The organism is Bacteroides sp. 214 (assembly GCF_010501015.1).
Lineage (GTDB): Bacteria > Bacteroidota > Bacteroidia > Bacteroidales > Bacteroidaceae > Bacteroides.
This window is the reverse complement of the sequence record NZ_QVML01000005.1, coordinates 57672-111127: the sequence shown is the minus strand read 5'-3', so window position 1 is coordinate 111127 and position 53456 is coordinate 57672. Positions and strand designations below refer to the sequence as shown.

Sequence of the window (53456 nt, the reverse complement as noted above, 5' to 3'; positions counted from 1 at the left end):
TTTATCAACATGTCAAGCAAACAACCAAGCCCTCTGGCAAAGCGGGTGCAAAGATAGAGACTTTTAAATTCAAAACAAGAGAAATCAAACTTTATTTTTAAAGAAAAAAAGAAGAAAGAAACTAAAGGGCTGAAATAGAAAGGAATAAGAAGGAATAAGAAGGAATATTTTTTTCACAGGGAAATGTTAAAAATGCGTTTCCGGAGAGTACTTAACCTTATGTGTGTGTATAGGTGGTGGGTGGGGCACCACCCTATATTACACACACAACTCGCATATGGGTCTAAAAAACGTGTTTTTATCAGTTGGTAAGGAAAGGAAAGGCAGTGAGAATGGGAAAAAAAAGCAGTGAGAATGGAAGGAGAAGTCAGTGAGAATTTGGGAAAAGGCAGTGAGAATGGAGGGGGAAGGCAGTGAGAATTTGGGGATTAGGGGTTAATTTGGCTCTAAAAGAAATCTGTTCGTTGTACTCTGTGGGTGACGTTACCGAAAAAAAGGGGGAAACAAGGGCGGAAGTTCGAGGTAAAGAAAGAGGCTATCTTATATTTGTTTTAAGATAGCCTCTCTTACAAAGAAGCAACGATAGTTAATTGTTTCAGCTAAATCCACCGCCTTGTAAAAACACTCCTAAGTCCAATTTGTTAGTTTTATATCCTATAAATGAAAAAAAATGGAAATACTGCTTAGAGACTGCCGAATAAAAACAAAAAACATATATAATATTGTGTAGTAATCTATTTTTCGCTCTTTCGCCAACAGGTTATATTTGTATCTTTGCACAATGAAGACAATACTCTCCACACTCAATGCCAAATACATACACACTTCGCTTGCGCTAAGATGGCTCTATGTAGCCAACAAAGAACGGTTCGATATTGAGTTTATGGAGTTCACTATCAAAGAGGATGTTGCTAAAATTGCCAGCGAACTCCTCGCCACACAATGCGATATACTTGGGCTTAGTGTTTATATCTGGAACGTCACTGCTACCGAAAAGCTCATAAAAATACTTAAGGAACAGAAGCCGGAACTTATCATTATTCTGGGTGGACCAGAGGTAACTTACGAACCGGAACACTTCCTGAAAGAGTGGCCTATTGACTATGTTATTAGTGGAGAAGGCGAGTTCGTATTGGGAAAATTATTGCACGCTATCGAAAACAACAAACCAAAAACCATCCCCAGCGTATCTATTAAGGAAAACATTAGTTTGATAGTGGCAAAAGCCGATCTTGAGCAATTAAGCAAACTCCCCTCCCCTTACCAATTAGAACAGGACAAAGCGAACCTTAGTAATCGGATGGTTTACTTTGAAACATCACGAGGTTGTCCCTATCAATGCCAATACTGTCTTTCTTCACGCGAGAAAGGTGTTAGATATTTCCCTGAGCAGTACATACAAGAGAACCTCTTGTATTTGATTCATTCCGGTGCGCGGCAGATTAAGTTCCTCGATCGTACGTTCAACCTGAACCGCACACACACGCTTTCTGTTTTTGATTTCCTGATGAAGCACTACCGCAAGGGACTTAGCTGTCAGTTTGAAGTCTATGCCGACCTGCTCACCGATGACGTTATTGAATATCTCAACAGACAATTGCCTGAGGATTATTTTCGTTTTGAGATAGGCATACAATCTACATACGAGCCAACAAACCTTGCTGTAAATCGCAAACAAGACTTCCGCCTATTGGCAGAAAACATTCAGAAGCTAATGAAAGGAGGAAAAGTGGCTATGCACCTAGACTTAATAGCCGGACTGCCACACGAAACATTCACACGCTTCATGCGTTCTTTCAATGACGTATTTGCCCTGCGTGCTAAAGAAGTTCAACTTGGTTTTCTGAAAATGCTACGTGGAACCAAACTACGCAATGATGCCGAAAAATATGGCTACCAATACAGCGAACAAGCCCCTTACGAAATATATTGTAATGCAGCCATATCCGTCGAAGAGTTGCAACGCATACACCATGCCGAACATGCCTTAGAGAAATTCTGGAATAGCGGACGATTCAAACAAAGCATGAACAAGATATTCGACACGTACTATGCGGGGGGCTATTTTGAGTTTTTCGATGCACTGGGACTGTATTATAATAAGCAAGGATATCCTCAAAGGGGCTATCAACTGGAAGATTTGTTTCGTTTCCTCAACAATTTCCTGCAATCTATAAACATTGATTTATCTGCAGAATTGCGCAAAGACTATTACAACAATTATCACATCAGACCACAAGGCTACTGGCAAGAAGAGTTTGAAAAAGGCGAAAGGAAAAGACTTCTTTACCTGATTGGGCAAGACAAAGCATTCTTAGACAGACATAAGCTCACCCGGCAAATTGTTGAAAAGAAAACCGCAATTAACACATTAAGCTCAAACAAATATCTGTTAACGGTATTTGAGCAAGAAGAAAACGAGACCATCCGCAGGGAAATAACCTACTGCCCTAATAGCAATTAATAACCAAAATCATCATTGGATATCCACTCGCTAAGCGTTAATGGTTTGGTGTTATGGAAGTAAACAGGTAACAACTCGTCGATGATATCATGTCCTTTTCGGCTATTGGTAAAATAGACTAAGTACTTCTCGACCTTAGGAGCTATAACAAACAGTGCCTTGAAGTTTCCGTTATCGCCCCAGTGATGATAAATATCACCTAGCTCTTCGTTATGTTCTATCCCTATACCAAGCCCCCATGTTATCTGCTTATCATACGGACGCTCTATTTTATTCCTTTGAGCAACACCCGTAGGCGTAAGCATCAGACGATGGGTTTCGGGCTTCAAGCCTACGCCATCAATCAATGCGTTTTTAATAAAACGTGAATATTCTTTTGCCGAAGTACGTAATGTGTAGGCCGAACTCTCGCGAGCATATCTGTACTTACCTGCATTTCCACCTTCACGGTTGTAGCCATCGGCGGCAATCAGCGTATAGTTCTCTTTCCAACCATAGCTAGTATTTGGCATATCAAAAGGAACAAAGACTTCTCTTTCGGCTATTTCCTGCAAAGATTTTCCTTCAATATTTTCTACGGCACGCTGCAAGAAAGCAAAAGCTTCACCCGAATAGCTAAAGATGGAATCGGGTTCATAAAGGAAAGAGATTTTCGAAGTTGGCCACGCGTCACCCGAAGGTCCGGCAGCCCAATTATACAATCCCGTACGATGACTAAGCACCATACGAGGGGTAATTCTCCACGCCCATTCTTTATTCTCAAAGCGATCCACATCCGTATAAGTGGCAACAGGCGCATCGAGATCTATCGATCCTTTATCGAGCATACGTAATACGATGTAGGCAAACACCGGCTTACTCAACGAAGCTGCCTGAAAAACGGTAGAAGAGTTGGCAGAAGCCGGCACAGAGTCTATCTGCGAAAGCTCAAAGGAAAGCGTATGCTTTTTGTGTACATACTCCAGCTGAATCAGCGGAAGTGTTGCTTCTTCTGCTATTTTCTGGGTTTCGGCAACCATCAAATCATCTGCCGAAGTCGTTGTACATGCTCCCATAAAGAGCAATACAAATAGAAACAAAAGATACGCCCTTATCATCACTTAATGAGTTTGTCCAAAATTCATATTAATCACCGCATACTCGGAATTGGTGCCGATACGATACTTTCCACCCCACAGGCCAATGCCCGAAGTAACATAAATATGCGAATTTCCTTTCTGCAGATAACCATGCGATTTCTCATAAATAGCTTTAGTAATCAGCGAGATAGGCCATACTTGTCCATCATGTGTATGTCCAGACACTTGCAAATCCACATTAAACTGTTCTACCTCTTCCAACTCAAAAGGTTGGTGATCGATTACAATAATAGGCTTGGTTTTATCCAATGGATCGGTTAAATCCCAAATTTTCTTGCGTCCAAAATAAGCTCTATCATCACGACCAACTATGTAGAATTGATTATTTATCAGCTTAGCTTCATCACGCAACACTTTAATTCCGGTCTTCTGAAGAAATTCTTCACTCTCCTTAACTCCCGAAATATATTCGTGATTGCCCAGTGCCATGTAAACTCCATATTTAGCCTTAATGGTTTTCAGCACATTGGCAAAGCCACCTTCCTCAAGTGGCTGAACAGCATTATCAATCAAGTCGCCTGCTATAAGCACCACGTCCGGATTCTCCTTATTAATAAGATCTATCCACCCCTTCAATTCATCAACACCTATACTATAGCCCAGATGCAAGTCACTAATGGCTACGATTTTCAAAGGAGCACCTGTTGCTACCCCTTTAGCCGTACTAATATTCAGCTCAACCCTATCTTTCTTCTGATAATTGAAATAACCGAATATCATAACTAAAGTCACAAAACCAACGACTCCACCAAAACCAATCCAACTCTTATGCAATATTTTTCCTATCGGTAGCAACCCTGTTATGCGAATAATATCAAACAGCAAGAATATCAACGCAAAATAAAGTGCTATAACAATCCACGAAGTACCTATTTTATATAAGCAAGAAGCAATACCTACTGGAAGTATATCTCGCATCAAGAACGAAAGAAAGAATGAAAGAAAGGCCAAAATGCCAACAACAAGCACAGTGCCGCGTGCAGCCAGTATCGCAGGTAACATATAAACCAAGCGATATATAACATAGAAATTAATACCAGAAAGGATTAAAAGCATCAAAAGGAATTGAAATGTTTTCATATTTCAGCTGTTTTTTTAGATAAAACGAATTCTTAATAAATCATGATAAGCTATACAAATAAGATTGATTTTACACCAATCGCATTGTGTTATTTCGGGATATGTTGTTTTCATGCCGTAAATATAATGAATTGTATGGATAAAAAAAAAGGTCACTCATCACGAGCAACCAATCTTTATTAACCTTAAATCTAATACTATGAAAAACACTATACAAATGTAAGGGCAAACCTGGTATTCTGCAAACAAACCAGCAAGAAACACTTCTTTTATAACATTGATTAATAAGTTTGCTACATATTTTAAGAATGTTGTTACGATAAAGTTACAAACAAAAAGCCCCTGAGGTACTTTTACACCACAGAGGCTTTCCTATCTATCTGCAAAAAAGTTATTGCTTATTATCAAATACCACTTCGCCGTTTTTCTTTAAAGTGATGTGTCCTTGCCACTCTTCATAAAGATATTTATCATTCATCATCTTCACTCCCGAAGCTGTTGTGTCACGGTTTAGTTGAAATTTGGTTCCATTAAACTCGACTGTGGCAACTCCTTTTATATTGTCAAAAACAATATTCATTTTGTTTCCCTTACTATCTTCTATAGAAGTTTTCACAAGATCAGTCTGTCCTGCCGAAGCAATACCACCAACCTCCTTTTTATTATCATTCCCGCAAGATGTCAGCAGCATAAATGATAACAGCGCAGTTACAAAAACAATTTTTCTCATTCTCTTCTTTTGTTAGGATTAGTACATGCTATGATTTCGCAAAGCATTCATAAATTATACTAATAACAAAGCCAGACATAAATTGTTTTAGTGTTTACTGCTTTTTTAGAGTTTTTCCAATTTTACTGTAAAATGACGCATAATAGGTGCTTCCCAAGCAATACGAACTCCACGTGTAATAGTCTCTCTACGATCGAAAACATTTTTCAAAGCAACTGCAATTACATCCATGTGGTTGTTGGTGTAAACACGTCGTGGAATAGCAAGGCGTAACAAGTCTATACCACCAAAACGATTTTCACGGGTAATAGGGTCGCGGTCGGCAAGCAGGTAACCTATTTCGCAGCCACGAATACCGGCTTCGAGATACAATTCTACCGTAAGCGTTTGTGCCGGAAATTCTTCTTTAGGTACATGCGTCAGGACTTTAGGGGCATCAACAAAAATAGCATGCCCACCTGCAGGACGTTGATAGGGAATGCCGAATTCGTCTAAACGTTGTGCCAAATAAGCTACTTGTTGTATGCGGGTTTCTAAATTGTCGAACTCCGTGTTTTCGTCCAATCCTACCGCGAGTGCATTCATGTCGCGTCCATTCATTCCACCGTAAGTAAGGTATCCTTCGTACTGTACGCAGTATCCTTTAGCACCTTCAAACCACTCTTCTTTACGTGTAGCAATGAAGCCACCCATGTTTACAATACCATCTTTCTTGGCACTCATGGTCATACCGTCGGCAAGGGCAAATGTTTCAAGACAAATTTCCTTTATGGTTTTATTTTGATAGCCTTCTTCGCGCGTCTTAATGAAGTATGCATTCTCGGCAAAGCGAGCCGAATCAAACAACACAGGTTTGTTGTACTTATTGGCTAGAGCACGCACATCTTTCATATTTTGCATAGACACAGGTTGTCCGCCGGCAGTATTATTAGTGATGGTTACAATAATAAACGGGATACGATCGCTGTACTTCTGTAGAGCATCCTCCAATTTCTTGATGTCCACATTACCTTTGAACGGGAGCTCCAACTGGGTATTTTTAGCATCGTCGATGGTGCAGTCCAAAGCAACTGCTTTGCGTGCTTCAATGTGCCCTTTTGTCGTATCAAAATGTGAGTTACCGGGTATTACATTTCCCTCTTTAACTAAATAAGAGAAGAGCACATTCTCTGCCGCCCTTCCTTGATGAGTAGGAATTACGTATTCAAATCCGGTAATTTTTTGGATGGTTTCTTTCAAATTGAAGAATGAGCTGGCTCCGGCGTAACTCTCGTCACCCAACATTAATGCCGCCCACTGACGATCACTCATTGATCCGGTCCCTGAGTCAGTAATAAGATCTATATATACTTGTTCGGATTTAAGTTGAAACACGTTGTAGTACGCTTCTTTAATCCACTGTTCCCGTTCTTCACGGGTACTTTTACGGATGGGTTCCACCATCTTTATTTTCCATGATTCGGCAAATGGTAATTCCATGGCATTACGTTTTAATTGACAATAAGTCAGATGTTTTGGTTAATATAGATATTTTCGTGTCGAATTTAGTAATTATTTTCGATACAAAACAAAAATTACTGACTTTTTGCTATAAAACAAGAAAGATATTAGAGTATATCTAATAATTCGGACAAGGTTCCAATAACGATTCCGTTGTAGTCTTCATCGGGGTTTTTGGTTAGCCAAGCGGTTTGGCATCCCAAACTCATGGCAGGAGCAATATCATTCTTCATAGAGTCGCCCACTACAAGAATTTGTTCGGCAGGAACACACGCCGAGTCAATGGCTAATTGCCAGATGGCAGGATCGGGTTTGCGAAGTCCTACCAGAGTAGAATCTATCAATACGTCGATGAAGCGCAGGAAGTCTGCCTCTTGCAGCACCGTTTTAAGATTTCCGTAATAATTGGAAACGATAAAAAGTTGGTATTTACCATATAGTTTGGAGAGCACTTCGCGACTTTCGGCATAGGTACCTTCGGTTATAGAGGTAGTTGCCGCTTCGGTTAGTTTCAGCGCAAGTCGTTCTTTATCATCATTGGTCAGGGATAGAATATGCTTCGCCAGATAGTCCATTTCGTATCGACTCTTAAAAAGCAGGTTTTCGAACAACCCGGTTGTAGTTGGGATGGGGTGTTTCTCCAACTCGCGTTCGCCAAACACATAAGCATCCCAAAACTCTTCGCGGGTAACGGTGATGTCTCCCGTAAGTTTTGTCTGCACCAGTTCCCACAAAAACGAAAACCAATGCAGCCCGGGCAAATCTAGTGTGCCACCGTAGTCAAACGCTACCACCTTTATATTAGTTAGTTTCTTCATGCTTCTTGTTTCCTATTTTCATCAGGGCAAGCCCAATAACGATCCAAATCAATTCGCGCACACGGGTTATCAACGCCGTATACACACCGTATGCTCCCGATAATTGCAAGCTACCTACGGCAATGGCAAACCCTCCTTCTCTACCTCCCACTTGCATAGGCATAAAGAAAAGCAAGTTGGCGATAAGCGATGAGAAAGCTACAATCAGGATGCAACTTATAAAGTTCACATTGGTAGAGAGTATATTTAATATAAGCCATACCTCCAGACAGCCCAATACCCGAGCTACAAATTCCATAGAAAGAGCGAAGTAAAAGGTACGTTTGCGCTTTTGGTGCAGCAATGCAATCTGTTTATCAATGTTCTGAAGGGCTTCTTTGTGTTTCTCGGCAAAGTTTCTGGCATATTTCTTCAGAAAAGGTATCTTACCACACACCCGCACAAAGGCAACCGCCATACCCAACCGGTATCCGCGAATAAAGAGTATCACAAAGAAAGCACAAAACACAATGGTAACACTCAACACAATACTCATAAAGGTATTTATGGGGTATAGACAAATGTATATCAGTACTGCCACAAGCCAAAAACAAAAGTGCGAAAAGATATGCATCATTACGTAGAGAATAACCGAAGAGGTGGCACGTTCTACACCAACATAGGGTTTCAACTCCATAATACGATAAGGTTCGCCACCCATCAATCCACCGGGTGTTACGTAATTAAGGGCAAAACCAGTTATCGTTAGTTTGAAGACGCGAAGAAAAGGTACATATGTTTGTTTTCCATCGCGAATGATTTCGTACCAGGAAAGTCCATTGAGCAGGTAAATAAAAAACCAAAGCAACACTATCAAGGGGAAATAATAACCTGCGCGTTTTAGATTGGCCCACAGTTCGGTATAGTCCATATCGAACGTGAACAACATAATAATAACGGCAATTACTCCAAAACCAAGAAAAATATTGCGATACTTACTCTTCACTGGGGTTACTCTCTTTTAGTTGGTTGTGTAGTCGCTTACTAAGCGCTTCGTGTTTATAAATCATATAAATGAGCAGTCCATTCAGGATTGTCAGTTCAAAGATAAAATAAATCCACGGCATCTGAACAAACAAACCGATAAATAGCACCAAGACCCGTGTGTTAAAGGAGAGGATATTAGTGTATTTCATTAGTGGTTTGCTAGCTGCGCGAAACTCGTCGGCAAGGGATTTTGGAATGTTTTCGCCATAACATTGCCGTACATACATAAAGAAAGCCTGGAACTTAGGTGATTGTTTTTCTTGCCCGGCTGTGTATCGTGCGTAAAGAAAGTGATAGACCTTCGCTACAAAATTTCCTTTCCAAGGCAACGCGTTGTAAGATTCTTGCTCTTGCACGGAGTTGTCCAACTCGCTCCCTGCTTTCCCTTTTAAGAAAAAGAGATGCACATTGCGATAATAATCTGCCATAGCAGCTTGTTTGCTGTGACAAAGGCCAGCCAAAGCAGCCATAAGCCAAATATAATACGACCAATCCGGCATAAGGCGTAAACAAATGGCAATGTAAATGGAGGCGAACCAAAAATCGCCTGCTATTCCATCCAATGCTCTACCTATTTGTGTTTTTTGTCCGGTAAGCCGTGCCAATTGCCCATCAGCACTATCGTAAGAGTTTGCCCAAATAAGCAACAGCATACCTATTATATTATAGTATAAGCTATCGAAATAAAAAAACACTCCTGCCGCTACACCTATTACAATAGAGGCAATCGTTACCGTATTGGGATGTACACCCAACTTGCGAAACAATAATGCCCATCCATAACCGATGGGTCTATAAAACACCAAATCAATGGGTTCTTCCGTATCCATCGATTTCAGTGTAGACTCTATAGTAGAATTTTCTCCGTTAGCCATGATAATTCTTTATTTTTTGCAGGATAGCAGTTGCAATCATTTCTCCGGCCTGTTCGCGGCAAGGTGCGAAACTTGGCCAGTCGTTAAAGTCAATGATACGTATGCTACCGTCTTGCGAAATAATACAATCGCCTCCATAAACATCTACATTCAATACCCGGGCAGCAGCATCGCAAATCTGTTTTAGTTGCTCTGTCGAGAAAGGAATTCCTTCGGGTTTGCCGTTGATAGTTTCGTGACCAAACTTACTGTGGTTCTTCTCGAAAGGATAGAAGTGATAAAAGAAAGGAGTACCCGCCACACCGTAGAATTTAAGTAAATCGCCTTCGAGGTGTTCGTTGATAACAACTTTTTTAATACCGCGCAATGCATACTCGGACATAATTTCACGCAAGTTCTGTGCATTGCGCACATAGGTTACGTCTTCTTGATGAATAGCATGAAAATCTCCACGCTTTACCCAGCAGGGACTCACTTCTTCATTGGCAGGAAAGGCTGTAACCAGTTCCTTTACATCAACAATAGTGCTTTGAGGATGTGGTATATTGTTTTCTAATAGAAGACGTGTCATTTTTTCGCGGGTACAATTCTCTATACCAAACCCCGAATTCACAGCCAGTCCACCACGTTTTTCAAACTGTTGTAGTTTGTGCACAGCTTCTTCGTTACGAAGCATAGTAACCACTACGTCTTCGTTTATATCTTTACTAAGAAATTCTTGCTCGGTATATTGATTCACCTTCAGCCCTGCCACTTTCAATGCCGCGCAAACCGCTTCAAAGATAAGGGCATCGTTGCCTATATTATTGGGAGAGAATAAGGTGTGTCTTTTAACCGCTGCAATTTCCATATACTTCATTGCTAATTATCTTGAATAAATAATTGTGCCTTCTTTATATCCGACTCGTGGTCTACGTCTATTATTTTAGAAAAAGGATATGCCGTAGCCTGTAGCCCTGAACGCACAATCATTCGTTGAAAGTTTCGCATACGCGAAAGCCCTTCTTGCATAGCTTGTTGAAACAATGCAAGTACACGTTCGTTCATGCCATATACTCCACCCGACACATACTTTACACCCGGCGCAAATTGGTCCAAGAAGTCAACAATGTGCAGCGCCTCATCGGTTTGTACATAAAGTGGTTTCTCATCGTCTATATAATCGGTAACAGCCATAAAAGCATCACTGGCGGTATCCCGGCGAAAGGCTTCAATGTAAGCGGCAAACTCTTCTTCGCGAAATATAGGGTCAACCGTGGTTAGACAAAACTTTCCTCCTTCAAGGAAGCGCGACAGTTCGTAAAAACTATGTAATGAATCGGGTGTACTTTTAATAATGAGGTTGAACGGAATGGGGAGTTCCAGCGATTGAAGAAACTGACGAACATCTGTCATTTCTTCGTTAATGATTACGCTGATTGAAGTAGCACCGTTTGCCAAGAAAATACGGAAAAGACGTTCTATCATCTTTTCACCGTTTATCTCCAATAATGGTTTTGATACTCCGACCCCTTCGGCAACTAAGCGAGACCCCTGCCCCGCTGCTATGACAGCAAAATTCATTTCTTTAAAAGCAAAAATGGAGGGAGTGTCTTCTTTTTGACCACCCTCCATTATATTATATTAATCTAAATAATCTATAGTCTCTTCGCCAATCATCTTACGAAGTGTGTTCTTCAATTTGGTATATTGAATGAACAAATCGTGTTCGGGGATGTGGTCAAAGTCGTGCATTGGGCTCTTGAAATAGAATGACAACCAATCCTGAATACCACTCATACCTGCGCGTTGCGCCAAGTCAGCAAACAATACCAAGTCCAGACAGAGCGGTGCGGCAAGAATTGAGTCGCGACAAAGGAAGTCCACCTTCAACTGCATAGGGTAACCCATCCAGCCCACAAGGTCTATATTGTCCCAACCTTCTTTATTGTCTTTGCGTGGTGGGTAGTAGTTAATACGCACTTTGTGATATACATCTCCGTACAGTTCGGGATATAGTTCGGGCTGAAGTATTGTATCAATAACCGATAATTTGCTCACTTCTTTAGTCTTGAATGAATCCGGATCATCGAGAACCTCACCATCACGGTTTCCTAAAATATTGGTAGAGAACCATCCGCTCAATCCCAACATACGGGTTTTCAACATCGGAGCCAATACAGTCTTCAACATTGTCTGACCGGTTTTGTAGTCTTTACCACAGATAGCCACTTGCTTTTGTGCGGCAAATTCCCACATGGCAGGAATGTCTACGCAAAGGTTGGGTGCGCCCATAATGTAAGGAGCTCCTTCGGCAATAGCAGCGTAGGCATAACACATACTTGGCGAGATGACATCTGTTTTGTTTTCTTTCATCGCTTTCTCCAACGACGCAAGTGTTTTATGTTCCTCGCACATAGGTAGATACACTTCTGTACTTGCCGACCAAATAACTACCACACGGTCGCAACCATTGGCTTGTTTGAAGTCACGAATATCTTTACGGATTTGCTCAGTCAGTTCCCAGCGGGTTGGTGCGTTTTTCACATGTGTTCCGTGTAAACGTTTCACCCATTCCTGGTCAAAAGCTGCCGGCATTGGCTTAATGGCTTTGAGTTCGTCTTTCACACCATCCAAGTCTTTTTGTGAAAGTACTTCGGCATGTACAGAGGCTTCGTACACATCTTCGCTAAAGATATCCCAGCCACCAAAAACAAGGTCGTTCAGGTCTGACAAAGGAACTACATCTTTAATTTTAGGGAAGTTGTTCTCATTTCGTTTTCCTAATCTGATTGTAGCCAATTGTGTTATTGAGCCGATGGGTGTAGATAACCCTTTACGAACTGCCAATGTTCCAACTACAAAAGTTGAAGAAACAGCTCCACCAAGTCCCACTACCAGGATACCTAATTTACCCGTAGCAGGTTTAATATCGTTCTTCATTTCGCTATTTTGTTATTTTATTATAATTAATAATTGCAAAACTAACCAATTATCTTAGAATACAGAAGTTTTTTTTCAAAAGTAATTTGACATGTTTTGCTTTTCACAACCAAAATTATTAAAGAAAAATAGAACTAAACAAAAAAGAGGATTGTACTATTAATCATTTATACAATTTTACTGTTTTTTTCACTATTTGGGTTTTTGATAGAGGAAGAGAGGGGAAACCCTGTAGGCCAAAGATAAAGCTTCTACTTGGGGAAGGTGATACAAAATTTTGTCAAACCATCAGAGTAGGTACGCAACGAGAAAGCACAATCATGCTGTATCAACACTTCACGAATAAAGATTAGCCCAATTCCTTGCCCATTGGGTTTAGTCGAAAAGAAAGGACTAAATAATTTTTCTTCCACCGCTTTGCTGATACCTTTTCCGTTGTCTATAAATTCAACAGATGGTTGTGCAGTAGTACGTATTATAATATTTCCGTTGCACCCAATACTCTCTATAGAGTTCTTTATAATGTTGACAAACACCTGCTCAAAGAGCGAGGCATCCAACATCACAATTGGCGAGGCTTCTGCCTGGAGTGCAATGGTAATGTTCCTTTCCCGGCACATTTGTTCCATAAAACGGATACAAGTTAACACCAGCTCATTCAAGTTGGTTTGAGTGGTGTGTGGTTCGGGTATTTTCACCACATCGGCAAAACGGGTAATAAACTGACTCATGGAGTAACAACGGTCTATACATACTTGCATCACTTCACTGATATCTTCGGTGTTATCTATTTCAGCGAGGGCGTCGTTAAGCGAATCGAGGGTTGAAGAAATGCCTGCGGTGGTGTTATTAACCTCGTGGGCAATCATGCGTATCACCTTTTCGTAGGCTTTCTTTTCGGCTTTCATCACCTCGTCGGTAAGGCTTTCTATAAGGTAGAATGATTGCGGAAAACCCTTATTAATAAACGAAGAGTGGGTGCATTTATACGTATTGGCATCGCCCAACCTCACTGCCTTGCTTTCGCCACGAGGAATCGTTGCCAGCTCGGCTGCCAAAGGAGAGTTTAGTGCCGACAGTTTAGTACCTTCTATAACCGGTACATTAAGCAGCTGCAATGCCATAGGGTTAGTTTCTGTTATTTCGTCATCGAGCGAAACAATAATAACACCCATAGGCGACGCTTTAATCAATAAATCAAGAAAGTGATTCTGCTCGCGCAATCGTAGCCGTTCATCCTTGAGTTGCTCCATCATGCGATTGAAGATATCCACAACCTTGTCTGCTTCGAACTCGCCCACCCTACTCAACCTGCTACTAAAGTCTTGTGCGTTAAGCAATTCCATACCATTGCCAATGGTGCGCAAAGGTTTTATTATTTTGTTATAGAATACGATGAGATAAACAAACACAAGGATTATCATTCCTTCGATGGTATAGAAGAGCCAAGGGGTGGATTTTGCGCCAGCATATCCGAGTAACCCCAATATGACAAATAGCAGCGTAGCGAATATGATATAAAGACCTCTTATTCTCATTTCCCTGTGTGACTCTTGTTATTCGTTCACCTTTATATTATATTTCTCCAACCGTCGGTAAAGTGCGGCGCGACTAATGCCAAGCGCTAGTGCCACCTGACTAAGATTTCCTTTATAGCGATCGAGCGTTTGTAAAATAGTGCGTTGTTCTATTTCATCCAACGTCATACCCGACAACGAAACGTCAGCCTGTTTCTCTCCCTTGCCTCCCTGATACATCTTTTCAAAGTCGATCGTATCTAAGCGTTCTTTTCCGTTGATTAAGATGGTGCGCTCCACCAAGTTCTTCAGTTCGCGAATATTTCCCGAATAAGGCAAACGGGTAAGATAACTCATGGCTTCCGAAGATATCTCCACCGCCGGCAAACCATTTGTTTGGATAAGGTTGGAGGCGAAATGGTCAACCAACAAAGGTATATCAGTCCGACGTTCGCGCAGTGCGGTGAGGTGTATGGTAATCAAATTAATACGGTAAAACAAATCTTCACGAAAAGAACGTTCGCTTACCATTTTGCGCAAGTCGGCATTGGTGGCGCTTACCACGCGGAGGTCTACCTTGCGAGGGCGACTATCTCCCAGTACTTCAAAAGTTTGGTCTTGCAGCACCCTAAGCAATTTAACCTGACAAGACACATCCAGTTCTCCTATTTCATCGAGGAAGATCGTTCCTTTATCTGCCAGTTCAAACCGCCCTACCCTATCTGACGAAGCATCGGTAAAGGCACCTTTCTTATGACCAAACATCTCGCTCTCGAAAAGGCTTTGCGAAATACCACCGAGGTTCACCTTCACAAAAGGTTTCTTCTCTCGTTGGCTATTGTTATGAATGGCTTCGGCTATGAGCTCTTTTCCAGTACCACTTTCTCCGGTTATAAGTACCGAAGCATTGGTGCGGGATATGCGAGAGACGGTATTCAGTACTTCATTAAGTTCCTTCGAATTGCCTATTATCTTCTCCCGTCGTAGTCTGTTTTGTTCTACTTCCTGTACCTTTATGGGCGAAGCATTGGTTAGCTGCAGGGCGGTTTCTATACGCTGTAACAGAGCGGCATTGTTCCATGGCTTGGTAACAAAGTCAAAAGCACCTGCCTGCATCCCCTGTACCGCCAACTGAATACTACCCCATGCCGTCATCAAGATAACAGGCACATCGGGTAGGAATAGTTTTACCTGTTTCAGCAGTGTCAAGCCTTCTTCACCCGAAGTAGATAAAGAAAAGTTCATATCCATCAACATGAGCGATGGCTTTCCGGCGCGCACTACCTCAATGGCTTCTTTAGGAGAAGCCACTGCCTGTACCTCATAGCCTGCCCGCTTTAGCATAAAGCACAAAGAGGAACGTATGGAAGCATCATCATCAATTATCAGTATCATAACTTTTTTCTTTAGTTACATACAAAAGTAATATTTTTGGAGTTACCTCCGCACTACTTCTTCAAAATCAACCTGAAGCTCACTGTTTTTCTCATAATCCCAAAGCGTCAAGCTGCGAATTTGATAAAAGTAATGCCAATAGTAATACATTTCGGAGATATACTTCTGCCGTGCCTGATCTTTTGAGTTCTGTGCATCATTGAGGTCTAAGGTATTTATTTTACCTATCAGGAATGTTTCGATACTGGATTTATAGCGTTTCTGCGCAATGGCATCCGCTTCATCGGCTATAGCCAACTGTGCAGCCTGATTATTGAAGTTAGCCACCAGCAGAAATATATTTTGATTAAAGTTCATCTGTTCCTGACGCAGGCGCGACTGTACTACCTCCCGGTTGCTTTGAGCTACCTTTACCTTACCGCGGCGCTTCCCCCAGTCAAGGAGAGGTATCTTTACACCTACCTCAACCACTTGGTTGTTCAGGAGATTTTCGTACGCAGACGAAAAATCCTTGTCACGACCTGCATAACCAATGTTGGCAAAAAGGTTGACGCTTCGTAAATTTCCTTTTGAAACAGCCACATCGTAATCTGCCTGCAGCTGACGGCGGCGTACATTTTGTGCAAAGGAGTTGTTGGTCTGTGCTTTGTCCAATACACTACTATAAGCAATATCTACTTCGGGAACCGATTGCGGAATAACCGGTTGAAGAACCTGATCTTCGGAAAGGCCGAGGAACGAACGTAATTGAAACATCTTAGCGTTCAGGTTGCTTTCGTTTTCGGTTACAGCAGCCTTGGCTTGCAAAGCCGAGAGTTTCAGTTGCAATAGGTCATTCTCGGAAATTTGCCCCATTTGTCGCTTGGCTTTAGCTACTTCATATAGCTTTTCGGCATTTTCGCGATTTTGTTTTTCGGTAGCAAGTCCTTCTTTGGCAAGTAACAACTGAAAGAAGTAAGTAATGGTCTTCATCGTTACTTCCTCTGTTGCCGATATAAATGCTGCCTTAGCTTCGGCATAACGAACGGGCTCAATGCGTCTGTTCCACTTTGCCTGATTCACACCAAACACGGGCTGATTTAGTTTCACAGCAATAGGAACGGACATAAATTGCTTACTGCCACCCGCCCCCAACTGTTTCAGGTAATCAATAGAAGAGGTTAAGGAGAGTGTACCACCTGTAAGCCAGATGCTTTGGTCGATAGAGAGCTCGCCGGACAGCTCAATGTTATTATTGCGCACAAAGGTATAGGAGCCATCAGACTGTTGGTAGGCGTTATAAGATTTGTTGTAGGAAGGCAGCGTACCTGCAAAATTCACTTCGGGCAACAAATCGGCACGATAAGTGCGATATTCCCAATAGGCGGTTTTCAATTCGTTGAGGGCTACCGCCGCGTCAACCGATTGTACCCTTGCCAATGCTATGGCTTCGTTCAGTGTTATCTCCCTATCTTGTTGCGCCCACACACCAAAGGGTAGTATACACACCAATAAACAACTTACTATTTTTCTTTTCATACATTTATTCTTTTAATTGAAAAGAGATAGTCAAAGCGCGTGCCAAAAAGCTAAGTAGCTAATTATGGGAGGTTTAGAAACAAAACAGAGTGTCCGAAAACGAACACTCTGTTCACTATCGTGAAGTATGATCTATCTGATCGGGGATGCGAACGGTAAAGCGAGTACCCTTACCAAGCTCCGAGGTTGCACCCATCTTACCACGTAAGCGGGCAACGATGGTTTGCGAAATACTCAACCCCAGTCCTGCTCCTTGCGAGAAGCTATCTGCCTTAAAGAAACGGTCAAAGATACGCTCCAGATTCTCTTTGGAGATTCCCATACCGGTGTCTTCCACAAAGAAGGTCGTGAATCCGGGTTCGTCTTCCAAGTAACCAAAGGTAATGGAGCCTTCGGTGGTAAATTTGGCCGCATTGTTTATTAAGTTATTGATAACTTGCTTCAACCTTACCTGGTCGGTAACGATTCGTTTCTCGCTGTTTTCGGGAATCTGAAGCACAAGCTGTACGCCAGGAGGCATGTTCAGTCGTTGTGAGTCATATACTTCCTGCATCACAACCGGCATGGAGTACTGCTTAAACTGGAAGTCCATAGTTCCGGCCTCCACACGAGACAAGTCCAAGATATCATTAATCAGCGCAAGCAGCAGTTCGCAGTTTTTATTGATGGTAGCTATAAATTGAGCTACATCTTCTTCGGAGAACATATGGATATCTTTCAGCAAGTCACTGAAACCAACAATAGCATTGAGCGGCGTACGTATTTCGTGGCTCATATTGGCAAGGAATGCAGATTTCAGACGGTCTGCTTCCAATGCTTTATCACGTGCCAACACCAATTCTTCTTCGGTTGTTTTGAATCGCTGAACACTTTGTGCCACCCCTACCATATTGTAAGGCGTTTCTTCGTTCAATCCCTCAAGCATTGACATACGGAACTCCCACCACTCGTACTTATGGGTTGCATTACGCAATCGCACAGTAATGCGTGCCGTTGTCAGGTTTGTTTCTACCAATGCCCAGAAAGTAGCTGCCGTAGCTTCGTAATCTTCGGGGTGGATTTTTTGCCTTATTTCTTCCAAAGTAGCAGTAGAGGAATTAAGCCCCACACGCTCCACATAACCCGATGCAAAACTAAGCACTCGTTCTTTCAAATCGAACTGCCAAGGATAAATAGAACTTTCCTCAATAGCCAGATTGAAGAATTGCTTCTGTAGTGCTTCTTTGGAAATATCACGAACGGTAAGTGCAATGCCTGTTTGTTTGCCATGCGAACGAATAGGCACGATATCTCCCAAGACAGGGAAATACTTACCGGTTTTTTTATTTTGCAGGAATGCGCCTTCGGGTATTTCAAGACTTACACCCTCGTTGTTTACCCGTTTCAATAGTTGCAGTAGTATATCTTCGCCATTGCTTACCAATGCCAGAATATCCGTACCCAATTGTCCTTCATAGGGACGCGAGTTGGTCGTATTTACTTCTACCGATAACTCCAACATTTGCAACATTGCTTTGTTTATGAAGTGCACGCGATAGTCGGAATCGTAAGTAACTACCCCGTTACGAATGGAGTGGAACACATTATCAAACTCATCGCGCTGAGAAACCATTCGGTTTTGAATCAGCAGTTTGGTTTGTGCGTGCATACGCCTTCTGGACTCGCGACGATAAACGGTAAACAGACGGATAATCAATACAATGAGCAAACCAATTATCAATGCATAGAACAGGATGATAATCGTTCCGTATTTCTCCATATAGGGCTCATCAACCAAGATACTACCCTTTGGCAAACGTTCTTTGGGAATATTGAAGAAGGTAAGCTGACTATAGTCGAACACCAACTCGTATGGACTCTCTGTAATGGGGAAGGAGGCAGGAGTAGCCCCTTGCAATATTTTACTGGCTATATCGGCAGCCCGGTGGGCATCTTCGAAAGCATTGGGAGCTACGGTACAAAACACACCGCTATACAATCCTGTGGCACACACCGTAAAGGTAGGCGACTTGGCTACTTTCGTCAACGATGGCATATACAGTCCCCAGTAAGGAGCTATAATTACACTTTGATGGGCAGTCTGCGATAGCTGGATATCAAAAAGAATATCCGTCATCGGGTCGTTGGTTATATCAAAGTTTTTGATTTCATAATCCGGATTCTTTGCCACGAAAGCTTCCCAATCGGTATTCAACAGTTTAGTAGCTTTACGACCAAGCACATTATCCTCGGCAAGTGTAACTACTTTTTTACGATTGGGAAATATGGTTTGGGCTACCTCCAACAACACATCGTATGCCGGTTTTGAGGTCATCCCGGTTACATTTGGGAATTTCTCCATCAATTCGTGGTTAGGAAACTCCACACCCAAAAACACAATAGGCACTTTTGTCACCAAAGAATCGGCGCAGGTCAATAAGCTATAAAGTGCCTCGTCATTCGAAACAACAATCAAATCCACCCCACGTTCGGAAGCTTTCCGGCAAAAACGCCGCATCAACTCCTCCTCACCATGCCAATTCCAGAAACGGCTGTTCAGGTATTCGGTGGTTATATTTACCGGAATAGAGTTATCCTCAAACCCCTGAGCCAGTCCATCGATAAGTTCGGGGCTCCATGTATCTCGTTCGGTGTAGGATTGTATAAACAGCACTTCAAATTTGCTTTTGGCAGATGAGGCGCTAAGGGAATATGTCAAAAATATAAACAGGATTGGTAAAATCCTAACGAAAAATTGCTTCATAGATGAATATATACCCATTTGTTAATTCTACGCAAAGATATAATTTTTATCTAAGAAGCAACTATTCAGAAACAATTTATTTGTTTGCTTATGGCTCGCCGGTTGTTTGCTTATGGCTCACGGGTTGTCTGCCTATGCCTGACGGTCTGTAAGACTATGGTTGACGAGTCGTCTGCTTATGGCATACGGAGTGTTTGCCTATGGACGGCAATTGAGTATAAACGGCAGCTTTTGCAGATGCTCCTTTTTCTTACGTAGTTCTTTTTTATTCTTTTCTAATCTAATCTAATCTAATGCTGGAGGTATGCTGGTGTTTTTGTTTTTCTAAAAGTTGCGATATTTCGTTTATTACAATACGATACACCTCACTTTTACAAAAGAAATATTATCGATGAAATCGCATGTTTCTATTTACTTATTACATACATCAACAATCAGAATAGGGAATTTGTGTTTAATAATTTCGCAAAATCATAGTTAAAGTTCAACTCGCCTTCAACTCGCCTTCAGCTCGTCTTCAACTCAGGTTCAGTTCAGGTTCAGTTAGAATTCAGTTCAAGTTCAACTGATTTATCCGGCAAAAGAGATGAGAAAATAAGGGCATTTCTTCAATAAAGGAATAAGCAAATTCAAAACACTTTTACAGACAAATTTTAGAATTTCAGAATAAAAAATCAGTAATTATGACAATTCTATTGAAAAAGAATTATCTTTGCGCAAGATATACAACTTTTGAATAAAAAAGTGAAAACACATTTTTCGTGAAACACCAATGAATAACCAAGATAACACGATTAGCTCATTCTCGGCAGAAATGGCCGAAAACGTAATTAACTCCATACCCGATATGATTTTTATCGTGGATAGTGAGTATAGTATCCGTCGCATATTAAATAACGACCCCGCCAAACTTTCAGCACCGGTAGAAAGTCTGATAGGTCTTTCTGTGGTAAGTATTGTAAGTGATGACTGTAAAGATGAAATTAGACAGGCTATAGATAGAGCATTAAAAAGCGACGAGGTGCAAGAAGTGGAATACACCTTAGCTTTTGGTGATGCGACCGAGTTTTTCGAAGGACGTTTTAAACGCGTTAACGAATCACTTGTAGCTTGTTTTGAAAGAAATATAACAGTTCGGAAAAACGTAATGCATGAGCTGAAAATAGCTAAGGAAGCTGCCGAAGAGTCGGATAAACTGAAATCTCTCTTTCTTGCCAATATGAGCCACGAAATACGTACGCCGCTCAATGCGATTGTTGGTTTCAGTGATTTACTGACTCATACGGATGATCAGGAAACCAAAGAAGAGTTTATCTCACTTATTAAGAAAAACAATGATTTGTTGCTTCAACTAATCAACGACATACTCGATTTATCCAAAATAGAATCCAACACACTGGAGTTCTACTACGATTATTTTAATATTAATGACATTCTAACGAAGTTGGAAGCAACCGCACGTAGCAAGGAGACTACAGGAAAAATAACCATATCGGCTGTGCCGGCTCTTAGTCATTGTATTATTCATAGCGCTATGGAGAGGGTATATCAGGTGATGCAGAATTTCATGAATAATGCTTTGAAGTTCACCCGCGAAGGAGAAATAAAAATTGGCTATGAAGTTTTAGACGAAGGTATTCGCTTCTTTGTATCTGATACAGGCATTGGAATTCCAAAGGATAAGCAAGCCGAAATATTTCAACGCTTTGCCAAAATCGATAATTTTGTGAGTGGTACCGGACTTGGTCTCTCCATTTGCGAAACAATCGTTCAGAAGTTTGATGGTACAATAGGGGTTGATTCGGAATTAGGAAAAGGCAGTACCTTTTGGTTTATGCTTCCGGTGAAGCCGCTTGAGGTATAACCTCTCTTCTCACAATAGTTGCACCCCCACGGGTTGCTTTATCCCGCAGGGGTGACTTCCACAGAAGGAATTTTATTATTTACTGGTCGCTCAACGCCTCTGCCGGTTCTATATTCATAGCTTGCCGGGCCGGGAATAGAATGCTTCCCAACATGATAAGCGCCAATAGTGCAAAAGTTATCAATAACCCGCAAACGAACCTTAGCAAGGTAAATTCTACCGGCCACGTTGCTACCACATCGGCTTTGCCTAAGTTGTATGCCACGATTGCAGCAGGAATAAAGGCAATGCTCAACAGCAACAACCCTTCGTTAAACAACATATTGCGGATGGACTTTTTCGTACTCCCCATTGCCAACCGTAAACCAATCTCTGCATGACGATGTTGCGTACGCGACCAAAAAGTTCCCAGTACCGCAAGGAAAGCATTCAATAGAAAGAAAAACGCTACCGCAAGATAAGTATAAAGGTCATTGCGGTAATCCTTCAGGTGTTCTTTACGTGTATCCGCCACGGATTGCATATCTTCCAGATAAAGATTGCCTATCATCAGTTGGTCGCGCATCTCCTTGCGGAAAGTACGGATAAAGTCGCTATTATCCATCTCGGGTTTTACGCGAATATAAAGTCCAAAATAAGGAATATTAGCGCTACTCATCTGTCCTATTTCGTTCATATTGAGTATTTGGTAATAAGCACGGTTGTAATTGCTATATTCGTTATACTTTTGAGGCTTTATAACAGCCGATATACGTACACTGTCTTTCTCATACTCGTTTCTTACCCGCTGCCCAACAGCATTCCCATTGGGGAACAATATATCTGCATAATCTTGAGTTAGTATAAGTTCGGGATATATAGCTTTCTCTGCTATTTCTTCGGGCGTTTCTCCGTATGCTCCTTTTACCTTAAAGACCTTAAAATAATCGGGAGTTACAATGCGAATCAAAGCCCTATACCTCAACGAATCTAATGCTAATGCCGCTGAGTTATTCATCCACACATAATGCTTATGATATAATGTAACAGTTGTAAACTCCACAGCGGGGTGATGTTCCAAACGATCTACCACAGCCAATAAATCGGCTCCCGCATGTGTTGTATGTGCTTCATCGGATATGAAGCGGGCACTTTCTTCTGTGAGCACACCCATGCGCAAGGAGTAAACGTTACGCCAATCGAAACCCAAAGGTTTATTATGGTTCACAGCAATGGCATATACATAATCTACCGCAAACCACAAACAGGTAGAGATAACGAATAACCCAACTATTAACAGCAGATTCTGTTTGCGGTTATTCCATATAGAAGTAAAAATATGTTTCAACATGGTTATTTCTCGTTTAATGCGTTTACAATAGGAACTCTTGTTACCCGCCAGGCCGGTATTCCCGCCGACATCAGATTGAGCAGCAAACAGAAAGCCAATGCTACCAAGAATATCCACGGACTTATCATCGATGCGTTTACTGTTGCCACCCCACCCAAATCGGATGCCATGAGCCAACCCGAAAACACCCACAAGCTAAGGTACGAGAGCAGCAACCCCACTACCCCTCCTATCAGCGTCAGAATAAAATTTTCGTTGATTACCTGCCACAGTAAGGTAGAACGATTGGCACCGAATGCTTTGCGCACACCCAGTTCCGCCAGTCGCTTGCGCATACGGCTCAACGTAAGTCCCGAAAGGTTGATACCCGGAACCAATAGTATGACGAAGATGATAACACCATAGCGGATTACTGTTCCTTTTACATCGCCGGGCTGGTTGGCAAACTTGCGCAACATCTGTGCGAAGAATTCATTGGGTTGTTCGGCAATGTCTAAATCAAAGCGTTCGGAATGAGAATTCAGTTTTTTCACATTTGTCTCTACCTCCTGCCGTATGGCAGAAAAATCCTCTTTGGAACGTGCCAGGATAAGACAGAGATAGTTGCCTGATTTTCCTTCGCCCCATCCGGTAAGGTCTATTTGAGTAATGCCTGCATTAGAGGTATAAGGAAGCCATACTTCCGAATAACATATTTCAAGGAACTTACTCACATCCTTCACTACACCTACCACGGTGAAATTTACAAAATTCAGGTCAAGAGGTTTGTCTATGGCATCGGCAGCACTACCGAATAGCTGTTTGGCTACACTTTCGCAGATAACCGCCTGCTTGAAACCTGCTTCGAAAGAGGCCTGATCGTAGGGACGTCCGGCTACAAACTGAAAATCGTTTACCCTCCAGAAAGCTGCATCGGTATAGGTTACCCATGTCGATATTTCTTCGGTTGAGCCCGGTAGTGACGAAAGCATAGGTCCGTAGGGATGTATGGCGCTCACGGCTTCGGCTGTTTCGAGTGGATAAAACACTTGTTGGATAGAGTAGAGCGACAAACGGCTAAAACTTCTACTTTTGGCATTTTCTTTGTTTATCGCACCTGCCCATTTCACATAGAGTGTACGCGAGCGATTTGACTCGGGCGCATAATCGGCCGTTTTAGCCTGTAGCAATATAATCACTACCATGATGATAGAGATAGCCATCGCCGTACCAATAATAGATATGATACTAAGTAGCTTATTCTCCTTGAATAAGATAGTGAATTGTTTTATATATTGTTTGTACATAAGTTTGATATTTACAATTTATCACTTCACTTGGCGACCATCAAAGAAGCGGATGGTGCGGCTGGTTTGTTTGGCTTGTTCTTCGTTGTGCGTTACCATCACAATGGTGCGTCCGTCTTCTTTATTCAGTTTATGCAGCAATTCCATGACTTCCGCTCCCATTTTAGAGTCGAGGTTTCCGGTAGGCTCATCCGCCAGCAATATCTCGGGGTTACCTACTATGGCACGGGCAATGGCTACACGTTGGCACTGTCCGCCACTTAGTTGCGTGGGGAAGTGACGCATACGGTGGCTTAGTCCCACACGTTCCAGCATTTCTTGTGCCAACTTACGACGTTCGCGAGCACCTGTTCCGCGATACAGCAACGGCAACTCCACATTATCCAGTACATTCAATGAGTTTATCAGGTGGAAGGACTGGAATACAAAGCCCAGTGTTTTGTTACGGAAGGCAGCCAATTGCTTATCCTTCATACCCACAACTGTTGTTCCATTGATTTCTACCGTACCCGATGTTGGGGCGTCCAATAGTCCCACAATGTTCAGCAGTGTAGACTTTCCGCAACCCGATGGTCCCATAATAGATACAAACTCGCCCTTATCTACAGTAAGGTTTACATTATCGAGAGCCATTGTTTCGATTTCGCTTGTGCGATAAATCTTTGATAGTGATGTTAAAGTAATCATAATTGTATATTTTAAGTTTCTATTTTATTCGTCATGTAGCGCTTCGGCAGGTTTTATCTTCGCCGCGCGACTTGCAGGTATCCATGTACCCACCAATGTTATAAGTAACATTAAGAAATAAGCCACAAAGCTTACTATCAGGAAATGAGGTATAAATTGATTCTGCAACAAATCTTCGTTGCCCAAGTGTTGCATTTGGCTTTGTTCGGCAAAACCCGTATAAAACACGCGTTGCAACACAAAGAAGATGCCTACGAGCCATGAAACGGTAGTAAGCAACCATCCCTCAGCCAGAAATTCTTTCAGTATCTGCCCGCGCGAAGCACCCAATGACATACGCAACCCTATCTCTCCTTTACGGGCATCGCTACGTAACCAGAAAGTGCCTGCTACACCAAGGAATGTGCAGATAAGGAAGAAGATAGCCAATCCTGTTTGCAGCCGCAGCGTATTAGTAATGCCCGATGAAAATTCCGAGTGTTTGCGTATAGTATGGAAATCCGTCAAGTTGAGGAAATAGAGATTACCTATTGACAGTTGCGGAGCCAGTTCCTGCTTTAGGCGCTCGGCAAAGAGTTGCTTAGAAACACCGTCGCGAATACGTAAACAGATCTGCGCCGAGTAGGGAAAATCCTTCACACCGAATTTCTCTTTTGGAATAAAAGCAGTAGGTGTAGGTTGTTCGCCCGAGCGAAAGATGTAGTTGGAAACTACTCCACAACAGTGATACATTCTTGTGGTATCGCCAAAATGCACCTCTCTATTCTGTTCATTGCCCCGAGGAAGTGCCCGGACTACGTTCTCGGTGAGGTAGATATTGCGAGCTGCAGGCAGGTCGCGATGAGTGGGCGGAATACCCGAACCCTCTTCCTTGATGTTGAAGACATTGAAAAAATCGCCATCTTCGTAGAACTCCATCAACAACACACTAACTCTTGCACTATCATGTTTCAGCGAATTGGCGCTCATTGACTCACTAAAAGGGTATGAGGCATTCATGGTTACTACCGCTGCGTCAACGTCCTGATAATGCCTTACCATTTCATAAATACGCAAGAAAGAAACCCTGTGCGCGGAATCTGTATTTTGCTCTTCGCGATACTTATTATGCGTAGAAGAGTATTCTCCTACCTGCAACAGCATGACGTTATCCACACTGTAACCCGGTTCGATGGCTTTATTGCTAACAATCACATAGACGGGGTCTATCACGCTCCACATAAAAAACGTTACTAACACAAGCTCTATTAAAATCCATGCGTTGGCACGGCGCTTGTTCCATATTTGTTTGAGTATATGCGGTATCATGGTTATTTGTTATGGTTAAGTGAAACAACGATATTTTTGCGTAACCCATTGTATGCCGGAATAATGGCCGAAAGTAGATTAAGTACAAAGCAAACCGCGAGTGCGATAAAAAACACCACAGGGTTGAAGAACATACCTGCATCAAAGAAGCTGCTGATACCTTCAGGCGGTACCTCTTGCCAACGATCGAATACGCCCAATATCCAACTTCGTCCACAGTACATGATAACAAAAGACAGAACAAGTCCTAACAATCCTCCCAGAGTGGTAAGCAATAGATTTTCGACAAGCACCTGCCACAACAACACACCTCGTGAAGCGCCGAATGATTTACGTACACCCATTTCGGCCAGCCGTTTTTCCATGCGCGAGGATACCATACCCGCTAAGTTCACCGCCGGTATAATCAATAGTGCCAATAAAATGAAACCCAACGATTGGATTATCTCTGCCCAGTCTATACGATTATTGTTAGACTGACGAAACACCGACTTCCAATACGCCTCGGGTTGTCCGCTCATATCGGCTACGTATTTTTCCTGAGCCGCATTTATTTGCTTGATTATTCCTTCTGCCTCTGCAGCTACAGCGGCAGTTGCGGAAGCTGTTGGTGCCAGTATGAATACCTTCAATGCGCCCAGTAGTGCGGTTCCTTCACTTTTACCTGTATTGGCTATAGCTTCGGGCTTCACGGTAAAGGGCACCCAAAGTTGTGCGTAGGTTTCTTTGGCAGCAAAGGAAACGTCGCGCACAACACCACTTACGCGGTAGTCGTTGCCGTCCAGTTCCACATATTTACCTTCGGCTTCGACAGTACCAAAAAGTATATTTGCCAGAGATTTTGTAATGACCGTCGTTTTAATGCCCGACTCGAAATCTGCTTCGCTGAAAGGTTTACCATGAAGAAACTCAAAACCGAATACCTGCCAGTAATGGTGGTCGGTATAGGCTACGGTTACAGGCAGCATACCTTTTTCGTTAGGAAGCCTCACCAAGGGGTAGTCGTCCCATACACTGAGCACCGCCGACACAGCTTCGGCACTTTTCAGCGTATAGAGATGCTCCTTCACAAAGTTCCACGAGTATAACGAACTCGACATGGCACCCGACTTAGTGTATTTTATCATCATATTCTTGCCAACCAATGTACGATTACGATTTACTTCGGGATACACGGGTGCTATCTTGATGTAGTAGATAATGGCTATGGTCATCACCACGGCAATAGCCATCCCCGTTCCTAAGATATAAACACTGCTATAGAGTTTATTCTGCTTGAGTAGTTGCCAGGCTTGCTTCAAATACAACATAAGCATTGAGATTTATTTTACCTTCAGTTTATTTTTATTCTTATGTGCAGTCATATCCGAGATGATGACTTTATCGCCTGTATTAAGTCCGCTCACTACCTCTACGAAGTCAAAGTTGGAATCGCCCAAGCGTACTTTGCGTTTTTCTATTTCGCCTTCCGAAGTAAATACCCAGAGGTCGTATTCGCCCTTTCCTACGTAGTACGAACTATTGGCTATGCGCATAACATCTTCCTTCACGGCATTCATCACATACACATCGGTTTTGAGTCCCGAACGCAGACGACGGTTGCTATCATCTTTTAGCTGTATAGAGAAGGAAATAACTCCATTCTTTGAAAGCGGTGTAACACTGGAGATGATTCCATCCAGTTTTTCGTTACCTATCTTTATGACGGCACGCCCACCTGCAGCGACTCTGTCTCCATAGGCATCGGCAATTTCGGCTTCTACTTTGAAGTGACTCAAGTCGGATATGATAGCTATTTGTTCACCTTGCGATATTTGTGCACCCACTTGTGTATTTACGTAGGTAAGAATAGCCTTGCGGGGAGAGCGTACCTGCGCATCGTCGAGCGTACGTTTCATCTCGGCAAGAGACTTGCGGAATATTTCAAAGTCCAGCTCCTGTACTTTCATTTCGGCTTCACGCACTTCGGTTTCGTTGGCATACTTCTGCTTCATCTGTTCCAGTTCCAAATGAGAGACATTTACGTTGAGTTCCGCCTGACGCACCTTGTCGGTAGTGCCCGCTCCAATGCTATCGAGATATTGTTCGTTACGCATTTCCACCTTCATGCGGCTCAGCTTCATTTCGAGTACTTTGATTTGCATTGCCATGTCGTTGAGCGTGGTTTGGTTGTTCACCCGTAGCTGATTGAGTTTATAGCTACGCATTTGCTCTTCATCGAGGAGTTTTTTGTAATTGGTTTCGGTGCTTTGCAAATCAAGTTTTAGAATGGGTGTCCCGACATTTACCGAATCGCCCCCTTTGCGATACACCTCTACAATACGGGTGTTGATGGGCGAGTTGATAATTTCTTCAAAGGCAGACGACACCCTGCCCGAGGCACTTACACTTACTTCAATCGTTCCTTTTTCTACTTCGGAGATAATCAGGTCTTTTTGGTGTACACCTGCACGTAGCAATGAAACTAAGATACTTATAGCTACAATTACACCTACGCCAATTCCTCCATACTTTAGGATTTGCTTGTTGCGTTCCTTTTGTCTTACTTCTTTTGGTATTTCCCTATCCATATTGGTATTGTTTATATTTTATTCATTTATTTACGAACACAAGTAGTCAAATGACGTGCCAAAAGGATAAGTAGTTAAATAACAGCAAGATAACAATCTATCGGAGTGTCCGTTTTTGAACAGTTGTTCGGTTTTAGAAGGTTTATCACAAAGTGGAGTTCACTTCAATTGAAACCAGACTTCGTTTTTCTCTAAATCAAGGTTCATTTTCAAGCTAATCAAGGTTCATTTTTTGTTGAAGTTTGAGTACCAACCACCCTCTTGTTCGTCTTTCTATAAATAAACAAAAAACATTTCATGAATACATTCCAAAAATACCACGGTGTGGTAGTCCCTATGATTACTCCCGTAGACCAACACGGCATGCTCGACGTGACAGCCGTTCGCATCATTATTCGTTTTTTCGTCAAACATGGGGTTTCCCCACTACTCATGGGAACAACCGGCGAAGGAAATTCCGTTGCAGCCGATCAAGGCGTACTTTTTGTAAAAACCGCTGCCGAAGCTGCTAATAAGCAGATTACCATTTATGCCGGACTAACCGGATGTTGCGTTAGCGAACAATTCGAAGCAGCCGCAAAATACAAAGAGGCGGGAGCGGACGTTATTGTTGCCACGCTACCCTCCTACTATGCGCTTACCGACGAACAAATGTATCAATACTATAAGCAGCTTGCCGATAACAGTGCGCTGCCGGTTATGCTATACAACATCAAAGCAACTACCCACATGACAATACCTGTGGATGTGGTAAAGCGCCTCAGCGCACATCCCAACATTGTAGGACTGAAAGATTCTGAGCGCGACATCGACCGTATGAGTGCCTGCTTGGAGATATCCAGAAACAACCCTAAGTTCTCTTATTTCTGTGGTTGGGCAGCCAAGTCGTCATACTGTTTGCAACAAGGAGCCGACGGTATTGTGCCCAGCACCGGCAACTTTGTTCCCGAATTGTTTGCCAAACTCTACGATGAAGCTGTGAACGGAAGCATAGATGCAGCCAACCAACTTCAGGAAGAAACCGATCGCATAGCCCGAATTTACCAAGAGGGTCGTACCTTGGGCGAATCGCTTGCCGCTCTAAAGGTCATGATGGGCACCAAAGCGCTCTGTCAACCCTATATGCTGGCACCACTAACACCCCTTACCGACTCCGAAAAAGAACAGGTTATTCAGCAAACAATTACTCTAAAACAATCATAAATCATGCAAGATTCACACATTCATTGGATTGACTATATCATTGTTATCTTTTCCGTTTTGCTTGCTATCGGTGTAGGCATGTACTTTGCCCGCAGACAGAAAAGTACTGACAATTACTTTGCCGGAGGCCGAAATATTCCCGCATGGGCAATCGGTATGTCTATTTTCGCCACACTCATCAGTAGTGTAACCTTTTTAGCTTATCCGGGAGCGGCGTACGCATCTAACTGGATATTGCTGGTGCAAGGACTTATGGTACCTATTGTACTGGTTGCCATGATTGGCGTTATCGTGCCTCTTTACCGCAAAGTTATTAAGTTAAGTACGTACGAGTACTTTGAACGCAGATTCGGATATTTTGCCCGCCTATATGGTTCAATCGCATTTATACTCGGTCATTTCTCTAAAATGGGTACGGTGTTCTACTTAGTTAGTCTTGCTATGGCTTCGTTCATGGGTATAGACATATACATTATTATCGCCGTACTGGGTATAGCCATTATTCTCTTAACGCTACTTGGTGGTATGGAGGCCGTGATATGGATGGATGTGATACAAGGATTTATGTTGATAGCTGGTGGATTGATTTGCGCAGGCATGCTGCTGTTTATGCCCGAAGGTGGTCCAAGCAACGTTATAAACACCGCTTTAGATATGGGCAAGATTAGCTTCGGACCCTACGACTGGGATCTTACCAAGCTCACCTTTATTGTGATGGTACTGAATGGCATTTTCTATGCCATACAGAAATACGGTACTGACCAAACTATTGTGCAACGTTATCTTGCCGCAAAAGATGACAAAGCAGCGAAAAAGGCTGCTTACATTGGCGTCTTCATGAGTGTGCCAATTTGGACACTATTTATGTTTATCGGTACAGGACTGTACATCTTTTACCAATCGCAAGGTGCGCCACCGCTTCCCGAAGGCATCAAAGCCGATGCGGTATTCCCCCACTTCATAGCTACTCAAACGCCCGTAGGTATTACGGGAATTATCATTGCGGCTCTTGCGGCGGGTGCCATCTCCAGCTTAGACTCGGACATGAACTGTCTGGCAGCTATTGGCGTACAGGATTTCTACGTACGCTTCAAACCACAAAGTACCGACAAGCAACGATTGCGTTTAGGGCGATTTTTAGTACTTTTGTCGGGTGTAGCCGCTGTGGGAGTTGCCATGCTCTACGCATATTGGCAAGGTGAAGGAGTGCTGGGCATTGTCTTCTCGCTGTATGCTATCTTCTCGGCAGGTATCGTAGGTCTGTTCTTATTGGGGCTGCTGAGTCGCAGAGCCAACAAGCAAGGATTGTACGTAGGTATTGCCGCTGCCGTTCTCTTTACAGCATACGCCATGCTTACATCGAGCAAGTTCGATTTTGGCGACGGATTGGGCAAACGTCTCATTCTTGATATGGGGTCACTCAACTTCACGCATCACAAATATATGTTGGGCGTGTACAGTCATCTCGTTTTGTTTGGCGTAGGATATATAGCCAGTTTCTTCTTTAAGACACCACTGGCAGATAAGGAACTAACAATACATGGATACCTAGAGAAAAAGAAAAAATAAATTATATGGAAACAATCACTTTACTGCAACCATCCAAAATTGTCTTTGGTACTGGTTGCATGGATACTTTTTGTGCAGATTACCTCGCACTGGGGTTCAAAAAACTCTTTCTGCTTACAACCCCACCCGTATTAACGCTTATTCGTCCTGTAATCGACAAGTTTACGGCTGCTGGTGTAGATATCTCCATTTGCGATGCCATCACACAAGAACCTACCGTTACAAGTTTTAATGAACTGCTTGCTACCGCTCGCAGTTTTCAAGCCGACAGTGTGGTAGCTATCGGCGGCGGTAGTGTAATGGACACCGCCAAGCTGATTGCCGCCCTCATTGAAAGCGATCAGCAAGTGGAAGAACTCTTTGGTACCGGTTTGTTGAAGAGCCGTAAACGATGGATTGCCTGTCTGCCCACGACATCGGGTACAGGTAGCGAAGTATCGCCCAACTCTATTTTATTGGACGAGAAAGACAAACTTAAGAAAGGTATTGTAAGTCCGCACCTTGTTGTAGATGCCGTTTATGCCGACCCTGCGCTCACCTACTCTGTTCCTTCACGCGTTACCGCCGAAACAGGTATGGACGCACTTACACATTGCATTGAAGCATTTACAAATAAGTTTGCGCACCCCGTTATAGATATGTATGCTAAAAAAGGTATTGAGCTCATTGCCGCCAACCTGCGCACCGCCGTAAAAGATGGTACAAATGTAGCAGCACGCGAAGCCCTGATGCTCGGTAGTCTTTATGGTGGTATCTGCTTGGGACCTGTCAACACTGCTGCCGTACATGCATTATCTTATCCGTTGGGTGGAGAATTTCATATTTCGCATGGATTGGCAAATGCTATTTTGTTACCCTCGGTGATGAACTTTAATCAGTGTAGCAATACCGCCAAGTTTGCCGAGATAGCTTTATTGTGTGGCTGCGAACGTGGAAAGACAGATGAAGAAACGGCACGAAACGGGGTTAACTTCGTCACATTACTCTCCAAAGAATGTGGAATACCCACCAAATTATCCGAGATAGGAATCCCTAAAGAAGCTGTGCCTCACATGGTGGAAGCCGCCATGCAGGTTACCCGCCTACTCAAAAACAACCCACGGGAAATAACACTGAGTGATGCAGCTGCTTTATACTACGAACTCTTTTGATTTTTGCAAGATATGATGATAAAACCCATCCTCGCCATTACTATGGGCGACCCTGCCGGTATCGGCCCTGAAATTGTTGTTAAAGCCCTTAGCCAAGCGGAAGTGTACCAACAGTGCCGTCCACTCGTTACAGGAGATGCTATTCTGATAGCCGAGGTTATCCAAGCGTTGGGGTTGTCACTAAAGGTAAATGCCATTAAAGAAGTATCGCAGGCTACCTTTACCCCTGGCGTAGTAGATGTTTATGACCTAAACTGTATAGTGCCCGGCACATTAAATGTAGGCGAAGTGTCTGCTCAAGCGGGTAACGCTGCCTTCCTTGCTATTAAAACAGCGATTGAGCTCGCCATGAACAATGAAGTAGATGGTACGGTCACCGCACCTCTCAACAAGGAAGCACTCAATTTGGCAGGGCATCATTTTGATGGACACACGGAGATGTACGCCCACTTCACTCACACAAGCAAATATGCCATGTTACTTGCCGATGAGTTTCTGCGGGTAATTCATGTTTCTACGCACTGCTCACTTCGCGAAGCATGCGACCGTGTAAAGAAAGATAGAATCATAGATGTTACAGAGCTTATTGTAGATGCCTGTAAACAGTTCGGTATTGAACAACCACGTATAGGTATTGCAGGGCTGAACCCTCATTCGAGCGACAATGGACTCTTTGGCTGGGAGGAAGAGAAAGAAATTATCCCGGCGGTAGAAACACTGAAGGCCAAAGGCTACAACGTTACAGGCCCTGTTCCACCCGACACTCTCTTTGCAAAAGCTAAATGTGGACAATATGATGGTTGTGTGGCAATGTATCACGATCAGGGGCATATCCCATTCAAGGTAGTAGGTTTTAACTGGAATTCCGAAACAGGAAAGATGGATAGCGTAAAGGGAGTAAACATAACTCTGGGGCTGCCTATCATTCGGGTATCGGTAGATCATGGAACTGCGTTCGATGTGGCAGGTAAAGGTATTGCCAGCGCGGATGCCATGTTATTATCTATTGACTATGCTACTCGTATGGCTATTAATCGCCTGAAAGCCAAAATATGATTACCGTCATTGCCGATGATGTAACGGGAGCTGCCGAAATAGCAGGTATCGGGATGCGGTTCGGGTTGAAGGTGGGTATGACTACCTCGCTATTGTCTATCCCTCCGTGTGAGTTGTTGGTATGTGCCACAGACACTCGTTCCATGCCCATAGAGGAAGCCATATCTCATACTGTTGTTTTGGCAGAAAGACTCAAAAACCTTGGATGCCATGAATTGTTTAAGAAAACAGACTCCGCACTGCGAGGACACATCATTGCCGAGCTCAACGCTTTGATGCAAGTAATGAAGGTGGAGAAGGCTTTACTTATTCCACAAAACCCATCCAAAGGGAGGGTTATCCAAGATGGAGTATATTATATAAATGGCATACCCTTAGATAAAACACTGTTTGCTAATGACCCTGAACACCCTGCGCACAGTGCGATTGTAAAAGAAATATTGGGGAGGACTATTGAGAGCATCTCTATTCCTAATGCCGGTAGCCAAGAGGAGATTGAGCAACTGACTACTTGCATAAACAACAACACCATACCTGCCGGTGGTGCCGACTTTTTCTGCTCCTACCTTAAACACAAAGGATACAAAGAGCAAGGTTTCACTTGCTTTGGGGGGCTTGGCAATCGCTCCGCTCTTTTTATTTGTGGTAGTACCGCCAATAATTCATTGACAACCTCGCCCTATATCCAACGAAACAGTGTACCTACATGCCCCATGGACCCGGCAGTGTTCAATGGTGAGGATAGCAGAAAATGGATGGATGAGGTGATGCGAACCTACCAGGCAAGCCACTCGCTCGTTGTTACCATCAACCAACCTTCTAAAGGAGGCAAAGCGTTTGCCCTTCGATTAAAGGGTATTATGGCTACACTTACCTCTCTATTACTTGCCAAGCGTTTGCCACAAGAGCTGATTATTGAGGGAGGAGCTACCGCGTTTGCTATCTTTGAGGAGTTAGGTTGTCGCAACTTTACCATTACAGATGAAGTAGCACCGGGTGTTGTGCGCATGCAACCCCAAGAAATACCCACACTGCATATCACCATCAAACCCGGAAGTTACCCTTGGGGAGAGCATCTGTTACAGTAATGCATACGTATTAAGATTCATCGTAGCCGTAGCCTCTGCCCTACTTCGGGTACATAGTCTGCGTCTTTTTTGTTCATCTTATAGAGTTGTTTCATTTTCATACCATACATTTGCGAGATGGAGTGCATGGAGTCGCCATCCTTCACAATGTGCACAGTATGCTTTTTATTCGCCTTACTCTTCTTTTCTTTCAGGTAGATTATATCACCATCGGCGAGGGTGTATTCTTTATGCAGGTCGTTGTACTTCACAAGTTTCCGCCAACTGATACTAAATTCCTTGCCAAGGCTTTCGAACGTATCACCGTTCCGGGCTACTATATACGCTAAGTCGTTCGACAAGAATACCTGATGAGGATTAACTATTGCAGATGTAGCAGTGCTGTTACTTCTTCCACTCTTGTTATCTTTGCTCTTCTTACCTACCCGGTCGTATTTATAAAGTTCGTAGTCCTCTATAATGGTAATCAGCCGGCTGGCATACGAAGGGTCGGTAGCATAGCCTGCCTTCTTTAGTCCACGTGCCCACCCTTTATAATCGGTTATGGGCAACTTAAACAAGAAGGCATAGCGGGCACCATTAGCTAAAAACTTGGAATGGTCTTCGTAAGATTCCTTTGAATTTTTATAAGCCCGGAAGCACTCATTGCGTGCGTCGTCATCGTGGCGTACCGTCTTACCTCTCCAGCTACTACCGCACTTTATGCCAAAATGATTATTGCTCCTTGTTGCCAGTTTGCTTCTTCCGGCACCACTTTCGAGTAATCCCTGCGCCAAGGTTATACTGGCAGGAATTTTATATTTTATCATTTCTTCAACGGCAATTCCCTTGTAAGTATTTATATATTCCAGGTATTGTTTGTTTCTGCCCTGCGCATGAACCGACAGAGAGAGAGGAAATATCAATAGGAAGAGAAACAGCCTACGGTAATGTATACGGATTTGCATGGTTAATGGGTTTATTGTGCTTCGCAAAAGTCACAAAAAAGAATGAGAAATGAAAAGCTTTTAAGTATTATTGATGAATTAGAGCTATGAGCCTATGGCTGAGCGGTTGCGTGCCTATGGCTGAGCAACCGTGCGCCTATGGACGACGGGGCGTGAGACTATGGCTGACGGGGCATGAGACTATGGCTGACCGAAGTGGATTGAATTGCATGTAAAATATGCGCCCAATAAAAGGACGAACAGATTCAAAACAATTTCTTCTATGTCGGGAATAGTGATTATTAGCAAAAACAACTATATTTGCTAATAAAAACAGATATCTATGAAGGAAATAACCATTACAGCGCACATAAAAATTTATCAGTTTGATGAATTAAGTAAAGACGACCAAGAGTTAATGACTGCCGCCATGGAGGCAACCAAGAGAAGCTACTCTCCTTACTCGCAATTCGCTGTAGGCGCAGCTATCCGATTGAGGAATAGTGTTATTGTAAGTGGAAGCAACCAAGAGAATGCAGCCTATCCGTCGGGGTTATGTGCCGAGCGCACCACTCTTTTTTATGCCAATTCGCAATATCCTGATCAGCCGGTGGATGTGCTTGCCGTAGCTGCCTACAATAAAGGTTCTTTCTTGAAAGATCCTATTCCTCCTTGTGGCGCCTGCCGACAAGTAGTGCTCGAAACAGAAGCAAGATATAAAAACCCTATACGTATTTTATTATATGGCACAGATGGCATTTATGAAATGAAAGGTATAAGTGATTTGCTTCCGCTTTCATTTAATGCCTCATCAATGGAATAGTTTGCTAACAAAGAGATAAAGATGGTGTGTCAATTTCTTCGTATTGACACACCATTCTTGTATATTTACTTCACCTCTTCCAAATAGAGAACGCGGCTGGAATAATCGTTTAGCTTATGATAATCTACCGTATGGGTGTATGGAATCTCCAGACCATTACTCATTAAGTACTCGCCACTAAATATTTTTCCTTCGAACTTCAGCGGACTGTTGTCGATGCGGTTCAACTCACGAACGATGTATTGCTTCGCGGGCGACAGTCCGGCCATCTTCACGCGTGGTAAGTGTTGGTCGCAGAAGTGTTCCATCTTCCACCAATAGAATACCGCTTTTTCTTTTTCGGGCGATACGTACATCATGGATGCAACACCCAGTTTATCGTATGGCGATAATAGGCGATATATATCTCCTAATTGCACCACAGGACGTATTGTTTTGTATTCGGCAATAGCGTTTTTGCAGAGTATGATTTCTTCCTCCGTCATATTCTTGGGTTGTATTTCCATTCCCAAGCGCCCACTCATAGCCACATCGATACGATACTTCAACGGAATGGTGCGGAATGTTTGGTGATTGGGCGTGGCACTGATATGCGAAGCTGTAGCAATGGCAGGAAAGAAATACGATGTTCCCCACTGCATATAGACGCGCTGCAGAGCATCTGTATTGTCGCTCACCCAAAACTCGTCGAAATAAGGCAACACACCGTAGTTGGCACGTCCACCTCCACTGGCACAAGCCTGAATGGTAAGGTCAGGATATTTGGCACGGATGCGTTGGCATACTTTCTCAAATCCACGATGAAACTCTATAAAAAGATGGCTTTGTTTGTCTTTGGGCAAGTAGTTTGAACCATGGTTAGTTATGGACATATTGGCATCCCATTTGATGTAATCAATCTCCGGATTATCGGTCATCAGGTTGTCCACGATATCAAATATAAAGTCCTGCACTTCGGGATTGGCTAGGTCGAGCACCACCTGTGTGCCTCCACGTCCCAACACATGGTCGCGTTGAGGTGCTTTGAGTGCCCATTCGGGATGTTTCTCGAACAGCTCGCTGGTAGTGTTGGCCATTTCGGGTTCTATCCAGATTCCGAATTTGATGCCGTGCTTCTCAGCATCCTTTACCAACCCGGCTACCCCGTTTGGAAGTTTTCGCTTGTCTACGACCCAGTCACCCAAAGAAGAATTGTCTACATTACGCGGATATTTATCTCCAAACCACCCATCGTCCATCACGAATAATTCTCCACCCATGGAGGCAATGTCGTTCATCATTTGATTCATTCCTTCTTCGTTGATATCGAAGTAAACGCCTTCCCAGCTATTTAGCAGAATCTTGCGCAAGGTGTTTCCGTGTGCCAGTTTATAAGTGCGCCCCCACTTGTGGAAGTTGCGACTACCGCCGCTTAATCCTTCTTTGCTATAGGTCAATGCAAGTTCGGGGGTGCGGAACACTTCGCCTTTTGCCAAGCTGTATGATGAATTGTCTTCATTAATTCCTGCAAAGAAATGGTGGTAATCAGTATCGTCGGTATCGATACGCAGTTTGTAGTTGCCACTATAACACAGAGCTGCCCCAATTACGCTTCCAGTATTTTCCTGAGGTTTTCCATCGAGCGAGAACATTACTTCAGCATGTGCCGTGTGCGAGTTGCGTACTCCATCTTTGTTTTTGATAATCTTCATTCCCGGAGCTAATGGTTCTTGTGCCAATCGTCCTTCGTTTGCCCAACTACCGTACAGATGAGATAACCAAACATCTCCGCGACGTATGGGTAAATAGGCAGAAGCAAATTGCTCCAGCACAACAGGTTTCTTCTCCTGATGGCTGATTTCTGTCCACGTTTCGATAATGTCTACATCCTGGTATGCTTTATAGCAGATGTTTACATAAAAAGGATATACTTTGTCCTTCATTTCGATAATGGTAATGTTGGCATTGCCTTCTTTGTTGCTCTTCACACCGGTAACTGTCATTTGCAGTGTCATGTTTCCATCGGCATGTTTAACGGACAAAGCTCTTTCGCCAAATCCTCCTAAACCGTAAACCGGATAAGCAGAGCGGTTGTTGGGCTCAATCTGAGCGATGACCCGTACTTCTGCATCTGTTAGCTTATTACCGTAATACACATGAGTCAGGTCGCCTCCTATCGGAGCCGACAATACTAACGACGTGCCCGGAGTGGAAATACATATATCCTGAGCAAATAGATTAACAACAAGCAGGCAGATTGCCACAAATAAAAAGAGTCTTTTCATGGTTCGCTTCATTTATATATTTAATTATTTATACAATTGATGTAGCAAAACTATGGAAATTCGTAGAGATAGGGATTATTTCTATCTTGAAATTAACCCATAAGTAGGGATTGTCGCAGAATAAGATAAAATAGTATCTGTTCAATCGCGCAATCAACGTTTTTCTATACGTTAATTCGCTGTTATTTTCTCAGTGCTTTTCTGTTCAATTCTCAGTGCATTTTGACCCGTTTCTCAGTGCATTTTGATGTAGAAAGCAGTGAGAAAATAATAGGGTGCAGTGGATATATGTTTATGATTCAAAAAAATATGTTACCTTTGCCGCCATAACTCAATAACGATTCTTACGGACATGTAAAAAACAAACTCCTCTACACACCTTTTCTGATTTCTCCCTATGAAAATTTCATGCGGGCGGAACGAGTGTAAATTTTCGTTTGTTTCATCTTTATTTTATATGTCAGTATATCATGAGTATCGTTATATCCAACCTTTCTTATATCCACCCGGATCAGGAAATCTTATTTGAACACATTAACTTCTCTGTGCAGAACGGAGAAAAGAAAGCATTAATCGGCAACAATGGAAGCGGAAAATCTACCTTGTTACAAGTTATAGCCGGAAAGTTGCGACCATCGGAAGGAAGTGTACATGTTTCTTCGGAGGGATTATATTATGTGCCGCAACACTTTGGGCAATACGACGAGCTGACCATTGCTGAAGCCATGCAAGTAGACCAAAAGCTCAACGCCCTACATGCCATTCTCCAAGGAGAAGTAACCGAAGAACATTTTGCAGTTCTCAACGACGATTGGAACATTGAAGAAGAATCCATAGCCGCGCTATCTTATTGGGGATTGCAAGAATTTCCATTATCCCATCCGCTACACGCCATGAGTGGTGGAGAGAAAACAAAAGTATTCCTGGCGGGAATGAAAGTAAATGGCAAGTCGGTTATTTTATTGGATGAGCCAACCAACCACTTAGATTTTGTTTACCGCAATAAATTGTATGATTGGCTGAAGAACTGCAAATGTACGCTCCTTGTTGTAAGTCACGACCGCACCCTACTCGATCTGTTGCCTTCCACATTGGAACTCTCGCGAAGTGAGGTAAAGCTATACGGTGGCAATTACAGCTTCTATAAAGAGCAAAAAATAAAAGAGACCGAAGCCCTGTACGAGAAACTGGAAGAGCAGGAAAAGCAACTCCGGCTTGCCAAGAAAGCTGCACGCGAAGTAGCCGAAAAGCAGCAGAAACACAGTTCGCGTGGTGAGAAACAAAACATAAAGAAGGGCGTTCCACGCATACTCATGGGTAACTTAAAAAACAAATCGGAAAACAGCAGTGCTAAGCTCAAAGAGGTTCACGAAGAGAAAACAGCCGATATGGTTGCCAAAATAAAAGAGCTGCAACAGGTTATCCCTTCGTCGGCTGCACTGAAAACCAACTTTCATTCATCTGCTCTGCATAGCGGCAAGTTGTTGATAGAAGGAAGTGGTGTGTTGTTTGGTTTCGGCAAGCACTACCTTTGGGAAGAACCGCTCGATTTTCAGATACGAAGTGGCGAACGATGGGCAATAAGCGGAAAGAATGGTGGCGGAAAGACTACCCTATTGAAACTAATGACAGGAGAGCTAACCCCTACCGAAGGAACAGTTAAAACATGCGAGAACCTAAGTACCGTGTATTTAGACCAAGAGTATTCTCTAATCCAGAATCACCTTTCTGTATTGGAGCAGGCCATGACATACAAAACAGCCACCATGCAGGAACATGAGTTGAAGGTTATCTTGAATCGTTTTCTTTTTCCTGTAGCCACATGGAATAAGCCTTGTTCTAAACTTAGTGGAGGCGAAAAGATGCGTCTTTCTTTCTGTTGCCTCATGGCAGGCAATAACACGCCCGATATTTTTGTGCTGGACGAACCAACAAACAACCTCGATATTCAAAGCATTGAGATTATAACATCTACGATTAGAGAATATAAAGGAACGGTGCTTGTAGTAAGTCACGACACCTACTTCTTGCAAGAGATTGGAGTAGATAAAGAGATTGCTTTAGGGATAAACCACCTTATCTAAAGTCCCTGTAAGGTATGCTATCGTTATTCCGTAATTCGTTATCACTACCCCCTGCTCTTCTGCCTGTCGGATGCGCGAAAGCACATGTTTACGATTAAACATACAAGCACCACAATGGATAACCAAATCATAGTCCGACAAATCTGTGGGGAAATCCGCGCCACTCACCACATCTACCCGCAGAGCTTCGCCTATACGTTTGCGAAGCATGCGAGGTATTTTTTCTCTGCCTATATCCTCCGTAAGCGGCGCATGTGTACAGGCTTCGGCTATAAGCACACGAGAAGCAGGGGTTAATGTGGCAATTGCTTGAGCACCTGCCGCAAATACATGAATGTCGCCCTTATAATGTGCAAAGAGAATGGAAAAAGTAGTGAGTTTACTCTCTTTAGGAACAAGTGCGGTTACGGTAGCCAGCACTTGCGAGTCGGTTATAACGAGTGCCGGAGGGTTTTTGAGGGAACTTAACGCTTCTTCAACCTGCGTAGTATCGCAAGCTATAGGGATACAGCGTTTATCCAGTAATTCGCGAATGGTTTGCGCTTGTGGCAATATCAGCCGACCTTTAGGGGCCTGTGGGTCTTGTGGCATAACCAAAAGAACAACATCACCTGCCTTGGCCAATCCTCCGGTAATAGTTACGGATCGTTCTTCGTGCGTTAGTTCGGCAATAGTGGCAAGGAGTGTGTCGATGCCTTCACCCGTCAACGCATTAAGGAGAAGAGGTTGCCGGGTTGCCTCGCCAATGCGAGTGGCAAGGGTGAAAACATCAACGGCTTCGTCTGTGTTAAGTACGTTAATGTAAGGAATAGCTTTGCTTTTAAGAAGCTCTACCCATTTCAATTCTTCTTCAATGTTAGTATCGCGAAAAAGAAGAATGGCAAGATCTGTTCGCTCCAGTGCTTTTTTCGTTTTCTCTAAGCGTTGTGCACCCAGCTCTGTTGCATCATCAACTCCTGCTGTATCGGTAATAAGGCAAGGTCCCACACCGGGTATCTCTATGCTTTTGGTAACAGGATCGGTGGTTGTACCTGCTATATGAGACACTATGGAAACTTCTTGCCGGGTCAGCGCATTAATAAGCGAAGACTTTCCACTATTGGTTTTACCAAGAATAGTAATGTGTATGCGGGTTGATTGGGAAGCTTCTTTCATGGCGTCAGAATCTAAAATCACGTTCACCTTTTTCTATAGAGCGAACAAACTCAGTTGCTTTTTGCTTTACTTTCTCGTTTGGAATATATTTCAACTCCGCCTCTATGAGCTTTTGTCCTTTAGCCTTCACTTCGGGCGAAGCATAATCCTGCAGATACTCTTCGAGGGTGATAAGTGCGTTAGGGCCACAACAGTTGGCTATTTCTCCGGTTTTAACCAATGTCATAAAGCGATCTCCGGTACGCCCTTGACGATAACAAGCTGTGCAGAAGCTTGGTATATATCCTTTATCGAGCAACCAACCAACTACCTCATCGAGTGCGCGGTGATCGCTTACAGAAAATTGTGCTGTTTCTGCTTGTGGTGCATCCACCTGATAACCTCCTACTGTAGTATGTGAGCCACCACTAATCTGCGAGATGCCCAGCTTCAACACTGCTTCGCGCGATTGTTGCGACTCCCGCGTTGAAACAATCATTCCTGTATATGGCACGCTTAAACGAATAACAGCCACGAGTTTATGAAAGATTTCATCGGGCACAGCATTCGTAAAATCGCTTACATCTACATCATCGGCAGGGCAGATGCGTGGTACACTGATGGTATGCGGTCCTACCCCACAGGCAGCCTCAAGATGTTCGGCATGCATAAGCAACCCGATAAAGTCGTACAGGTAATTGCTTAAGCCGAAAAGCACACCCAGTCCCACGTCGTCGATACCAGCTTCCATAGCTCTGTCCATAGCCTCTGTATGGTAGGCATAATTGGATTTAGGACCGGTAGGATGCAGCTGTTCATAGTGTTCTTTGTGATACGTTTCCTGAAAAAGGATATAGGTTCCAATACCCGCATTCTTCAGTTTGCGATAATTTTCTACTGTGGTAGCAGCGATATTCACATTAACACGACGAATAGCACCATTGCGGTGTTTAATATCATAAATGGTTTTAATACTCTCCAATATGTATTCGATAGGTGTGTTAGGATGTTCGCCCGATTCCAACGCCAAACGTTTGTGCCCCATATCCTGCAAGGCGATAACTTCTTGGCGTATCTCCTCTTGCGTCAATTTCTTACGCGGCATTTGTTTATTCTTTGCGTGATAAGGACAATAAATACATCCATTCACACAGTAATTAGAAAGGTAAAGTGGAGCAAACATGACGATGCGTTTACCATAAAGCCGCTCTTTGAGTTGGCGCGCCAGTTCAAAAACACGCTCATTTATATCAGGGAGTTCACACTCCAACAGTGTAGCGGCTTCGCGGTGCAAAAGTCCTTTACCTTCGGTAGCTTTTTGCAGAATCGCTTCGAGCAACTGGCGGTTGCTTTTATTAGAACGAGCATACTCCATGCTTTCGAGAATCTCGGCATGATCAATGAACTCTTCTGCTTTGGGGGATTTTATATTATACATGATAAAACGTATTATGGTAATCACCACGAGAATTAGAGAGGTGATAACCAATGGATGTTATTTGTTGTTTAAGTTCTTCAAATTCTTGTTCTACGGCAAAAAACATTGCTTTTTTATTGTCATAGATGGCATACTTGGCACGGTACTCTTGGGGGGTAAGATTGGGCATCACTACATTAGCTCCCGCCAATATACCTCGCTGATATCCATGTTGATTGAGTGTTGCCAATGCAGTAGTAGATGGCATCAGTGCATCGGGAAGCAAAAGCCGTATGATGGAGATAACCATAAGCGTAAGGTCGATACTTCCTGCCGGTTCGTTGGCAAAAGGCGTATCGTGCTGCGGGATAAAAGGACCTATTCCTACCATTTGTGGACGCAGTTTCTTAATAAACAAAATATCTTCCACTATGTTCTCCACTGTTTGTCCCGGACTACCAATCATCATACCCGCACCGGTTTGATAACCGATAGCTTTCAGTTCGTGCAAACAGTTTATGCGGTTATCGAAAGACATATCTTCGGGATGCAACTGCTGGTAGTGTTCGCGCGTAGCTGTTTCATGACGCAACAAGTAGCGGTCGGCTCCGGCAGCAAAGAATTTTTGATAGGATTCGCGCGACTTTTCACCCAAAGAGAAGGTTACAGCATGATTGGGGAATTCTTTCTTAATGCGCAACAACACATCTTCGAGAAAGTTGTCTGTTAGTCGTGGATCTTCACCACCCTGCAAAACAAACGTCTTTAGTCCCAATCTATCTCCTTGCCGACAACATTCCAGTATTTCATCCGCAGTGAGCCGGTAACGTTCTACCTGTTTGTTTTCTCTACGAATTCCACAGTAGTAACAATTATTGCGACAATAATTGGTCAACTCAATAAGTCCACGGGCATAAACCGTCTTTCCAAATCGAGCATCGGTAGCTTCGCGCGCCACCTTATTTATATATATAAGTAAATCTTCGTCGAGTGAAGTGAGTAGCAAAGTGATATCTTCTCTGCTCAAACATCGCTTAGATTTTAAGTTATCTATTAGTTTTCTCATATACACAACACACTTTTGTGTCATAAAGATAGTCGTTTATGGCTTTATTCACAAAAAGTTCACCAAAAGTAGTGATTATTTCATTTGTTTATTCTATCTTCACAAACAAAATGTAATAAGACTAATTACCTTTATCTCTGAAACAATGAATGAAAAAGCGATTCATGCCACTTCGGTGGTAAACAAAACCGCAAGGCAGTTTACGCGTGTACTCGAAATTATTGAAAAGTACAACCACGATCAAAAGCGCCTTATTACGATTCTTCAAGAAGTACAGGAAGAATATCGTTACCTCCCCCAACAAGTATTGACCTACATCGCTACAGCTTTGAACATGCCTACGGCAGAAGTTTTCGGTGTTGCTACCTTTTACGCACACTTCTCGCTCGAAGCAAAAGGAAAGTATGTTATTAAAGTCTGCGATGGTACTGCCTGCCATGTAAAGGGTTCAACCAAGCTCATCGACACGCTTTACAGCAAGCTGAAATTAACCAAAGAAAAGCATACCACAGATGACATGCTCTTTACTTTGGAAGCTGTAAGCTGTCTTGGCGCCTGTGGATTGGCACCTGTCATGGTAGTGAACGAACAGGTATATGGTGAAGTTAACAGTAAAAAGTGCGAAGAAATTATCAATGAAATCATTGCCCGGGAAGGACAGTAACGATGTTCCAACCTTATTCTTAAGTGGTAAAAACGTAATAAAGAAATGGACAATATCAATCTTAAACAAGTTCAGGCAGACTATAACCAAGCTGCCGCACATGTTAAAAAGCGTATCATTATATGCGCCGGAACCGGATGTATAGCCAATGGCTCGCTCAAAGTGTACGAAGCTTTTGAGAAAGCATTGGAAGTAACCGGACTTAAACAGTTTGTGGATCTCGAAGCCAATTATCACGATGATGACCATGTAATCCAACTTACCGGTAGCGGATGCCAAGGTTTCTGCGGACAAGGGCCATTGGTCAATATCCTTCCCGACGAAATTATGTACACCAAGGTGCGCCCAGAAAATGTAATGCGTATATTGGAGGAAACTGTTCTGAAAGATAAAATCATTGAAGAACTGCTGTATGTAAACCCTGCTGACGGACAACGAAGTCGCGGACAAACCGAGATACCTTTCTATAAAAGACAAACCCGCTTGGTGCTGGGCGAATGTTCGCACCTCGACCCGGGCAGCATACGCGAGTACATCGCTCATGGCGGATACTTCGCAGCCGAAAAAGCCTTTACACAAATGACTCCCGAAGAGGTTTGCCAGACAATACTGGAATCGGGATTGCGTGGACGTGGCGGTGGCGGATTCCCTACCGGAAAGAAATGGCAATTTACTCTGCAGGAAGCAGGACCAAAGAAATATGTCATCTGTAACGGCGACGAAGGCGACCCTGGTGCATTTATGGATCGCAGCCTTATGGAAGGCAACCCACACCGTATACTCGAAGGAATGATGATTGCCGCTCGCGCTATCGGATCCGACGAAGGACACGTATATGTGCGCTTAGAATATCCATTGGCTATTCAACGTATGACTAAAGCTATTAATGATGCTATGGAGGCGGGAACGTTGGGTAACAACGTATTTGGTAGCGGTCACAACATGCATATTCATATCATGGAAGGCGCAGGTGCCTTTGTGTGTGGAGAAGAAACTGCACTCATTGCCTCTATTGAAGGAAAACGAGGAATGCCCAAACCCAAACCTCCTTTCCCTGCACAGAAAGGGCTGTTTGGCAAACCTACCGTTATTAACAATGTAGAAACACTTGCCGCTGTTCCATTGATTATCAAGAATGGAGCTTCGTGGTTCAACGCATACGGTACTGAAAAATCGAAAGGAACAAAGACTTTCGCCTTGACAGGACATGTAGCCAACACAGGTTTGATTGAGGTACCTTTTGGCACCACATTGCATGAAATTGTATATAATATAGGTGGAGGCGTTACAGACAACGATGGAGATATTACCAATGAAGGATTCAAAGCAGTACAAATTGGTGGACCATCCGGTGGTTGCCTTACCGAAGAGCACTTAAATATTGAGATCGATTACGATAACCTGATAAAGAACGGTGCCATGGTTGGCTCGGGCGGTATGGTAGTGATGAATAAACAATCGTGCATGATTCAAATAGCCCGTTTCTTTATGAACTTTACCCAGAACGAAAGTTGCGGAAAGTGTGTTCCTTGTCGTGAAGGTACCAAGCAAATGCTTTCCATGCTCGATGAAATTATTGATGGAACAGCCACCGAAAAAACCTTTAACTTGCTGCAAGATGTAGCACAGGTAGTGAAGAAGGCTTCGCTTTGTGGGCTGGGAAAAACCGCGCCAAGTCCGGTTATCTCCACCATTAGCCGCTTCCGCGACGAGTATATCGACCATATCGTAAACAAGAAGTGCGCCACTAACAACTGCAAAGCCCTTTCTGATGTATTTATCGATGCCGAGAAGTGCACCGGTTGTACAGCTTGCTCGCGCAAGTGCCCCGTGGGAGCTATCAGTGGAGAGAAAAAACAGCCGCATGTAATAGATTCCACCGTATGTACCAAATGCGGTGTTTGTGCTACTACATGTAAATTCGATGCGGTAATTGGTTTTTAAGCTAACAGTCTAAATCATGGAAAATAAAGGATATATCAATATAGATGGATTAAGCGTCCCCATCGAAAACGAAAGAAACATTCTTGAAGTAATCAGGAAAGCTAATATAGAGTTGCCCACTTTTTGCTATCACTCACATCTGAGTACATACGGCGCTTGCCGTTTGTGCGTGTGCGACGTAGAAGGAATGGGCATACAAGCAACCTGTACCATTACTCCACGCGATGGCATGGTGGTAAGGACAAATACCGAAGAGGTACGCCAAATACGAAAGATAAACTTAGAGTTACTACTTGCCAATCACGATGTGAGTTGCCCCAGTTGCGTACGTTCCAATAACTGTAAACTACAGTATCTTACACGTCGCTTAGGTGTGCAAGAAGTACGTTTTAAGAAAACCAACAAACGCGAACCGATTGACAACAAGTCGAGAAGTATTGTTCACGACCCCAACAAATGTATTCTTTGCGGAGACTGCGTACGGGTATGTAAAGAGATACAATCGGTAGGTGCAATTGACTTTGTGAATCGCGGTTCTAAAACCTGTGTGGCACCTGCCTACCAAAAGAGCTTGGCAGATGTAGAGTGTGTTTATTGCGGACAATGCGTATCGGTGTGCCCTGTTGGCGCACTTGTTCCCCGACAAGAAACGGAAGAGGTATGGGAAGCCATTCACGACCCCAACAAATATGTGGTAGCACAAATGGCACCTGCTGTGCGTGTAGCCTTAGGAGAGAGTGAGGCAACCGGTTCGGATGATGCTTCTTCCATAAATACAGGACAAATAGTAGCAGCACTGCGTCGTTTAGGATTCGACCAAGTATATGATACCTCGTTTACAGCCGACCTTACTGTGCTGGAAGAATCAACTGAATTTATTGCCCGCAAACTGAAAGGTGAAAAGTTACCGTTATTTACCTCTTGTTGCCCCAGTTGGGTGAAATTCGCTGAGCAATATTATCCCGAACTACTGAACAACCTTTCTACGTGCAAATCGCCACAGCAAATGTTTGGTAGCGTTGCCCGCGAAATACTCCCTACCCTGCTCAACATCAAACCCGAGCAACTCGTTATCGTTTCTATCATGCCATGTACCGCCAAGAAATTCGAAGCAAAGCGCAGTGAATTTTTCAAAGATGGCGTGCCCGAAGTTGATCACGTATTAACTACCGAAGGGCTGGGCAGAATGATACACGAAACCGGTCTTCAGCTAAAGAAACTGCAACCCGAATCCTTTGATATGCCACTTGGCTTCAAAACCGGTGCAGGGGTAATCTTTGGTAATACAGGTGGTGTTAGTGAAGCAGTATTGCGCTATGCATACGAAAAGCTGACAGGAGAAAAATTGAAGAACTTTGATTTCAAGCAAGTACGTGGTAAAGAAGGCATCCGCACAGTAGAGCTCACGTTGGGTGATATCCACCTGAAATTAGGTGTAGCGCATGGACTTGCCAATGCACGCAAATTGTGTGAAATGGCAAAGAAAGGCGAATCGGATTATGATTTAATTGAGGTTATGTCGTGCCCGGGTGGTTGTATCGCCGGAGGTGGACAGCCGGTAAACTTCACCCCCGATTACCGCGAGAAACGTGCACAGATGCTTTATAACGAAGACAAAGCGCTTCAGTTACATAAGTCGCAAGACAATCCGTACGTTATCGAACTATACGAAAAGTTCCTTGGCGAACCGGGTGGACACAAAGCGCACGAACTGTTGCACACGCACTATCATGGACGCAAACGTATTGAAAAAGAGATTATCTCTATTCGCAATACCGAGCATCCTAAAATTATCGTTGCTGTGTGCACAGGCACCAACTGCTTTACACGCGGTTCGCAAGAGCTGCTCAAGCGCCTGCTTAAGCATGTGGTAGAGAATAAGTTGGAAGATATTGTAGGCTTTGAAGGACAGGAAGAAATGGTTGACCTACGTGCCACCTTCTGTTTTGAGCGTTGCGACCGAGGCCCTGTGGTTCGTGTAAACGACAAGCAAATTGAGCACGCTACATACGAAGTCGTAATAGATGAACTTTATAAAGAGATTAATCGTATAGGAAAGCTTATCAATACAAATAGTTGATAGCTATTACAGAGAGAGGGTAAGAGAGAAGAGCCTGCGCATGAGAATGTGCAGGCTCTTTGTATTAATTCTGCCATAGTCTGACCAGTCACGAGCCATAAGCTGACGAACCATCTGCCTATGGCTGACGGGGTCATGAGCCTATGGCTGACGGGGCATGAGCCATAGGCGGACAATCAATGAAACTATGGCTGACAACACACACTTTTAAGCAATCTCTTTTTTGACTGGTTTTTGCTTCACTTCTGACTGGTTTCCGACCTGTTTCTCAGTGTTTTCTTACCACAAAAACAGTCAGAAAATTGCTTGTGAAGACCCTGTGAAGGATAAAACAAGGGGTCTTCACACGTAACTTACTCACCATCATAAACTTACAGCGATATGTGAAGGTGAAGACCTATTTGGTAAAAGTACATTTGGAAGGTATATTTACCATTGCTTAATTACTCTTTTTATTTTTCCGTCCTCGAATATTAGTAAAACTCTATCAAGCGAAACTGTATCCGATTGGAAGTCTATGTATTCGACAAGTTTGTGATCTTTGAGTTCCGCTTCAATTTGTAGTTTAGTTAAATCAGTCTTATTAATAAATTCAATTAGTAGATCTAGGTCATTTTCAGTATCAGTGTATCCATCTTTTAGATACGTCAATGTTACCCCTTGATCAATAATCGAATGTACCGAGAATATAGTTACTGTTATCAAAATAGTCAAACATACCCAAAACGCTATTTTCCACTTATTCATGTCCTATTTGTTTTTATGTTTTTCAACAAATTCAATCATTTCTCAACTTCTTCACGAATAATAATTTTTTGAGAGATTAAAACTATTCTCAGATTTCCTTCCCAGAAATCAGTATTCAAGATGTTTTTTCGTATCATTTCTTCCGTTTCAAATGTGTTAGTATTGTTCCAAGATTCAAGAAATGTACCTAATTTTCCCTCGATTTTATCTTTTACTTTTTCGCAATCCTTTTCTACAAAAACGCTCGGAAACTCATACTTATAATTAACAAAATAATCAATTGAGATTTTGCCATTTGTCAAATCACGCAATTTTATCTCATAAACTTGATTTGCATCCAAAAATGATTCTTTTACATTCTTTCCTGCTAAATCGAATGCTGAAACTGAAAGAAAGTCGGTTTCCAAATTGTTTTCTTTTGCGTAAATAAGCCCCTCAACACAATTCTCCAAATTTCCACCCGATAGTTTGTGTGCAACCAACATTGCTACCGAAACGGGAATGTTTTTCTCTTGAAACTTTGCAACCGACTTTAAGAACGATTTATCAGCAACTTTACATCTATACAATTTCAAAGCCTCCCTATATGATAATTTTACTTTATTTGTTTTTGCAATTAGCATAATTACAAAAACAGGTAGATTTATCAACAAAACAATAAATACAACAAAGATTCCAATTAAAATAAATGTTTCCATTTGCATAAAGTTATATATTCACTTTTCATACTTGCATTTCTACATCCGCCTTGTTTCCCCACTATAGCATCGACCACGCATTGCCACTAATTCATATATATACGCAATCATTATCCGAAACACGTATCCCACAAAGATAGCACTTCCTCACAACAAATCGAAGTAAATCCTTTTTCTTCCCAAAAGAATACAGCAACCACACAACGCTTTCAAGACAAAGAAGAAGAAAAGCTATGATGCTCGTTATGAACTATCATGGATAAGCAATAAAGGAATAAAGGTTCACATGTATTACAGTGAAAAGTTTCGTGGTCATGGAGAAATACGATTAGTTATCTACAATTAGCCTCTCACAAAAAGAGCTTTTGAAAAACATCCAAAAGCTCTTTTTATAACAACTATAAGTTTTACGAGACTAAACGCCTAGCGACTTAAGTACTGCCTGAATCTTTACATCGGCAGCAGCATTGGCTACGTCATAGTTTTCGCGACAGCAAAGTTCACCTTTCACCTCTACATAGAACTTAATCTTCGGTTCGGTTCCCGACGGACGAACAGATACTTTCGTTTCGTCTTCGGTGAAGTATTGTAGCACGTTCGATGTATCGGGCATATCCAAGTCAGTTACCTTTCCTGCGGCATCGGTTTGCTTCAGCGTTTGGTAATCCTTAGTGCACACTACTTTAGAGCCTGCAATTTCTTTAGGAGGATTGGCGCGGAAGTTGGTCATCATCTGTTTGATCTCATCTGCACCACTCTTGCCCGGTTTTACTACACTAATTCCTTTCTCTTTAGAGAAACCATACTCCACATAAATATCCTTCAGCAATTCGTAAAGTGACTTACCGTTATCTTTTGCCCATGCTGCAATTTCGGCAATAAGACAACAAGCAGAAACGGCATCTTTATCGCGTACAAAGTCGGCAGCAAGGAAGCCATAGCTCTCTTCGCCACCACCGATATACTTCTTCTTACCTTCGAGGATACGGATTTCGCGTGCTATCCATTTGAAGCCGGTGTAGCAATCAAGCATTTCTACGTTGTTCTTATCTGCTATTTTCTTAATTAATTCAGTAGTAACAATAGTCTTTACACAGAACTCATTACCCTTGATTTTGCCTAATGCCTTGTATTGTGTAAGGATGTAATAAAGATACATCATACAGGTTTGATTACCGTTGATAAGTACCCACTCGCCTTTTTCGTTTTTGCAGGCAATACCTACACGGTCGGCGTCGGGGTCGCTTGCCATTACCAATTCTGCATCGGTAGCTTTGGCCTTTTCAATTGCCATAGATAGTGCAGCAGGTTCCTCGGGATTAGGCGATTTTACTGTTGGGAAATCTCCGCTAATTACATCCTGTTCGGGCACGTTGATAATGTTGGTAAAACCCCACATCTTTAGTGCTCTCGGCACAAGCGTAATACCTGTTCCATGAATAGGCGTATAAACAATCTTCATATCGTGCTGACGCTTAATTGCTTCCGGATTGAGTGAAACTGTTTTTACAGCATTCAAGAATAACTCATCCACCTTTTCGCCTATAACTTCGATTAATGCCGGGCTACCTTCAAACTTGATATCCGAAGCATTGGCTATTTTATTCACCTCATCGATGATACCCGTATCATGTGGTGCCAATACTTGCGCGCCATCATCCCAATAAGCTTTATAGCCATTGTATTCCTTTGGATTGTGCGATGCGGTAAGGATAATACCACTTTGACATTTGAGCTCGCGTATAGCGAAAGATATTTCGGGTGTGGGACGAAGTGCTTCAAAAAGATATACTTTAATGCCGTTTGCCGAGAAAATATTCGCGGATATCTCAGCAAATTTACGGCTATTGTTACGGCAGTCGTGACCAATTACCACAGAGATTTGTGGTAAGTCTTTGAAATTAGCATTGAGGTAGTTCGATAATCCTTGTGTAGCTGCACCAACGGTATAAATATTCATCCGGTTGCTTCCTACACCCATAATACCGCGTAGTCCACCTGTTCCAAATTCCAAGTCTTTATAGAAAGACTCTATCAACTCGGTTTTATCCTCACTCTCAAGCATTTTTTTGATTGCTGCTTGAGTTTCGGCATCGTATGCCGGTGTAAGCCATTTGTTGGCCTTTTCAGTTACCTGCTTTATTAGTTCCTGATTTTCCATATTCGTTTTATTTTAGGTATTTATACTTATTCGGTAGGCATTTTATATCTGTCTCCGGTTTGTTTCACATATTCTTCGAGAAACTCTTTCGGGTATCCCGGACGAATAACCGTTGCCGCCTGTCCGATAGAGTTACGTTCAAACTGTCCGTTCTTTACACGCTTTACTACACCATCATTGTACTTTACCACAAGAAACTCGCCCAACTTTTTCCATGTACTAATGGTATTGTTGGCTGTCATGCCGGTATAGTCGGTAAGGAATTTCACTGCCTCTTCCGGATTCTTGGCATATAGTTTGGCTGCCATCTCTTCTATTGAAGGTTGCATGAACGTGAAGTTATCTTCCAGTTCCTTCTGGGTGGCTTTAAGATCATCAATCATCAGGTTATAGCGTGGATAAACCATATTGGATACCCAGTTGTAAATCCAGAAACCATTATCCCATGAGAGGGTGATATAGTCGGCTCCATTGGCAGCATAGCTATCCGGAACTTTAGTAGTACAGCAATACACAGGAGTGAACACACCCATATTGGCATCATCCAATGTAAACCAAAGTACACCACCTATAGCATCGGGCATATTAGACCTCATCTGAGAGACAAAT

Annotated in this window: 41 protein-coding genes (1 of these 41 only partly in view); 12 read left to right on the top strand and 29 right to left on the bottom strand. The window is 42.9% G+C overall.

Features of this window, described 5'->3' with window-relative positions:
- Positions 1 to 781: 781 nt before the first annotated feature.
- A complete protein-coding gene (locus D0T50_RS05945; protein WP_163222600.1) occupies positions 782 to 2464 on the top strand; it encodes a B12-binding domain-containing radical SAM protein in 1683 nt (560 codons plus the stop codon).
- Here D0T50_RS05945 and D0T50_RS05940 read toward each other — a convergent pair.
- The 14 genes from D0T50_RS05940 to D0T50_RS05875 all read right to left on the bottom strand — a co-directional run bounded on the left by D0T50_RS05940 (position 2461) and on the right by D0T50_RS05875 (position 19727).
- Positions 2461 to 3519, bottom strand: a complete 1059-nt coding sequence (locus D0T50_RS05940) for a serine hydrolase (protein ID WP_163222599.1) — start codon at positions 3517 to 3519, stop codon at positions 2461 to 2463. The two genes, D0T50_RS05945 and D0T50_RS05940, sit on opposite strands and share 4 nt — an antisense overlap.
- Positions 3520 to 3564: 45 nt before the next feature.
- Entirely contained in the window at positions 3565 to 4683 is a 1119-nt protein-coding gene (locus D0T50_RS05935; RefSeq protein ID WP_163222598.1) for a metallophosphoesterase, read from the bottom strand.
- Positions 4684 to 5074: 391 nt separating this feature from the next.
- Positions 5075 to 5413: a hypothetical protein gene (locus D0T50_RS05930; protein ID WP_163222597.1), complete on the bottom strand. Its 339-nt coding sequence runs from the start codon at positions 5411 to 5413 to the stop codon at positions 5075 to 5077.
- A gap of 105 nt (positions 5414 to 5518) precedes the next feature.
- The gene (locus tag D0T50_RS05925) at positions 5519 to 6892 is read right to left on the bottom strand and encodes a tryptophanase (protein WP_163222596.1); all 1374 of its coding nucleotides are present in this window, start codon (positions 6890 to 6892) and stop codon (positions 5519 to 5521) included.
- Between the two features lie 128 nt (positions 6893 to 7020).
- Positions 7021 to 7731: an HAD family hydrolase gene (locus D0T50_RS05920; RefSeq protein ID WP_163222595.1), complete on the bottom strand. Its 711-nt coding sequence runs from the start codon at positions 7729 to 7731 to the stop codon at positions 7021 to 7023.
- Positions 7715 to 8716, bottom strand: a complete 1002-nt coding sequence (locus D0T50_RS05915; RefSeq protein WP_163222594.1) for a lysylphosphatidylglycerol synthase transmembrane domain-containing protein — start codon at positions 8714 to 8716, stop codon at positions 7715 to 7717. Before D0T50_RS05915 ends, D0T50_RS05920 begins: the two co-directional genes overlap by 17 nt.
- Positions 8706 to 9632: a CDP-alcohol phosphatidyltransferase family protein gene (locus D0T50_RS05910; protein WP_163222593.1), complete on the bottom strand. Its 927-nt coding sequence runs from the start codon at positions 9630 to 9632 to the stop codon at positions 8706 to 8708. Before D0T50_RS05910 ends, D0T50_RS05915 begins: the two co-directional genes overlap by 11 nt.
- Positions 9625 to 10491 (bottom strand): hypothetical protein, encoded by an 867-nt coding sequence (locus D0T50_RS05905; RefSeq protein ID WP_163222592.1) that lies wholly within the window; start codon positions 10489 to 10491, stop codon positions 9625 to 9627. The genes D0T50_RS05910 and D0T50_RS05905 overlap by 8 nt, the downstream gene beginning before the upstream one ends.
- A 2-nt stretch (positions 10492 to 10493) precedes the next feature.
- Positions 10494 to 11195 (bottom strand): NTP transferase domain-containing protein, encoded by a 702-nt coding sequence (locus tag D0T50_RS05900; protein ID WP_163222591.1) that lies wholly within the window; start codon positions 11193 to 11195, stop codon positions 10494 to 10496.
- A gap of 60 nt (positions 11196 to 11255) precedes the next feature.
- On the bottom strand, positions 11256 to 12554 hold the full coding sequence (locus tag D0T50_RS05895; protein ID WP_163222590.1) for an inositol-3-phosphate synthase: 1299 nt from the start codon (positions 12552 to 12554) through the stop codon (positions 11256 to 11258).
- Positions 12555 to 12805: 251 nt separating this feature from the next.
- Positions 12806 to 14092: a PAS domain-containing sensor histidine kinase gene (locus tag D0T50_RS05890; protein ID WP_163222589.1), complete on the bottom strand. Its 1287-nt coding sequence runs from the start codon at positions 14090 to 14092 to the stop codon at positions 12806 to 12808.
- An 18-nt stretch (positions 14093 to 14110) separates the two neighbouring features.
- Positions 14111 to 15466, bottom strand: coding sequence for a sigma-54 dependent transcriptional regulator (locus D0T50_RS05885; RefSeq protein ID WP_163222588.1), 1356 nt, complete (start codon positions 15464 to 15466; stop codon positions 14111 to 14113).
- A gap of 42 nt (positions 15467 to 15508) precedes the next feature.
- The gene (locus tag D0T50_RS05880; RefSeq protein ID WP_163222587.1) at positions 15509 to 16984 is read right to left on the bottom strand and encodes a TolC family protein; all 1476 of its coding nucleotides are present in this window, start codon (positions 16982 to 16984) and stop codon (positions 15509 to 15511) included.
- A gap of 115 nt (positions 16985 to 17099) precedes the next feature.
- On the bottom strand, positions 17100 to 19727 hold the full coding sequence (locus D0T50_RS05875; RefSeq protein WP_163222586.1) for an ATP-binding protein: 2628 nt from the start codon (positions 19725 to 19727) through the stop codon (positions 17100 to 17102).
- Positions 19728 to 20499: 772 nt separating this feature from the next.
- Between D0T50_RS05875 and D0T50_RS05870 the strand changes: the two genes are divergently transcribed.
- Positions 20500 to 21591: an ATP-binding protein gene (locus D0T50_RS05870; RefSeq protein ID WP_163222585.1), complete on the top strand. Its 1092-nt coding sequence runs from the start codon at positions 20500 to 20502 to the stop codon at positions 21589 to 21591.
- Positions 21592 to 21670: 79 nt separating this feature from the next.
- On the opposite strand, the gene D0T50_RS05865 is transcribed toward D0T50_RS05870, so the two are convergent.
- Genes D0T50_RS05865 through D0T50_RS05840 form a run of 6 tightly spaced genes read right to left on the bottom strand, consistent with a single transcriptional unit; the run spans position 21671 to position 28772 of the window.
- Positions 21671 to 22921, bottom strand: a complete 1251-nt coding sequence (locus tag D0T50_RS05865) for an ABC transporter permease (protein ID WP_163222584.1) — start codon at positions 22919 to 22921, stop codon at positions 21671 to 21673.
- 2 nt (positions 22922 to 22923) lie between these two features.
- On the bottom strand, positions 22924 to 24207 hold the full coding sequence (locus D0T50_RS05860) for an ABC transporter permease (protein WP_163222583.1): 1284 nt from the start codon (positions 24205 to 24207) through the stop codon (positions 22924 to 22926).
- Positions 24208 to 24228: 21 nt separating this feature from the next.
- Positions 24229 to 24894, bottom strand: a complete 666-nt coding sequence (locus tag D0T50_RS05855) for an ABC transporter ATP-binding protein (protein ID WP_163222582.1) — start codon at positions 24892 to 24894, stop codon at positions 24229 to 24231.
- A gap of 24 nt (positions 24895 to 24918) precedes the next feature.
- The gene (locus D0T50_RS05850) at positions 24919 to 26202 is read right to left on the bottom strand and encodes an ABC transporter permease (RefSeq protein WP_163222581.1); all 1284 of its coding nucleotides are present in this window, start codon (positions 26200 to 26202) and stop codon (positions 24919 to 24921) included.
- 2 nt (positions 26203 to 26204) lie between these two features.
- Positions 26205 to 27518, bottom strand: a complete 1314-nt coding sequence (locus D0T50_RS05845; RefSeq protein ID WP_163222580.1) for an ABC transporter permease — start codon at positions 27516 to 27518, stop codon at positions 26205 to 26207.
- A gap of 6 nt (positions 27519 to 27524) precedes the next feature.
- Entirely contained in the window at positions 27525 to 28772 is a 1248-nt protein-coding gene (locus tag D0T50_RS05840; RefSeq protein WP_163222579.1) for an efflux RND transporter periplasmic adaptor subunit, read from the bottom strand.
- Positions 28773 to 29069: 297 nt separating this feature from the next.
- On the opposite strand from D0T50_RS05840, the gene D0T50_RS05835 reads away from it, so the two are divergent.
- Genes D0T50_RS05835 through D0T50_RS05815 form a run of 5 tightly spaced genes read left to right on the top strand, consistent with a single transcriptional unit; the run spans position 29070 to position 34839 of the window.
- Positions 29070 to 29975 carry a dihydrodipicolinate synthase family protein gene (locus tag D0T50_RS05835; RefSeq protein ID WP_163222578.1) on the top strand — a complete coding sequence of 302 codons (906 nt, stop codon included), beginning with the start codon at positions 29070 to 29072 and terminating at the stop codon, positions 29973 to 29975.
- A 3-nt stretch (positions 29976 to 29978) separates the two neighbouring features.
- Complete coding sequence (locus D0T50_RS05830; protein ID WP_163222577.1) at positions 29979 to 31544, top strand: sodium:solute symporter; 1566 nt, start codon at positions 29979 to 29981, stop codon at positions 31542 to 31544.
- A 5-nt stretch (positions 31545 to 31549) separates the two neighbouring features.
- A complete protein-coding gene (locus D0T50_RS05825; RefSeq protein ID WP_163222576.1) occupies positions 31550 to 32695 on the top strand; it encodes an iron-containing alcohol dehydrogenase in 1146 nt (381 codons plus the stop codon).
- A gap of 12 nt (positions 32696 to 32707) precedes the next feature.
- Complete coding sequence (gene pdxA, locus D0T50_RS05820) at positions 32708 to 33751, top strand: 4-hydroxythreonine-4-phosphate dehydrogenase PdxA (RefSeq protein WP_203558193.1); 1044 nt, start codon at positions 32708 to 32710, stop codon at positions 33749 to 33751.
- Positions 33748 to 34839, top strand: a complete 1092-nt coding sequence (locus D0T50_RS05815; RefSeq protein WP_163222575.1) for a four-carbon acid sugar kinase family protein — start codon at positions 33748 to 33750, stop codon at positions 34837 to 34839. The genes pdxA and D0T50_RS05815 overlap by 4 nt, the downstream gene beginning before the upstream one ends.
- Before the next feature lie 17 nt (positions 34840 to 34856).
- Here the strand turns inward: D0T50_RS05815 and D0T50_RS05810 are convergent, their stop codons facing one another.
- Entirely contained in the window at positions 34857 to 35786 is a 930-nt protein-coding gene (locus D0T50_RS05810; RefSeq protein WP_163222574.1) for a glucosaminidase domain-containing protein, read from the bottom strand.
- Positions 35787 to 36108: 322 nt separating this feature from the next.
- On the opposite strand from D0T50_RS05810, the gene D0T50_RS05805 reads away from it, so the two are divergent.
- Positions 36109 to 36588, top strand: a complete 480-nt coding sequence (locus tag D0T50_RS05805) for a cytidine deaminase (RefSeq protein ID WP_163222573.1) — start codon at positions 36109 to 36111, stop codon at positions 36586 to 36588.
- A gap of 65 nt (positions 36589 to 36653) precedes the next feature.
- On the opposite strand, the gene D0T50_RS05800 is transcribed toward D0T50_RS05805, so the two are convergent.
- Positions 36654 to 38852, bottom strand: coding sequence for an alpha-galactosidase (locus tag D0T50_RS05800; protein ID WP_239058219.1), 2199 nt, complete (start codon positions 38850 to 38852; stop codon positions 36654 to 36656).
- 470 nt (positions 38853 to 39322) lie between these two features.
- Between D0T50_RS05800 and abc-f the strand changes: the two genes are divergently transcribed.
- Complete coding sequence (gene abc-f / locus D0T50_RS05795; RefSeq protein ID WP_163222571.1) at positions 39323 to 40936, top strand: ribosomal protection-like ABC-F family protein; 1614 nt, start codon at positions 39323 to 39325, stop codon at positions 40934 to 40936.
- On the opposite strand, the gene hydF is transcribed toward abc-f, so the two are convergent.
- From hydF to hydE, 3 genes are read right to left on the bottom strand one after another with little or no spacing between them, the layout of a single operon-like run.
- Positions 40913 to 42091 (bottom strand): [FeFe] hydrogenase H-cluster maturation GTPase HydF, encoded by a 1179-nt coding sequence (hydF, locus tag D0T50_RS05790; RefSeq protein WP_163222570.1) that lies wholly within the window; start codon positions 42089 to 42091, stop codon positions 40913 to 40915. The two genes, abc-f and hydF, sit on opposite strands and share 24 nt — an antisense overlap.
- 4 nt (positions 42092 to 42095) lie before the next feature.
- Positions 42096 to 43508, bottom strand: coding sequence for a [FeFe] hydrogenase H-cluster radical SAM maturase HydG (hydG, locus tag D0T50_RS05785; protein WP_163222569.1), 1413 nt, complete (start codon positions 43506 to 43508; stop codon positions 42096 to 42098).
- Positions 43501 to 44553: a [FeFe] hydrogenase H-cluster radical SAM maturase HydE gene (hydE, locus tag D0T50_RS05780; RefSeq protein ID WP_163222568.1), complete on the bottom strand. Its 1053-nt coding sequence runs from the start codon at positions 44551 to 44553 to the stop codon at positions 43501 to 43503. The genes hydG and hydE overlap by 8 nt, the downstream gene beginning before the upstream one ends.
- Before the next feature lie 145 nt (positions 44554 to 44698).
- Here hydE and D0T50_RS05775 point away from each other — a divergent pair, with 145 nt between their 5' ends.
- Genes D0T50_RS05775 through D0T50_RS05765 form a run of 3 tightly spaced genes read left to right on the top strand, consistent with a single transcriptional unit; the run spans position 44699 to position 49241 of the window.
- Complete coding sequence (locus D0T50_RS05775) at positions 44699 to 45217, top strand: NAD(P)H-dependent oxidoreductase subunit E (RefSeq protein ID WP_163222567.1); 519 nt, start codon at positions 44699 to 44701, stop codon at positions 45215 to 45217.
- A gap of 45 nt (positions 45218 to 45262) precedes the next feature.
- Positions 45263 to 47161, top strand: coding sequence for an NADH-ubiquinone oxidoreductase-F iron-sulfur binding region domain-containing protein (locus D0T50_RS05770; protein ID WP_163222566.1), 1899 nt, complete (start codon positions 45263 to 45265; stop codon positions 47159 to 47161).
- Between the two features lie 16 nt (positions 47162 to 47177).
- Complete coding sequence (locus D0T50_RS05765) at positions 47178 to 49241, top strand: NADH-dependent [FeFe] hydrogenase, group A6 (protein ID WP_163222565.1); 2064 nt, start codon at positions 47178 to 47180, stop codon at positions 49239 to 49241.
- 429 nt (positions 49242 to 49670) lie between these two features.
- Here D0T50_RS05765 and D0T50_RS05760 read toward each other — a convergent pair whose 3' ends face one another.
- The 4 genes from D0T50_RS05760 to D0T50_RS05745 all read right to left on the bottom strand — a co-directional run.
- Positions 49671 to 49988: a hypothetical protein gene (locus D0T50_RS05760; protein WP_163222564.1), complete on the bottom strand. Its 318-nt coding sequence runs from the start codon at positions 49986 to 49988 to the stop codon at positions 49671 to 49673.
- A gap of 35 nt (positions 49989 to 50023) precedes the next feature.
- Complete coding sequence (locus tag D0T50_RS05755; RefSeq protein WP_163222563.1) at positions 50024 to 50686, bottom strand: flotillin-like FloA family protein; 663 nt, start codon at positions 50684 to 50686, stop codon at positions 50024 to 50026.
- 415 nt (positions 50687 to 51101) lie between these two features.
- Positions 51102 to 52847: a phospho-sugar mutase gene (locus tag D0T50_RS05750; protein WP_163222562.1), complete on the bottom strand. Its 1746-nt coding sequence runs from the start codon at positions 52845 to 52847 to the stop codon at positions 51102 to 51104.
- Between the two features lie 26 nt (positions 52848 to 52873).
- A protein-coding gene (locus tag D0T50_RS05745; protein ID WP_203558192.1) for a C69 family dipeptidase crosses the window boundary here: on the bottom strand, positions 52874 to 53456 show its 3' end. 1055 nt of this gene lie beyond the right edge of the window; 583 of the gene's 1638 nt are visible here — the last part of the coding sequence; the start codon falls outside the window, past its right edge — the gene reads right to left on this strand; it ends in the stop codon at positions 52874 to 52876.

Excerpts from the sequence above, each read along its gene's own strand:
- D0T50_RS05775 (WP_163222567.1), top strand. The coding sequence starts at position 44,699 with ATGAATGAAAAAGCGATTCATGCCACTTCGGTGGTAAACAAAACCGCA.
- D0T50_RS05855 (WP_163222582.1), bottom strand. The coding sequence starts at position 24,894 with ATGATTACTTTAACATCACTATCAAAGATTTATCGCACAAGCGAAATC.
- D0T50_RS05905 (WP_163222592.1), bottom strand. The coding sequence starts at position 10,491 with ATGAAGTATATGGAAATTGCAGCGGTTAAAAGACACACCTTATTCTCT.
- D0T50_RS05750 (WP_163222562.1), bottom strand. The coding sequence starts at position 52,847 with ATGGAAAATCAGGAACTAATAAAGCAGGTAACTGAAAAGGCCAACAAA.
- D0T50_RS05850 (WP_163222581.1), bottom strand. The coding sequence starts at position 26,202 with ATGATACCGCATATACTCAAACAAATATGGAACAAGCGCCGTGCCAAC.
- hydF (WP_163222570.1), bottom strand. The coding sequence starts at position 42,091 with ATGAAAGAAGCTTCCCAATCAACCCGCATACACATTACTATTCTTGGT.
- D0T50_RS05860 (WP_163222583.1), bottom strand. The coding sequence starts at position 24,207 with ATGTACAAACAATATATAAAACAATTCACTATCTTATTCAAGGAGAAT.
- D0T50_RS05880 (WP_163222587.1), bottom strand. The coding sequence starts at position 16,984 with ATGAAAAGAAAAATAGTAAGTTGTTTATTGGTGTGTATACTACCCTTT.
- D0T50_RS05920 (WP_163222595.1), bottom strand. The coding sequence starts at position 7,731 with ATGAAGAAACTAACTAATATAAAGGTGGTAGCGTTTGACTACGGTGGC.
- D0T50_RS05885 (WP_163222588.1), bottom strand. The coding sequence starts at position 15,466 with ATGATACTGATAATTGATGATGATGCTTCCATACGTTCCTCTTTGTGC.
- D0T50_RS05910 (WP_163222593.1), bottom strand. The coding sequence starts at position 9,632 with ATGGCTAACGGAGAAAATTCTACTATAGAGTCTACACTGAAATCGATG.
- D0T50_RS05935 (WP_163222598.1), bottom strand. The coding sequence starts at position 4,683 with ATGAAAACATTTCAATTCCTTTTGATGCTTTTAATCCTTTCTGGTATT.
- D0T50_RS05900 (WP_163222591.1), bottom strand. The coding sequence starts at position 11,195 with ATGAATTTTGCTGTCATAGCAGCGGGGCAGGGGTCTCGCTTAGTTGCC.
- D0T50_RS05800 (WP_239058219.1), bottom strand. The coding sequence starts at position 38,852 with ATGAAAAGACTCTTTTTATTTGTGGCAATCTGCCTGCTTGTTGTTAAT.
- D0T50_RS05865 (WP_163222584.1), bottom strand. The coding sequence starts at position 22,921 with ATGTTGAAACATATTTTTACTTCTATATGGAATAACCGCAAACAGAAT.
- D0T50_RS05765 (WP_163222565.1), top strand. The coding sequence starts at position 47,178 with ATGGAAAATAAAGGATATATCAATATAGATGGATTAAGCGTCCCCATC.
- D0T50_RS05815 (WP_163222575.1), top strand. The coding sequence starts at position 33,748 with ATGATTACCGTCATTGCCGATGATGTAACGGGAGCTGCCGAAATAGCA.
- abc-f (WP_163222571.1), top strand. The coding sequence starts at position 39,323 with ATGAGTATCGTTATATCCAACCTTTCTTATATCCACCCGGATCAGGAA.
- D0T50_RS05845 (WP_163222580.1), bottom strand. The coding sequence starts at position 27,518 with ATGCTTATGTTGTATTTGAAGCAAGCCTGGCAACTACTCAAGCAGAAT.
- D0T50_RS05890 (WP_163222589.1), bottom strand. The coding sequence starts at position 14,092 with ATGAGAATAAGAGGTCTTTATATCATATTCGCTACGCTGCTATTTGTC.
- D0T50_RS05940 (WP_163222599.1), bottom strand. The coding sequence starts at position 3,519 with ATGGGAGCATGTACAACGACTTCGGCAGATGATTTGATGGTTGCCGAA.
- D0T50_RS05930 (WP_163222597.1), bottom strand. The coding sequence starts at position 5,413 with ATGAGAAAAATTGTTTTTGTAACTGCGCTGTTATCATTTATGCTGCTG.
- pdxA (WP_203558193.1), top strand. The coding sequence starts at position 32,708 with ATGATGATAAAACCCATCCTCGCCATTACTATGGGCGACCCTGCCGGT.
- hydG (WP_163222569.1), bottom strand. The coding sequence starts at position 43,508 with ATGTATAATATAAAATCCCCCAAAGCAGAAGAGTTCATTGATCATGCC.
- D0T50_RS05825 (WP_163222576.1), top strand. The coding sequence starts at position 31,550 with ATGGAAACAATCACTTTACTGCAACCATCCAAAATTGTCTTTGGTACT.
- D0T50_RS05770 (WP_163222566.1), top strand. The coding sequence starts at position 45,263 with ATGGACAATATCAATCTTAAACAAGTTCAGGCAGACTATAACCAAGCT.
- hydE (WP_163222568.1), bottom strand. The coding sequence starts at position 44,553 with ATGAGAAAACTAATAGATAACTTAAAATCTAAGCGATGTTTGAGCAGA.
- D0T50_RS05875 (WP_163222586.1), bottom strand. The coding sequence starts at position 19,727 with ATGAAGCAATTTTTCGTTAGGATTTTACCAATCCTGTTTATATTTTTG.
- D0T50_RS05835 (WP_163222578.1), top strand. The coding sequence starts at position 29,070 with ATGAATACATTCCAAAAATACCACGGTGTGGTAGTCCCTATGATTACT.
- D0T50_RS05805 (WP_163222573.1), top strand. The coding sequence starts at position 36,109 with ATGAAGGAAATAACCATTACAGCGCACATAAAAATTTATCAGTTTGAT.
- D0T50_RS05760 (WP_163222564.1), bottom strand. The coding sequence starts at position 49,988 with ATGAATAAGTGGAAAATAGCGTTTTGGGTATGTTTGACTATTTTGATA.
- D0T50_RS05830 (WP_163222577.1), top strand. The coding sequence starts at position 29,979 with ATGCAAGATTCACACATTCATTGGATTGACTATATCATTGTTATCTTT.
- D0T50_RS05840 (WP_163222579.1), bottom strand. The coding sequence starts at position 28,772 with ATGGATAGGGAAATACCAAAAGAAGTAAGACAAAAGGAACGCAACAAG.
- D0T50_RS05945 (WP_163222600.1), top strand. The coding sequence starts at position 782 with ATGAAGACAATACTCTCCACACTCAATGCCAAATACATACACACTTCG.
- D0T50_RS05895 (WP_163222590.1), bottom strand. The coding sequence starts at position 12,554 with ATGAAGAACGATATTAAACCTGCTACGGGTAAATTAGGTATCCTGGTA.
- D0T50_RS05810 (WP_163222574.1), bottom strand. The coding sequence starts at position 35,786 with ATGCAAATCCGTATACATTACCGTAGGCTGTTTCTCTTCCTATTGATA.
- D0T50_RS05870 (WP_163222585.1), top strand. The coding sequence starts at position 20,500 with ATGAATAACCAAGATAACACGATTAGCTCATTCTCGGCAGAAATGGCC.
- D0T50_RS05755 (WP_163222563.1), bottom strand. The coding sequence starts at position 50,686 with ATGGAAACATTTATTTTAATTGGAATCTTTGTTGTATTTATTGTTTTG.
- D0T50_RS05925 (WP_163222596.1), bottom strand. The coding sequence starts at position 6,892 with ATGGAATTACCATTTGCCGAATCATGGAAAATAAAGATGGTGGAACCC.